Annotated in this window: 47 protein-coding genes and 1 pseudogene (2 of these 48 only partly in view); 17 read left to right on the forward strand and 31 right to left on the reverse strand. The window is 70.5% G+C overall.

The window, feature by feature from the left end; all coding sequences use genetic code 11:
• On the reverse strand, positions 1 to 705 hold the 5' portion of the coding sequence (locus MMA15_RS20455) for an ABC transporter ATP-binding protein (protein ID WP_241061590.1). 246 nt of this gene lie to the left of the window's left edge; 705 of the gene's 951 nt are visible here — the first part of the coding sequence; its start codon is at positions 703 to 705; the stop codon falls past the left edge of the window.
• Positions 702 to 1,205 carry a GntR family transcriptional regulator gene (locus MMA15_RS20460; protein ID WP_372498361.1) on the reverse strand — a complete coding sequence of 168 codons (504 nt, stop codon included), beginning with the start codon at positions 1,203 to 1,205 and terminating at the stop codon, positions 702 to 704. The genes MMA15_RS20455 and MMA15_RS20460 overlap by 4 nt, the downstream gene beginning before the upstream one ends.
• Before the next feature lie 442 nt (positions 1,206 to 1,647).
• Between MMA15_RS20460 and MMA15_RS20465 the strand changes: the two genes are divergently transcribed.
• On the forward strand, positions 1,648 to 3,408 hold the full coding sequence (locus MMA15_RS20465) for an ATP-binding cassette domain-containing protein (RefSeq protein ID WP_241061592.1): 1,761 nt from the start codon (positions 1,648 to 1,650) through the stop codon (positions 3,406 to 3,408).
• Between the two features lie 107 nt (positions 3,409 to 3,515).
• Here MMA15_RS20465 and nrfD read toward each other — a convergent pair whose 3' ends face one another.
• The 11 genes from nrfD to mce form a co-directional block, all read right to left on the reverse strand.
• Positions 3,516 to 4,823, reverse strand: a complete 1,308-nt coding sequence (gene nrfD / locus MMA15_RS20470) for an NrfD/PsrC family molybdoenzyme membrane anchor subunit (protein WP_277400435.1) — start codon at positions 4,821 to 4,823, stop codon at positions 3,516 to 3,518.
• On the reverse strand, positions 4,820 to 5,815 hold the full coding sequence (locus MMA15_RS20475; RefSeq protein WP_241063324.1) for a 4Fe-4S dicluster domain-containing protein: 996 nt from the start codon (positions 5,813 to 5,815) through the stop codon (positions 4,820 to 4,822). Before MMA15_RS20475 ends, nrfD begins: the two co-directional genes overlap by 4 nt.
• A gap of 131 nt (positions 5,816 to 5,946) precedes the next feature.
• Entirely contained in the window at positions 5,947 to 9,216 is a 3,270-nt protein-coding gene (fdh, locus tag MMA15_RS20480; RefSeq protein WP_241061593.1) for a formate dehydrogenase, read from the reverse strand.
• Between the two features lie 275 nt (positions 9,217 to 9,491).
• Positions 9,492 to 10,547, reverse strand: coding sequence for an ABC transporter permease (locus MMA15_RS20485; protein ID WP_241061594.1), 1,056 nt, complete (start codon positions 10,545 to 10,547; stop codon positions 9,492 to 9,494).
• Positions 10,544 to 11,875 carry an ABC transporter ATP-binding protein gene (locus MMA15_RS20490; RefSeq protein WP_241061595.1) on the reverse strand — a complete coding sequence of 444 codons (1,332 nt, stop codon included), beginning with the start codon at positions 11,873 to 11,875 and terminating at the stop codon, positions 10,544 to 10,546. Before MMA15_RS20490 ends, MMA15_RS20485 begins: the two co-directional genes overlap by 4 nt.
• 150 nt (positions 11,876 to 12,025) lie before the next feature.
• A complete protein-coding gene (locus MMA15_RS20495; RefSeq protein WP_308290622.1) occupies positions 12,026 to 12,367 on the reverse strand; it encodes a nuclear transport factor 2 family protein in 342 nt (113 codons plus the stop codon).
• Between the two features lie 240 nt (positions 12,368 to 12,607).
• Complete coding sequence (locus tag MMA15_RS20500) at positions 12,608 to 13,378, reverse strand: ABC transporter permease (protein WP_241061597.1); 771 nt, start codon at positions 13,376 to 13,378, stop codon at positions 12,608 to 12,610.
• A 3-nt stretch (positions 13,379 to 13,381) separates the two neighbouring features.
• Entirely contained in the window at positions 13,382 to 14,368 is a 987-nt protein-coding gene (locus tag MMA15_RS20505; RefSeq protein ID WP_241061598.1) for an ABC transporter ATP-binding protein, read from the reverse strand.
• Positions 14,369 to 14,729: 361 nt separating this feature from the next.
• A complete protein-coding gene (locus MMA15_RS20510; RefSeq protein WP_241061599.1) occupies positions 14,730 to 15,689 on the reverse strand; it encodes a coiled-coil domain-containing protein in 960 nt (319 codons plus the stop codon).
• A 123-nt stretch (positions 15,690 to 15,812) separates the two neighbouring features.
• A complete protein-coding gene (gene scy, locus MMA15_RS20515) occupies positions 15,813 to 19,166 on the reverse strand; it encodes a polarized growth protein Scy (RefSeq protein WP_241061600.1) in 3,354 nt (1,117 codons plus the stop codon).
• Positions 19,167 to 19,337: 171 nt separating this feature from the next.
• Positions 19,338 to 19,811 carry a methylmalonyl-CoA epimerase gene (gene mce, locus MMA15_RS20520; protein ID WP_241061601.1) on the reverse strand — a complete coding sequence of 158 codons (474 nt, stop codon included), beginning with the start codon at positions 19,809 to 19,811 and terminating at the stop codon, positions 19,338 to 19,340.
• Positions 19,812 to 19,991: 180 nt separating this feature from the next.
• Here mce and MMA15_RS20525 point away from each other — a divergent pair, with 180 nt between their 5' ends.
• Both MMA15_RS20525 and meaB read left to right on the forward strand, forming a co-directional pair.
• Positions 19,992 to 21,224, forward strand: coding sequence for an acetyl-CoA C-acetyltransferase (locus MMA15_RS20525; protein ID WP_241061602.1), 1,233 nt, complete (start codon positions 19,992 to 19,994; stop codon positions 21,222 to 21,224).
• A 310-nt stretch (positions 21,225 to 21,534) separates the two neighbouring features.
• Complete coding sequence (meaB, locus tag MMA15_RS20530; RefSeq protein ID WP_241061603.1) at positions 21,535 to 22,494, forward strand: methylmalonyl Co-A mutase-associated GTPase MeaB; 960 nt, start codon at positions 21,535 to 21,537, stop codon at positions 22,492 to 22,494.
• A gap of 240 nt (positions 22,495 to 22,734) precedes the next feature.
• On the opposite strand, the gene MMA15_RS20535 is transcribed toward meaB, so the two are convergent.
• Positions 22,735 to 23,337: a PepSY domain-containing protein gene (locus MMA15_RS20535; RefSeq protein WP_241061604.1), complete on the reverse strand. Its 603-nt coding sequence runs from the start codon at positions 23,335 to 23,337 to the stop codon at positions 22,735 to 22,737.
• Positions 23,338 to 23,446: 109 nt separating this feature from the next.
• Between MMA15_RS20535 and MMA15_RS20540 the strand changes: the two genes are divergently transcribed.
• Complete coding sequence (locus tag MMA15_RS20540; protein WP_241061605.1) at positions 23,447 to 24,112, forward strand: response regulator transcription factor; 666 nt, start codon at positions 23,447 to 23,449, stop codon at positions 24,110 to 24,112.
• Positions 24,113 to 24,698: 586 nt separating this feature from the next.
• Positions 24,699 to 25,817: pseudogene (locus MMA15_RS28665) on the forward strand (sensor histidine kinase); the annotation flags it as partial.
• A 96-nt stretch (positions 25,818 to 25,913) separates the two neighbouring features.
• Here MMA15_RS28665 and MMA15_RS20550 read toward each other — a convergent pair.
• The 4 genes from MMA15_RS20550 to MMA15_RS20565 form a co-directional block, all read right to left on the reverse strand.
• Entirely contained in the window at positions 25,914 to 26,399 is a 486-nt protein-coding gene (locus tag MMA15_RS20550; RefSeq protein WP_241061607.1) for a MarR family winged helix-turn-helix transcriptional regulator, read from the reverse strand.
• 137 nt (positions 26,400 to 26,536) lie between these two features.
• Complete coding sequence (locus MMA15_RS20555; RefSeq protein WP_241061608.1) at positions 26,537 to 27,319, reverse strand: AIM24 family protein; 783 nt, start codon at positions 27,317 to 27,319, stop codon at positions 26,537 to 26,539.
• Positions 27,316 to 27,966: an AIM24 family protein gene (locus tag MMA15_RS20560; RefSeq protein WP_241061609.1), complete on the reverse strand. Its 651-nt coding sequence runs from the start codon at positions 27,964 to 27,966 to the stop codon at positions 27,316 to 27,318. The genes MMA15_RS20555 and MMA15_RS20560 overlap by 4 nt, the downstream gene beginning before the upstream one ends.
• Positions 27,966 to 28,604 (reverse strand): AIM24 family protein, encoded by a 639-nt coding sequence (locus MMA15_RS20565; RefSeq protein WP_241061610.1) that lies wholly within the window; start codon positions 28,602 to 28,604, stop codon positions 27,966 to 27,968. The genes MMA15_RS20560 and MMA15_RS20565 overlap by 1 nt, the downstream gene beginning before the upstream one ends.
• A 92-nt stretch (positions 28,605 to 28,696) precedes the next feature.
• Between MMA15_RS20565 and MMA15_RS20570 the strand changes: the two genes are divergently transcribed.
• Entirely contained in the window at positions 28,697 to 29,086 is a 390-nt protein-coding gene (locus MMA15_RS20570; RefSeq protein ID WP_372498276.1) for a DUF3817 domain-containing protein, read from the forward strand.
• The gene (locus MMA15_RS20575; RefSeq protein ID WP_241061611.1) at positions 29,083 to 29,400 is read left to right on the forward strand and encodes an MTH1187 family thiamine-binding protein; all 318 of its coding nucleotides are present in this window, start codon (positions 29,083 to 29,085) and stop codon (positions 29,398 to 29,400) included. Before MMA15_RS20570 ends, MMA15_RS20575 begins: the two co-directional genes overlap by 4 nt.
• Here the strand turns inward: MMA15_RS20575 and MMA15_RS20580 are convergent.
• Positions 29,373 to 30,449 carry an ArsR/SmtB family transcription factor gene (locus MMA15_RS20580; protein WP_241061612.1) on the reverse strand — a complete coding sequence of 359 codons (1,077 nt, stop codon included), beginning with the start codon at positions 30,447 to 30,449 and terminating at the stop codon, positions 29,373 to 29,375. The genes MMA15_RS20575 and MMA15_RS20580 overlap by 28 nt on opposite strands.
• A gap of 190 nt (positions 30,450 to 30,639) precedes the next feature.
• Here MMA15_RS20580 and MMA15_RS20585 point away from each other — a divergent pair, with 190 nt between their 5' ends.
• The 4 genes from MMA15_RS20585 to icmA all read left to right on the forward strand — a co-directional run bounded on the left by MMA15_RS20585 (position 30,640) and on the right by icmA (position 34,913).
• The gene (locus MMA15_RS20585; protein WP_241061613.1) at positions 30,640 to 32,076 is read left to right on the forward strand and encodes an MFS transporter; all 1,437 of its coding nucleotides are present in this window, start codon (positions 30,640 to 30,642) and stop codon (positions 32,074 to 32,076) included.
• Between the two features lie 21 nt (positions 32,077 to 32,097).
• A complete protein-coding gene (locus tag MMA15_RS20590; protein WP_241061614.1) occupies positions 32,098 to 32,607 on the forward strand; it encodes a MarR family winged helix-turn-helix transcriptional regulator in 510 nt (169 codons plus the stop codon).
• Between the two features lie 103 nt (positions 32,608 to 32,710).
• Positions 32,711 to 33,043, forward strand: coding sequence for a DUF3817 domain-containing protein (locus MMA15_RS20595; protein ID WP_241061615.1), 333 nt, complete (start codon positions 32,711 to 32,713; stop codon positions 33,041 to 33,043).
• A gap of 169 nt (positions 33,044 to 33,212) precedes the next feature.
• Positions 33,213 to 34,913 carry a coenzyme B12-dependent isobutyryl-CoA mutase large subunit gene (gene icmA / locus MMA15_RS20600; RefSeq protein WP_241061616.1) on the forward strand — a complete coding sequence of 567 codons (1,701 nt, stop codon included), beginning with the start codon at positions 33,213 to 33,215 and terminating at the stop codon, positions 34,911 to 34,913.
• Positions 34,914 to 34,991: 78 nt separating this feature from the next.
• On the opposite strand, the gene MMA15_RS20605 is transcribed toward icmA, so the two are convergent.
• Entirely contained in the window at positions 34,992 to 35,645 is a 654-nt protein-coding gene (locus tag MMA15_RS20605) for a TetR/AcrR family transcriptional regulator (RefSeq protein WP_241061617.1), read from the reverse strand.
• Positions 35,646 to 36,042: 397 nt separating this feature from the next.
• On the opposite strand from MMA15_RS20605, the gene MMA15_RS20610 reads away from it, so the two are divergent.
• From MMA15_RS20610 to MMA15_RS20625, 4 genes are all read left to right on the forward strand, one after another.
• Positions 36,043 to 37,011 (forward strand): tetratricopeptide repeat protein, encoded by a 969-nt coding sequence (locus tag MMA15_RS20610; RefSeq protein ID WP_241061618.1) that lies wholly within the window; start codon positions 36,043 to 36,045, stop codon positions 37,009 to 37,011.
• Positions 37,012 to 37,654: 643 nt separating this feature from the next.
• Positions 37,655 to 38,272 carry a DUF6230 family protein gene (locus MMA15_RS20615; RefSeq protein ID WP_241061619.1) on the forward strand — a complete coding sequence of 206 codons (618 nt, stop codon included), beginning with the start codon at positions 37,655 to 37,657 and terminating at the stop codon, positions 38,270 to 38,272.
• A 111-nt stretch (positions 38,273 to 38,383) separates the two neighbouring features.
• Positions 38,384 to 39,019, forward strand: coding sequence for a DUF6114 domain-containing protein (locus MMA15_RS20620; protein ID WP_241061620.1), 636 nt, complete (start codon positions 38,384 to 38,386; stop codon positions 39,017 to 39,019).
• Positions 39,009 to 40,319: a hypothetical protein gene (locus MMA15_RS20625; RefSeq protein WP_443732556.1), complete on the forward strand. Its 1,311-nt coding sequence runs from the start codon at positions 39,009 to 39,011 to the stop codon at positions 40,317 to 40,319. Before MMA15_RS20620 ends, MMA15_RS20625 begins: the two co-directional genes overlap by 11 nt.
• A 255-nt stretch (positions 40,320 to 40,574) precedes the next feature.
• Here MMA15_RS20625 and pyk read toward each other — a convergent pair whose 3' ends face one another.
• The 3 genes from pyk to pta form a co-directional block, all read right to left on the reverse strand.
• Positions 40,575 to 42,002 carry a pyruvate kinase gene (gene pyk / locus MMA15_RS20630; protein WP_241061622.1) on the reverse strand — a complete coding sequence of 476 codons (1,428 nt, stop codon included), beginning with the start codon at positions 42,000 to 42,002 and terminating at the stop codon, positions 40,575 to 40,577.
• A gap of 62 nt (positions 42,003 to 42,064) precedes the next feature.
• Entirely contained in the window at positions 42,065 to 43,306 is a 1,242-nt protein-coding gene (locus MMA15_RS20635) for an acetate kinase (RefSeq protein WP_241061623.1), read from the reverse strand.
• Between the two features lie 170 nt (positions 43,307 to 43,476).
• Positions 43,477 to 45,597 (reverse strand): phosphate acetyltransferase, encoded by a 2,121-nt coding sequence (gene pta, locus MMA15_RS20640; RefSeq protein ID WP_241061624.1) that lies wholly within the window; start codon positions 45,595 to 45,597, stop codon positions 43,477 to 43,479.
• 354 nt (positions 45,598 to 45,951) lie between these two features.
• On the opposite strand from pta, the gene MMA15_RS20645 reads away from it, so the two are divergent.
• Complete coding sequence (locus MMA15_RS20645; protein ID WP_241061625.1) at positions 45,952 to 46,977, forward strand: ATP-dependent 6-phosphofructokinase; 1,026 nt, start codon at positions 45,952 to 45,954, stop codon at positions 46,975 to 46,977.
• Between the two features lie 49 nt (positions 46,978 to 47,026).
• Here MMA15_RS20645 and MMA15_RS20650 read toward each other — a convergent pair whose 3' ends face one another.
• From MMA15_RS20650 to MMA15_RS20680, 7 genes are all read right to left on the reverse strand, one after another.
• Positions 47,027 to 47,347, reverse strand: coding sequence for a DUF6191 domain-containing protein (locus MMA15_RS20650; protein WP_241061626.1), 321 nt, complete (start codon positions 47,345 to 47,347; stop codon positions 47,027 to 47,029).
• Between the two features lie 55 nt (positions 47,348 to 47,402).
• On the reverse strand, positions 47,403 to 48,311 hold the full coding sequence (locus MMA15_RS20655; protein WP_241061627.1) for a carbohydrate ABC transporter permease: 909 nt from the start codon (positions 48,309 to 48,311) through the stop codon (positions 47,403 to 47,405).
• A 6-nt stretch (positions 48,312 to 48,317) separates the two neighbouring features.
• Positions 48,318 to 49,151: a carbohydrate ABC transporter permease gene (locus tag MMA15_RS20660; protein WP_241063326.1), complete on the reverse strand. Its 834-nt coding sequence runs from the start codon at positions 49,149 to 49,151 to the stop codon at positions 48,318 to 48,320.
• A gap of 98 nt (positions 49,152 to 49,249) precedes the next feature.
• Entirely contained in the window at positions 49,250 to 50,623 is a 1,374-nt protein-coding gene (locus tag MMA15_RS20665) for an extracellular solute-binding protein (RefSeq protein WP_372498277.1), read from the reverse strand.
• Between the two features lie 235 nt (positions 50,624 to 50,858).
• Positions 50,859 to 51,884 (reverse strand): chitinase, encoded by a 1,026-nt coding sequence (locus tag MMA15_RS20670; RefSeq protein ID WP_241061628.1) that lies wholly within the window; start codon positions 51,882 to 51,884, stop codon positions 50,859 to 50,861.
• Between the two features lie 337 nt (positions 51,885 to 52,221).
• Positions 52,222 to 52,944, reverse strand: a complete 723-nt coding sequence (locus MMA15_RS20675) for a response regulator (protein WP_241061629.1) — start codon at positions 52,942 to 52,944, stop codon at positions 52,222 to 52,224.
• Positions 52,941 to 54,869 (reverse strand): sensor histidine kinase, encoded by a 1,929-nt coding sequence (locus MMA15_RS20680; protein WP_241061630.1) that lies wholly within the window; start codon positions 54,867 to 54,869, stop codon positions 52,941 to 52,943. The genes MMA15_RS20675 and MMA15_RS20680 overlap by 4 nt, the downstream gene beginning before the upstream one ends.
• Positions 54,870 to 55,171: 302 nt before the next feature.
• Between MMA15_RS20680 and MMA15_RS20685 the strand changes: the two genes are divergently transcribed.
• Positions 55,172 to 56,599, forward strand: coding sequence for a cation:dicarboxylate symporter family transporter (locus tag MMA15_RS20685; protein ID WP_241061631.1), 1,428 nt, complete (start codon positions 55,172 to 55,174; stop codon positions 56,597 to 56,599).
• 125 nt (positions 56,600 to 56,724) lie between these two features.
• Here MMA15_RS20685 and glgB read toward each other — a convergent pair whose 3' ends face one another.
• Positions 56,725 to 57,671 carry the 3' portion of a 1,4-alpha-glucan branching protein GlgB gene (glgB, locus tag MMA15_RS20690; protein WP_372498363.1) on the reverse strand. 1,822 nt of this gene lie beyond the right edge of the window, so 947 of the gene's 2,769 nt are visible here — the last part of the coding sequence; the start codon falls outside the window, past its right edge — the gene reads right to left on this strand; it ends in the stop codon at positions 56,725 to 56,727.

Consider the following 57,671-nt stretch of genomic DNA (forward strand, 5'->3'; position numbering starts at 1 on the left):
CAGGGCGTGGGCGGTGAGGAGTTCGTCGACGTCGCCTGCCATGCGTACGCCGCCCCCGGCGATGACGAGCAGGTAGTCGCAGATGCTCTCCAGGTCGGCGAGCTGGTGGGAGGACATCAGCACGGTCGTGCCGTGCTCGGCGGCCTCGGCCATGAGGACGGACATCAGCTCACGGCGCACGAGCGGGTCCAGGTCGGACATCGGCTCGTCGAGCACGAACAGATCGGGCCGCCGGCCGAAGGCGAGCGCGAAGGCCACGCGGGTGCGCTGTCCGCCGGAGAGGCTGCCGACGCGGGCGCCGAGCGGCACGTCGCCGGAGCGCACGATCTGCTCGGCGATGCGCTGATCCCAGTGAGGGTTCAGCTCGCGGCCCATGCGCAGGGTCTCGGCGACGGTGAACCGCCGGAACAGCGGCTTGTCCTGGGCGAGGAAGGCGGTGCGCCGCTTCGCCTCCGCAGAACCGGGCTCCGCGCCGAAGATCCGGACGGTCCCGGCAGTCGGCCTGACCAGGTTCACGGCCGTGCCCATCAGCGTGGTCTTGCCCGCGCCGTTGGGGCCCACGAGCCCGCAGACCCGGCCGGCGGGCAGCCGGAACGAGCAGTCCTTCAGCGCCCAGCCGCGGCGGTACCGCTTGCCCAGGCCGTACGCCTCGATCGCGGACTCGCCCGTGGCGTCGAGCCTTTCGTCGTCCGTGTACGTGCTCAACGGGGCTCCTCGCTTCCGCCAGGACGGCCGCCGGACGGGCCGCCCGCGTGGCTGTCTGCGTGACCGCCCGCGTGGCTGTCTCCGTGGATGTCTGCGTGGGTCATCGCGCCGGCCGCCGCTTCCCTGGCGTAGCGCTCCTCCAGGACCGAGGCCACCAGGGCACTCACGTCGTCCCGTTCGAGGCCCGCCGCACGTGCGCGGTCCATCCACGCGGCCAGCTCGTTGCGGAGCGGGGAGTCGGCCGCGGCCTGCGGCTGGGCCAGTGACCGGCGTACGAACGTGCCCATGCCGGGCCGAGGTTCGACCAGGCCCTCCCGTTCCAGCTCCCGGTACGCCTTGAGCGTCGTGTTCGGGTTGACCGCGCTGGTCTCCGCGACCTCCTTGGCCGTGGGCAGCCGGTCGCCGGGGAGGAGGACGCCCAGCCGCAGCGCCTGCTTGGTCTGGAGGACGATCTGCTGGTAGGCCGCGATCCCGCTTCTTCTGTCGATCCGGAACTCGATCTTCCTCACCACCCTTTCACTAGTTTGTTAGTGGAATGATGGTGGAGGCATGAGGGTGCCTTGTCAAACGAACTGGTGGGCCCCCGTGGGCAGTTGAAATCCGAGTGCCGGGCCCGGCCGTCGGCCGGTACAGTCGGAAGCGTCCTGTCGTCTCCGATAGAGGTGGACGTTGCGCATCTGAGGTCCGCGATCATCACGCGTCACGGCACAGTCCGTCTGAGCACTGTCCGTACGAGCGTCACGCCGAGCCGGCCGCCCGCCGCCCGTGAACGCCCGTCCGCTCCGTGACCCGCGTGGATGCGACCTCGGTGCATGAGCCGCCCCTCCCCTCCGACAGGGCCAGGGCAGCACCCCACTCCAGGACTCACACGGCTCGTGCCGACGCGTGGTGCTCGCATACGAAGCCCCTTGCCGCCCGCGCACACGACTGTGAGAAACGATCATGGCGAACGCGAACGCCCATATCAGCCAAGGCACTTCCGGCCCCTCCGTGACGTGCTCCGCCCTGACCTTCCGGTGGCCCGACGGCACCGGCGTCTTCGACGGCCTCTCCCTGACCGTCGGCCGCGGCCGCACCGGCCTCGTCGGAGCCAACGGCTCCGGCAAGTCGACGCTGCTTCGGCTGCTCGCGGGCGGGCTGCGCCCCGCCGGCGGGACCGTGAAGGTCGGCGGCACCCTCGCCCACCTGCCGCAGAACCTCACCCTGGACACCGCGCTGCGCGTCGACGAGGCCCTGGGCATCGCCGGGCGCCGCCGCGCACTGCGGGCCATCGAGGCCGGGGACGTACGAGAGGAGCACTTCGAGAGCGTCGGCGACGACTGGGACGTGGAGGAGCGCGCCCTGGTGACCCTGGGCTCCCTCGGCCTCGGAGACGTCGGACTCGACCGTACGGTCGGGGAGCTGTCCGGCGGCGAGACCGTGCTGCTGCGGCTGGCCGCCCTGCTTCTGGAGCGTCCCGACGTACTGCTGCTGGACGAGCCGACGAACAACCTCGACCTGTTCGCCAGGCGCCGCCTCTACGAGGCCGTCGACTCCTGGCGCTCGGGAGTCCTCATCGTCGTCAGCCACGACCGCGAACTGCTGGAGCGCGTCGACCGCATCGCGGAGCTGCGCTCCGGCTCGGTGAGCTGGTACGGGGGCGGCTGGTCGGCGTACCAGGAGGCGCTGGCCGCCCAGCAGGAGGCCGCCGCACGGATGCTGCGCGCCGCCGACGCCGACGTACGGCGGCAGAAGCGCGAACTGGAGGAGACGCAGATCAAGTTGGCCCGCCGCCAGCGCAACAGCCGGAAGATGGACGCCGAACGGCGCGCCCCGAAGATCGTCGCGGGCGAGCGCAAGCGGTCGGCGCAGGAGTCGGCGGGCAAGCTGCGCGGCCTCCACGAGGACCGCCTGGAGGATGCGAGGGAGCGGCGCGAGCAGGCGGCCGACGCGGTGCGCGACGACGCGGAGATCCGGGTGGACCTGCCGCGCACGGCCGTCCCCGCGGGGCGCACCGTGCTGAGGGTGCAGGGTCTGCGTCCGCGCTACGGGAGGCTGCGCGAGGCCACGTTCGAGGTACGCGGGCCGGAACGCGTAGCCCTCGTGGGACGCAACGGCGCCGGCAAGACCACCTTGCTGCGCACGCTCGCGGGCCAGACCGAGCCGCTGTCCGGTACGGCCGAGGTGCCGGTGCCGCTGCGCTTCCTTCCGCAGCGGCTGGACGTACTGGACGCGGAGTCGAGCATCGCGGCCAACGTGGCACGCACCGCGCCCGGCGTGAGCGACAACCACATCCGCGCGCAGCTCGCGCGGTTCCTGTTCAGGGGGGCGCGTGCCGAACAGCTCGCGGGCACCCTCTCCGGCGGCGAGCGGCTTCGCGCCGCCCTCGCCGCGATGCTGCTCGCCTCGCCCGCACCGCAGTTGCTGATGCTCGACGAGCCAACGAACAACCTGGACGTGGGCGGCGTACGGCAGTTGACGACGGCGCTCGCGTCCTACGAGGGCGCCCTGCTGATCGCCGCGCACGATCTGCACTTCCTGGAGTCGGTCGGCATCACGCGCTGGCTGCTCGTAGGCGAGGAGCTGCGGGAGACGGACGCCGGCGAGGTACGTGAGCTGCTGGAGTCGGGAGGAGCGGACTCGGCAGAGGGTGCGGGACCGGCGGGGGCGGAGAGCCGAGCAGCCGGGGCGCGAGAGGAGGCGGCAGTGGAACCGGGCGCATAGCGCTGGCCCGGGGCGTGGGACGGGGGCGCCCCGGGGCGGGGGACAGAGTGGAAAGGGGGCGGCGAGGCGGACTTCCGGGTCCGAACTGCCGCCCCGCCCCGGCCCGTTCAGCCGTCGCCCGCGCCGTCCTGTCCGCGGCGCCCCGCCTGATCCGCGCCTCCGCCGTCCTGTTCGCGGCGTCGTAGCCGTTCCCGCTGGGGCACGACGGTGTACTTCGGGTCCTTCGAGGACTCCAGCCCGCCGTGGAAGATCCCCAGCCGCGTACACGCCGAGGCCGCGAGCAGGGCCAGCCCGCTGACGCCCGCGGCCAACCGGCTGCGGCCCGCCAGCAGCGCGGCTCCCGCCGCGCCCGCTGCCGACAGCGTCTCGGCGGCGCGCATCCAGCGCCCGCCGGTGCCGTCCCGGTAGACCTCGGCGACCAGGCCCAGCCTGCGCTCCATGGCCTTCACCGCCGCGTTCTCCAGGGCGGTCCCGGCGAGTGCGGCGCTGCGTGCCGGGCCGTTCTCGGCGGTCGGTGACATCGCCAGCGCCATGCCGGAGGCGGCCGTCGCGGCGGAGCCGACGAAGACGAAGGGCAGTTCGCGGTAGGCGTCGTGCCAGCCGGGGACGGCCGTGTCCGCCGCGAGCACCGCCGTGTACGCGGCGACCGCGGGCCCGAGCAGCGCGCCGCCCGCGGTGGCCGCACGCCCCAACCGCGGCATTCTGCCGCTCAGTTCACACAGCGCGGCCACGCCGGACGCGGGCCCGTAGGCCGCGAGCAGCCATGAGCCGACGCTCATCGGCGAGGTCGGCTTGAACACCCGGAGCATGTTGACGAACCGCCCCGGACGCCCCAGGTCGTGGATGAGGGCAGCCGCCGAGCCCACGACCGCGACGGCCGACGACGTCTTCAGCGCACGTGCCATGACGGGCCGTCCCGTCAGTCCCGCACCCGCCGCGAGCACCGAGCCGGCGCCCCCGAGCCCGCCGAGGAAGAAGTAGCCCGCGATGTTCAGCGGCTGCCATGCGGGCTGATTGAGCACCGGCCTTCCGTAGTACGACGTGAACTCGGCCTCCGGGACGACGGGTTGCTCGCCCCGCGGTCCGCGCCGCCGCCCGCCGCGGTGCCTGCCCCTGCCCTTGCCCCTCGCCGTGCCGCTGCCGTGGCCGTGCTCGGCGCCGGTGTCCGTGCCGGGGCCCGCGCCCGCCCCTGGGGCCGTCTCCGTCTCCTGTGGGGCCGCCCGCGAGCCGTCGCCGTGTCCGTCGGTCAGGTCCTGCCCGCCGACGAGCGCCGCACGTCCCGGACGCACTCCGCGCAGCCCCTCCTTGGTGACGTCCGCGACGCTGCCGTACTCCCGTTCCTCCGCGGGATTGCCGTACGTCTCACCGGGCTTGTAGGCACCGGAGCCGTTGCCCCGTTGCTCGCCGCCGCTCATCGCCAGAACCTCCTCGCCGGTGCGCGGTCGCGTCCGTGTGCCGCGAATACGGCCGCCAGCCCGCCGAGCAGGGTCAGCGCCGCCGCTCCCGCGTGCCGCCACATGTCGGGCAGATCGCGGGTGGTGACGACGGGGTCCGGGGGCAGCCCGTAGACCTCCGGCTCGTCCAGCAGCAGGAAGAAGGCGCCGTCGCCGCCGACGCCGTCCTGCGGATCGTGGCCGTAGAGACGTGCGTCGTTCACGCCCGCCTCGCGGAGCTGGTCGACGCGTTCCTGCGCTCGCACACGCAGCTCGTCCAGCGGCCCGAACTGGATGGACTCCGTGGGGCACGCCTTGGCGCACGCCGGTTCCCGGCCCGCGCCGAGCCGGTCGTAGCACATCGTGCACTTGAACGCCCGCCCGTCGTGCGGGCGTTGCTCGATGACGCCGTACGGGCACGCCGGTACGCAGTAGCCGCAGCCGTTGCAGATGTCCTCCTGGACGACGACGGTGCCGAACTCCGTACGGAACAGCGAGCCGGTGGGGCATACGTCGAGGCACGCGGCGTGAGTGCAGTGCTTGCAGACGTCGGAGGACATCAGCCAGCGCAGTTCGCCGCGGCCGTCGCCGTCCGTCCGAGCCTCTTGCGTGCCCTCGACTCCCTGCGCTCCCTGCGAGCCGTCGCCGGCGTCCGCGGCGCCCGTGCCCGCGGGGCCCGTGCCGGGGGTAGTCGGAGTGATCGCCGCCTCCCCGGGCGGAGTTCCCGACCCCTGCGCGGCGAGCGCGAGGACATCCACGTCGCCGTGGTCGACGTCCGCGTGAGCGTGGCCGAGAGGCTTGCTCTGCTCGATGAACGCGACGTGCCGCCACGTGGAGGCGCCCAGGCCCTGCGAGTTGTCGTAGCTCATGCCGGTGAGGTCGAGGCCGTCCTCCGGGATGGCGTTCCACTCCTTGCAGGCCACCTCGCACGCCTTGCAGCCGATGCAGACGGAGGTATCGGTGAAGAAGCCCATGCGGGGCGGGTGTTCGCCGGGTGCGCCGTGTCCCGATGCCCCTGCCGGGTCCTCCCCGGAGTCCGCCGGCAGATCGCGCCCTACGAGCCAGGAGCCGGTGCCGCCCGTGGACTGCCGTGTGCCGGAGCCCGTCATCCCCGTACCTCCATTCCCGTCCCCTCGCCGACGCCGCTGCGTTCGCGGTACTGCTCCAGCAGCCGCAGCAGATCCGGGCCCCGTGGCCTGCGCCCCGGACGGATGTCCGCGGTGAGCGCCTTGACCTCCTGGATGTGGACGTTCGGGTCGAGGGCGATGGACGTCAGTTCGTTGGCGGAGTCGCCCGTCGTATAGCCGTTGCGGCCCCAGTGGTACGGCAGCCCGATCTGATGCACGACGCTGCCGCCCGCCCGCAGCGGAGCCATCCGCTCCGTCACCAGCACCCGCGCCTCGACCGCGCCGCGTGCCGTGACGATCGTGGCCCAGCCCGCGTGCTCCAGGCCGCGCTCGGCGGCCAGTTGGGGCGAGACCTCGCAGAAGAACTCCGGCTGCAATTCCGCGAGATACGGCGACCAGCGGGTCATGCCGCCGCCGGTGAAGTGCTCGGTGAGGCGGTACGTCGTCACCACGTAGGGGAAGACGCCGGTCCCCGGCTCCGAGCCGCTGGGGTGGTAGCGGTTGTGCCCGTCGTCGAAGATCTGCCGTACGGGGCTGCGCTGCTGCCCGTAGAGCGGATTGGCCACGGGGGAGTCCTGCGGCTCGTAGTGCGTGGGCATCGGACCGTCGAGCAGGCCCGCCGGTGCGAACAGCCAGCCCTTGCCGTCGGCCTGCATGATGAACGGGTCGACGCCGCTGAGCGCGTCCGGCCCGGTCGCCCCCGGCTCGGGACGGAAGGACGGCGGCCGGTCCGCGACGAAGTCGGGGACGTCGTGCCCGGTCCAGCGGCCCCGCGCCTCGTCCCACCACACCAGGGCCTTGCGGTCGCTCCAGGGGTTGCCGTCCGGGTCGGCCGAGGCGCGGTTGTAGAGGATGCGGCGGTTGGCGGGCCACGCCCACGCCCACTCGGCGGCGATCCAGTCCTGTTCGGTGTGGGGCTTCTTGCGGGCCGCCTGATTGACGCCGTCGGCATAGACGCCGCAGTAGATCCAGCAGCCGCAGGAGGTCGATCCGTCGTCCTTCAGCTCCTGGTAGCGGCTGAGCGGACTGCCGTCCGCGTCACGGCCGTTGATCTCGGCGAGCACCGCCTCGGCGCTGGGCTCCTCCAGCGGTCCCTCCACCGGATAGTCCCAGGTGAGGTCCAGCAGCGGACGGTCCATCGGGTCCGTGGAGTCCTTCAGCCGCTGCCGGATGCGCTTGCCGAGGTGGTATACGAACCACAGATCGCTGCGCGCCTCGCCGTCCGGCTCCTTCGCCTTGTCGTGCCACTGCACGTACCGGTTGGTGTTGGTGAAGGAGCCCGCCTTCTCCGTGTGCGAGGCGGCGGGGAAGAAGAAGACCTCGGTGCCGATGTCCCCTGTGCGCAGTTCGCCGCTCTCGATCTCGGGGCCGTCCTGCCACCAGGTCGCCGACTCCACGAGCGAGAAGTCTCGGACGACCAGCCACTCCAGATTGGCCATTCCCAGGCGCTGCATACGGGAGTTGGCGGAGCCCACGGCCGGGTTCTCACCCATCAGGAAGTAGCCCTTGCACACGCCGTCGATCTGGGCCAGGACGGTCTCGTATGTGCTGTGCGAACCGGTGAGGCGGGGGAGGTGGTCGAAGCAGTAGTCGTTGTCCTCGGTGGCGGCGTCGCCCCAGTAGGCCTTCATCAGGCTGACGAAGTAGGAACGCATGTTGCCCCAGAAGCCCTTGTCGGCGGCCACCGCCTCGACGAACTTGTCCAGATCCTCGTTCTCGTGCGCGTGCGGCATCGGGATGTAGCCGGGCAGCAGGTTGAAGAGGGTGGGGATGTCGCTGGAGCCCTGGATGCTGGCGTGGCCGCGCAGCGCCTGGATGCCGCCGCCGGGCCGGCCGATGTTGCCCAGCAGAAGCTGGAGTACGCAGGCCGTACGGATGTACTGGGCGCCGACGGTGTGCTGCGTCCAGCCGACCGCGTAGCAGAACTCGCTGGTGCGGTCGGGACCGGAGTTCTCCACGAGCGCCCGGCACACCTCCAGGAACGTCTCCTTCGGGATGCCGCAGGTCTCCTCGACCATCTCCGGGGTGTAGCGCGAGTAGTGCCGCTTGAGGATCTGATAGACGCAGCGCGGGTCCTGAAGCGTGCGGTCCTGCCGCGACTCGGACTCGCCCGCCAGCGCCGGACCTCCGGAGCCGTAGGTCTCGGCCGTCCCGTAGCCCGCCGGTGGCCCGGCCCCCTGGACGCGTGCGTCGTACAGCGCGTCACGCTCCCCTGAGGCGGCCTGCACGGTGCCGCCGCCCTCGTACTGCCATGACTGCATGTCGTAGCGGCGGGTCTCGGGGTCGAGGCCGGAGAAGACCCCGTCCAGGTCCTCGGTGTCCTGGAACTCCCCGCCGACGATCGTGGCCGCGTTGGTGTACTCCAGCACGTACTCGCGGAAGTCGGAGCCGGTGCTGAGGACGTGGTTGACGATGCCGCCGAGGAACGCGATGTCGGTGCCCGCCCGGATCGGCACATACAGATCCGCCAGCGCACTCGTACGTGTGAAACGGGGATCGACGTGGATCACCTTGGCGCCGCGCGCCTTGGCCTCCATCACCCACTGGAAGCCGACGGGGTGCGCCTCGGCGAAGTTGGAGCCCTCGATGACGATGCAGTCCGAGTTCTGGAGGTCCTGGAGGAAGGTCGTGGCGCCGCCGCGTCCGAAGGACGTGCCGAGTCCCGCGACCGTCGAGCTGTGGCAGACCCGGGCCTGGTTCTCCACCTGCACGACGCCCAGCGCCGTGAAGAGCTTCTTGATCAGGTAGTTCTCCTCGTTGTCGAGGGCCGCACCGCCCAGCGTCGCGATGCCGAGCGTGCGGTTGACGCTCAGCCCCTCGTGCTGCTGCTCCCAGGTCTCCCTGCGGGTACGGATGACGCGCTCCGCCACCATGTCCATGGCGGTCTCCAGATCCAGGCGCTCCCAGTCCTCGCCGTAGGGGCGCCGGTAGAGCACCTCGTGGCGTCGGGCGCCGCCCGTGGTGAGCTGGAGGGTCGCAGCGCCCTTGGGGCAGAGCCGGCCTCGGCTGACGGGGGAGTCGGGGTCGCCCTCGATCTGGACGACCTCGCCGTCCTTGACGTACACGTTCTGCCCGCAGCCCACCGCGCAGTACGGGCAGACCGACTTCACTACCTCGTCGGCGTCCTCCGTACGCGGGGTCAACTCACGTGTGCGGGCGGAGGTTGCGGCGGCGCCGCGCCCCAGCGGGTCTTCTCCGGTGAGCTGCCGGTACACGGGCCAGCTCTCGAGCCAGGTGCGCACACCCATCGCCGTCCTCCGTCCACGCGCCTCCACGTAATCGCGCGGGACCAGTGCCCTTCTCGGCCGGGTTTACGCGTGAGGGTGCGGTGGATCAGCGGGAGGAGCGGGCGGCCGGGCGTCCTCGGGCCGTACGCCCGGCCGGTCACGCCGGACGTACGGCGTCACGACTGACGTGACACCAGGCGTACGGGCTCAGCACGACGGAGGTACGGCAGCTCGGCGGAGGTACGGCACCAGGCGTCAGCACGGACGCCCGGAGCCCGGTCGGCGCCGCCGGGGCGTCACACGTCCCGGCGGTTGAGCATCGCGTACGCGGCGATCAGCGCCGCGGCCGTCACCGCCGCGAGGATGCCCAGCAGCGGCCAGCCCGTGGCGCTCTGATCCTCCGACATGGGAATCCGGTACAGCGACGCGAGGCCGTTGAGCGGCGAGTACTCCATCAGCACCTCGCGCGCCTTCTCCAGCGTCTCGCCGAGCATGAACAGGGCCATGACCAGCGGCAGCAGCACCAGCCCGAGCATCGTCGTGATCGCACCGGCCGAGTGCCTCAGCAGGGCGCCGACCGCCAGGGCGAGCAGCCCCAGCAGCGCCACGTACAGGCCCGCGCCGACGGTGGCGCCGAGCCACTGGCTGTTGCTGGCGACCAGTTCGCCGTTCTCGACGGAGCCCTTGAACGCGTCGACCTTGCTCACATACGACGGGACCTTCTGGCCGCTGAGCATCACGGAGTTGATGAGGGCGGTGACCGAGCAGGCCACCGTCGTCATGACGAACGCCAGCAGGAAGAAGATCAGCGACTTCGCGATCAGCACCCGGCCGCGCTTGGGGCAGGCGGTCATGGTGGTGCGGATCATGCCGGTGCCGTACTCGGATGTGACCACCAGCACGCCGAGCGTGATGATGCAGATCTGCCCGAGCATCAGCCCGAAGAGCCCCGGCGCGAGCAGCGGCATCCCCACGAAGTCGGTGCCGCTGAGGGCGAACGCCGTGAGGAAGCCGATGCCGATGACGAGGACGAACATGACGCCGAGCGTCCACACCGTGGAGCGGACCGAGCGGATCTTCGTCCACTCGGAGACGATCGCGTGGCCGAGGTGGGTGCGGGTCACGGGGATGGGCGAGGCGTAGCCGCCGCCGGGCGCCGGGCCCGGCTGGGGCGGCGGGGCCGTCGCGGTGGCTGTGGCGGGGCCGCCGTGCTGCTGTTGCTGCCCGAAGTCCTGGGGCTGGTACGGCTGTTGGCCCTGCGGAGGCTGCGGGCCCGGCTGACCCTGCGGGCCTTGGCCCTGGCCCTGGTACGGCTGCGACTGCGGCTGCGGCTGGGGGTTCGGCATGCTCATCGGGCGTCGTCCTCGCTGTCGGGCCGGGAAGCGTCGGAGGGGGCGGCGGGGCCTGTGGGCGCTGCGGGCGCCGGGGGTGCCACGGGCCCGCCATGCCCCGGCGGCATCGGAGGCGGCCCGCCCTGCGGCTGCTGGGCGGCGATGTGCGCGTACGGGTCCGGTGCTCCGGCGTACGGGCCCTGCTGCATCGGTGCGCCACCCGGCGGCGGCCCCCAGCCGCCGCCCGGTGCTCCCGGACCCGTCGGTCCCGGCGGCGGCATCGTCCCTGGTGCGCCCGGCACGGCGGGCGGAGCGCCCGGCACACCCTGGGCTCCCGGCATACCCGGTGTTCCCGGCCCCATCGGCACACCCAACTGCCCCGGCGCCAACTGCTGCGGCTGCTGCTGGAGTTGGAGACCCGCGCGCTGGTCGGCGGTGGAGCGGTAGTCCACGGCGCCCTGCGTCAGCCGCATGTACGCCTCCTCCAGCGACGCCTGATGCGGCGACAGCTCCCACAGCCGTACGTCCGCCTGGTGCGCCAGATCGCTGATCTGCGGCAGCGGCAGCCCGCTGACGCGCAGCGCGCCGTCGTCCTCCGGCTGCACCTGCCCGCCTGCCTCCTGGAGGGCCGACGTCAGCTTCTCGCGCTGCGTCTGGTCGCCCTCGGGCGTACGTACGCGGGCGAAGCCCACGGAGTTCTGGGCGATGAACTCCTTGACCGAGGTGTCCGCCATGAGCTGACCGCGGCCGATGACGATCAGATGCTCGGCGGTCAGCGCCATCTCGCTCATCAGGTGGGACGAGACGAAGACGGTGCGCCCCTCGCTCGCGAGCTGCTTCATCAGATTGCGGACCCAGAGGATGCCCTCGGGGTCGAGGCCGTTGACGGGCTCGTCGAAGAGCAGCACCTGGGGGTCGCCGAGCAGCGCCGCCGCGATGCCGAGCCGCTGGCCCATGCCGAGGGAGAAACCCTGCGAGCGCTTCTTGGCAACCTGCTGCAACCCGACCACGCCCAGCACCTCGTCGACCCGCCGGGACGGGATGCCGGAGAGCTGCGCGAGGGACAGCAGATGGTTGCGCGCCGAGCGCCCGCCGTGCACCGCCTTGGCGTCCAGCAGGGCACCGACCTGGCGCGGGGCGTTGGGCAGATTGCGGAACGGGTGCCCGCCGACGGTGACTTGACCCGCCGTCGGGGCGTCCAGGCCCAGGATCATCCGCATCGTCGTCGACTTGCCGGAGCCGTTGGGCCCCAGGAAGCCGGTGACGGTTCCCGGCCGTACCTGGAAGGACAGGTTGTAGACGGCCGTCTTGGCGCCGTAGCGCTTTGTCAGGCCGTACGCCTCTATCATCCGTTTGTCCCTGGACGAAGTTCGGGGCGCACTCGCCCCCGGACATGGCCTAGGAGGCTACAAGGCCGCCTTCTGGTTCCAACCGGTGGCCGGTGCAACCGCTCGCCCACCCCGCCGGGCGCTTCTCCGAGGGACGGCGGACCGAACGGCTCAGCCCGTCAAGGTGCCCTGGTGAAAGTACATCCGCCAACCGGCAGCGGTCAGGCGCCACAGTGAGCTCCGCCACGACCGGCGGCCCTGGTTGTCGGCGAGGTACGTCAGGTGAACGATGCCGGGAGCGAGCGCCACCCCGGACATCTCGCTGACCTCGACCGGGGACTCCGGGGACACCGTGCCGCCGCTCGTCACCGTGAGGATCGACTCCGCGTCCCACCGGCGTCCGGAGGCCCCGATCTCGGCGAAGTCCGGGTCCAAGAGCTCCAAGACGAGCGCCGGGGAAGCCCGCACCTCGGGATCGAGAAGCCGCAGCTCTCCATCGATGGCGCATCTCACAGCCCGCTCGCTCTCGTCCACGACGCAGACCCTACGGACAACTTTCCCCGGTACACAGCGAGTTCTCTGCCCCGGGCGCCCGCCGGTCACGTCCGGGCCTCACCCTGGCGACGGGCGCGCCCCGGACGCCCGGCACTCGGCCTCTCGCCTGCGCGGGCGCGCAGGGTGGTCGCGTGCCGGGCCCGGCGACTGAACCCGCGGTGTGGCGCGCATGGTTGTCGGGTGACAGCCCGGCGAGGGCTACGCGTCCCGCCGCTTCAGCACGATCCACCCGGCCACGAGCGCCGCCAGCGCCCACGCCGCCATGATCGCCAGCCCCTCGTAGGGCCCGTAAGGACGGTTCAGCGACTCCGGCACCACGGCCGTGATCGTCTTGCCCGCCTGGTCCGGCAGGTACTGGGCGTACTTCTTCGTCGCGTTGACGGTGCCCAGGATGTTGGAGATCAGGAAGAAGAACGGCATCAGGATCGCGAAGGCCAGCAGCGGGGAGCGCAGCACGAAACTCAGGCCCATCGAGAACAGCGCGATCAGCGTCATATAGACGCCGCCGCCCAGCACCGCGCGCAGCACGCCCTCGTCCTGGATCGAGACGCTGTGCTCGCCCAGCAGCGCCTGCCCCACGAAGAACGCGAGGAAGCTGGTGGCCATCCCGACGACCAGCACGAGCGACGTGGCGACGAAGACCTTGGAGAGCAGGAAGACGCTGCGCTGCGGTACGGCGGCCAGCGAGCTGCGGATCATGCCGGTGCTGTACTCGCTGGAGACGACCAGCACGCCGAAGGCGATCATCGCGAGCTGCCCGAGACCCGAGCCGGAGAAGCTGGTCTGGGTGGCGTCGAAGCTCAACTGCTGCTGCTTGCCGAGCTTGTCGAACTGTGCTGCGGTGAAGGCGCAGATGAGGGCCGAGAGCCCCACCGTGACCACCAGCGCCGTGGCCAGCGTCCACAGCGTCGACCGTACGGAACGGATCTTCGTCCACTCGGAGCGGAGAACGCGCGTCGTGTGTGGCATGGGCTACCGCTTCCTCCTGACGGGCTTGGGCTTGCCGCCCTGGTCCTGGCCCCGGGACGGCTGCTGCGCTTGCCCGGGGGCGGCCTGATGCTGTGCGTGGTACTCGACGGACTCCGCCGTCAGCCGCATGAACGCCTCCTCCAACGAGGCCTTCTGCGGGCTCAGTTCGTGCAGCACCACCTGGTAGTAGGCCGCCATCTCGCCGATACGGGCGGGCTCGACGCCTTCGACCTGCATCGCACCGTCCTGCTCGAAGACGGGCACGACACCGTGGTGGGTGAGCACGTCCCTCATCCGCTCAGGCTGCGGCGTGCGCACCCTCACGAACGTGCGCGAGTTCTTGGCGATGAAGTCCGCCATCGACGTGTCCGCGAGCAGCTTGCCGCGCCCGATGACCACCAAGTGCTCGGCTGTCAGGGCCATTTCGCTCATCAGGTGGGACGAGACGAAGACGGTGCGCCCCTCGGAGGCAAGATGCTTCATCAGATTGCGGATCCAGTGGATGCCCTCGGGGTCGAGGCCGTTGACGGGCTCGTCGAACATCAGGATCTTCGGGTTGCCGAGCAGGGCCGCGGCGATGCCGAGCCGCTGGCCCATGCCGAGCGAGAACCCCTTGGGGCGCTTCTTCGCGACGTCGCTGAGCCCGACGAGGTCGAGGACCGAATTGATCCTCTTCTTGGGGATGTTGTTGGCCTGCGCCATGCACAGCAGATGGTTGTACGCGCTGCGCCCGCCGTGCACCGCCTTGGCCTCCAGCAGCGCCCCGATGTGGTTGAGCGGGTCGCGTAGCTGGTCGTAGCGCTTGCCGTCGATGTGTACGTCGCCGCTGGTGGGACTGTCCAGGCCGAGCATCATGCGCATCGTCGTGGACTTGCCCGCGCCGTTGGGGCCGAGGAAGCCGGTGACCATTCCGGGGCGCACGGTGAACGTGAGATTGTCGACGGCCGTCTTGTCCCCATACCGCTTGGTCAGCCCGCGCAGCTCAATCATGCGCCGACGCTATGCGTGTAGAGCCACCGATGCCAGTGGATGTTGCGTGCTCACTCACCTCCGTGCGCAACGCGCCGCCGCGGCCTCCGGATCTTTCGGCGGGTTTACCCGTTTACGGCCGATACGGGGGAGGGCGGTTCGGTGACGCGTAACGCACAGGGTCCGCGCCCGTATCCGCGCCCGCCCACCCGAAGGAGGGGGCCTGACGCATGAACGGGCCTGACGTACGAACGAGCCGTGGCTTACGAAGGGCCGTCCGTGGTCTGCGAACGGCCCGCGGTACGCAGACGGGCCCGGCACCAGAAGTGCCGGGCCCGCCGTATGAGCCGTATGCCCTAGCGCCGAGTGCGACGGAGTCGCGTCAGCGGGACTGCTGCGCGGGAACGCCCCGGGCAGCGGCCTCGTCGTCGGCCGCGACGTCGCCTTCCTCGCCGCCCTGGCCCGCCGCGGCGACGGCCGCACCCGTGAGGGTGGCCAGCATCTCGCGGACGTTGGTGAGCTGGGCGTTGATGCTGTCGCGGCGGTTGGTGAGGGCCGCCAGCTCGCGCTCCGACTCGCTGCGGACGCGGTCCGCCTTGGCATTGGCGTCGGCCACGATGTCCTCGGCCTGACGCTGGGCCGTCTCCACCGTCTGACGGGCACGGCGCTCCGCGTCCGTACGCAGCTTCTCGGCCTCCAGCCGAAGCTGCTCCGCGCGGTGCTCGATCTCGGCGAGGCGCTTCTCCGCCTTCGCCTGACGGGAGGCGAGGTCGCGCTCGGACTGCTCGCGCCGCTTGGCGAGGTTGGTCTCGAAGTCCGCGGCGGCCTGGGCGGCCTTGGCGCGGGTGTCCTCGAAGAGGGAGTCGGCCTCCTCGCGCTTGGACTGGGCGTCCTTCTCCGCCTCCGTGCGCAGCGCGTTGGCCTCGCCCTTGGCCTTCTCGACGATGCTCGCGCCCTCGTCCTCGGCCTTGGCCTTGCGCTCGGCGGCGAACGCCTCCGCGTCGTTACGCACCTGCTGCGCGGCGCCCTCGGCCAGCTCGCGGTGCTGCTCGGCGGCCCTGCGCGCCTCGTCACGCAGGTCCTTGGCCTCCTCCTCGGCGAGGCGGAGGATCTTCTCGACCCGCGCGCCCAGCCCGGCGTAGGACGGCTCGGCGTCGTTTACCTGGGCCTGGGCGTTCTGCGTCTCAAGGTGGAGTTCCTCGATCCGCTTTTCCAGCGAGGTGATTCGGGCCAGTGCGCTGTCACGGTCGGCGACGAGCTTCGTGATGCGGTCGTCCACCTGCCCGCGGTCGTAGCCACGTCGCACGAGCTCGAAGCCGAAGGGGGAGGAAGTGTCGCTCATGGGGTTCCTGTCGAGTCAGACGGGTTATCAGACGGGGAGTGATAGGGGAATCCTAGGGCCCAAACCGGCGTGTCATCGAGCCGTTGCCGGTTTGATCTGGAGAATGTGCGCTCGTTCGAGTGGCTAACTTCCGGACTCCTTGCCGGCGGACCGAGTCGTACCTGCGCCAACTCCCGCTGTCACGCCGTTGGTTGACCCGGAGTCGGCCTTGCCCTTCTTACCGGTTTTGCCCTCCGGCCCGCTGCCGGGTCCGGGAGTTTCGAAGGATTCCAGTGCTTCCAGTACATCCTGCACGCGCGAGATCTCGGCGTTGATGTCCTCCTGGCGGCGCTCCAGCACCTCCAGTTCACGCTGCCCGGCCTCGACGGTCCGCTCCGCCTCTGCCCTGGCCTCGTCCCGGATCTGCTCTGCCTCGCGTACGAGTTGGGCCTTGCGCTGCTCTGCGTCCTTGAGCAGTCCCTCCGCCTTCTTCACGGCGGAGACGCGCACGTTGCCCGCTTCGTTGTCGGCCTCGCGCACGACGCGAGCGGCCTTCTCCTCGGCGTCACGCAGTTGTTCCTGCGCCGCCTTCACGAGCTTGTCGCAGCGCTCACCGGCGGCCTGCATGGCCTCGGAGGACTCCCTGCGTGCCCGCTCGTGCAGCTTCTCGATCTCGCGCTCCACACGGGCGCGCTGTTCCTGCGTACGTTCCCTGATGGCGGCGGCGTCGCTGCGGGCCTCCTCCAGCATGGTGTTGGAGTCGTTGCGCGCCTTCTCCACCATCTGACGACTGTCCTCGCGGGCCTCGTTGACCAGACGGTCCGACTCACGCCGGGCTGCGCCCACCATGCTGTCGGCCTGCTCCTCCGCGGACGTCTGCGTACGGCGGGCCTCCTCGCGCGCCTCGGCGAGCAGCCGGTCGGCCTGCTCCGCGGCGTCGTTGCGCCGCCGCGCGGCCTCCTCGCGTGCCTCGTCGAGCACCCGCTCCGACTCCGCGCGGGAGCGCTCCGCCTCCTCCAGGGCCTCCGAAACGGTCGTCTCCGCCATGGCCTTGGCGGCCTCGGACTCCTCCTGCGCCTCCTGCCGCAGCTCCGCGGCGGCCTTCTCCGCCGCGGCCCGCCGACGTGCGATCTCCTCCTCGGCGCGCTCGTGGAGCCCGGTGACCGAGTCGCGTACCTGCTGGGCGGTCTCCTCCGCGGCGCTGACCATGTCGGCCGCGCGGCGCTCCGCCTCCTCGACGAGACGTGCCGCCTCGCTCTGCGCGTCCTCGACCCGCTGCCGCGCCGTGGCCAGCAGCTCGTCGCTCTGGCGGCGTGCGTCCGTGCGTTCCCTGTGGGCCTCTTCGCGGGCGCCGGCCAGCAACTCCTCGGCCTCGCGCCGCCGCCGGTCGGCCTCCTCGCGTGCGGCTTCGAGCGCCTCGGCCGCCTCCGCGTTCGTACGTTCCGCCGCGGCGCTGGCCTCGGCCCTGATCCGGTCGGCGGTGTCCTGCGCCTCGTTGCGCAACCGCTCGGCCTCGGACGCGGCGTCGCTGCGCAACTGCACGGCCAGCGCCTCGCCTTCGGCGCGCGCCTGGGAGGCGTCCGCGTGCGCCTCGCTGCGCAGCCGTTCGGCCTCCTCCTCGGCCTGCTGCTGAAGGGTGCGCATCCGCTCGGCGGCCTCCGCGCGCAGCCGCTCGGTCTCCGAGCGGGCCTCCTCGCGCAGCCGGTCCGATTCGCTGTGCGCGTCGCGGAGTTCGCGCTCGGCGTCCGCGAGCTTCGCCTCGGCCTCCGCGTGCAGCCGCTCCAACTCGGCGGCGGCCTCGGCCTTTCGGTCCTTGGCGGCCTGCTCGGCCTCCTCGCGGATGCGCCTGCCCGCCTCGTCGGCGTCCGCCCGCGTCTTCCCCGCCTGCTCCTCGGCGGTCGAACGCAGCTCCTCCGCCTCGGAGTTGGCGCGCTCCAAGGTCTCCTCGGCCTGGCGGCGCAGCGTCGTGGCGCGCTCGATGGCCTCGGTGCGTACGCGTTCGCTCTCGTTGGCGGCCTCGGAGCGGGTGTCCTCCGCGTCGGCCTTCGCCTTGACGAGGAGTTCCTCGGCGCGGTTCGCGGCATCCTCGATCTGCTGCACGGCCTCGCGGCGTGCCTCGCTGCGGATGCGCTCGCCCTCCTCGACCGCCTCCGCACGCAGTTGCTCGGCCTCTCCGCGCAGCCGCCGCGCTTCCTCCTGGTACTCGGCGGCCTTCTCGCGGTACTCCTTCGTGTCGTCCTTGGCCGCGCCCTCCAGCTCCTCGACGAGCTGCCGGGCCTCTCCGCGCAGCCGCTCGGCCTCCTCCTCGGCCTCACGGCGGATGCGTTCGGCCTCCTCGGACGCCTTGCGCGTGGTGGCCCTGGCCTCCTCGGACGCCTTGTCCAGCTCGTCCTCGGCGGTACGGGCGGCCTCCGCGAGCTGGTTCGCCGACTCCTCCGCCGAGCGGGTACGGGCCTCGGCCTTGGCCTCCTCGATGAGCTGCTCGGCCTCGGCCTTCGCCTCGTCGCGGAGCTGCTGGGCCTCGGCCTTGACGGCCTCCGACTCCTTGGTGGCGTCCGCGACCATGCGGGCCACTTCGTTCTTCGCGGTACGCAGGCGCTGCTCGTTGTCCGACTCGGCGTCCGCAAGCAGCTTTTCGGCCGCCTCGGACGCCTTCGTCAGCTTCTGCTCGGCCTCGTTGCGGGCCTCGCGCAGCGCGGCCTCGGCCTCCTGCATGCGCTCGCCGGCCCGGCGTACCAGATCGGCGGCCTCACGGCGGGACGACTCCGACTCGGAAGTGGAGGAGGTACGCAGCCGCTCCGCGTGCTCACTGGCCTCCTGGGCCTGTGTCGAGGCGGAGTTGAGCATCCGCTCGGCCTCCGCGCGGGCACGGCGCAGAATCGCGTCGGCCTCCGAACGGGCCTGCTCCGCCTCGGAGTTGAGCCTTCCGCGGGTCTCCTCCGCGTGCCGCTCGGCTTCCTCACGCGCCTGTGCGAGGGCGCGTTCGGACTCGGCGCGCGTCTCCTCCATGAGGCGCTGCGCCTGCTGTTCCGTACGGGCGCGAAGCTGCTCCGCCCATGCGACGTTCTCGTTGACGTGGGACTCGACGGTGGAGCGGCGCTCGGCCAGCTCCTGGTCGAGCTGCTGGCGGCGGCGCACCGCCTCGGCGTGCAGCTCCGACTCCAGCCGGGACTGCTGCTCCGCCCGCTCCTGGAGCAGGCGTTGGGTCTCCATGCGGGCGTCGCGCAGCTCGCGCTCGGCGTCCGCCCGCATCTGGTCGGCCTGTAGCTGCGCGTTCCGCAGCAGCGATTCGGCCTGCTGGGAGAGGTTGTCGTAGCTGGCCGGGCGCGTGGCGAGAGCGCGGCGCGCCTCGTGCAGCTTGGCGCGCAGCACTTCGACCTGATAGCCGAGGTCGTCGGCATGGTCGACGGCCTTCTCCCGCTCCTTCTTCAGCCGCTCCATCTCGGCCTCGAACTGCGAGAGGTGGTCGTCAGCCTCGTAGCGGTCGTAGCCCCGCACTGCGCGGTCCCATCCGTCCCCTGGTCGTGGTGGTGAACTGACCCTTCGTGGTGATGGTGTCAGAACATCGGCAGAACTTCGGGCCGGACCTCCAGCCCGGACCCTCCCCTCGGGATGGTGCGAAGGCCCGCCCCGGCCGAGTGGCCACTCTACCGGGCCGAGAAGCAGCCGTCAGTGGCTCGTTGTTGCCGATGAGTCCTGCGAGGTATGAGGGGTGGTGGAGGACCCTGCCGCGGTGACCAACTCCGTGAGCACTCCGTGGCAGTCCTTGGGGTGGAGGAAGGTGATGCGCGAGTCCATGGAGCCCCTGCGCGGCTCGTCGTAGAGAACGCGTACGCCGCGGCCGCGGATCTCCTCCGAGTCGGCGTCGACGTCCGCGGTGCCGAAGGCGATGTGGTGCACGCCCTCGCCGTGCCGCTCAAGCCACTTGGCGACGGTGGAGTCCTCGCGGACCGGCTCCAGGAGCTGGATGTAGGAGGCGCCGCCGTCGTCCGTGCCGTTGATGCGGAGCATGGCCTCGCGGACCCCCTGCTCCTCGTTGACCTCGCTGTGGAAGACCTCGAAGCCGTACGTGGCACGGTAGAAGTCGACGGTCTTGTCCAGGTCGAAACAGGCGATCCCGATGTGGTCGATACGCGTCAGCATTTCCCCAGTGCAGCGCCTGAACGCTCGGTTACGCAACGTGCGCACGGTCACACCCGCCGACCGGTGACCCGGCACCGTACCGCTCAGTACATTGGCGGGACCGCCCTTAACCCTCGTTAACTTCCAACCCCTCCAGCCCGCGCGGGCTGAAGGGGACCCTCAGGAAGGATCTGAACCAGAATGACTGGTACGTCGGCTCGTACTCCCGTCAACAGCACCTCGGTTATCGTCTCCGGCGCCCGTACGCCCATGGGACGTCTGCTCGGCTCGCTGAAGTCCTTCTCCGGAGCGGACCTCGGCGGCATCGCCATCAAGGCCGCGCTGGAGCGGGCCGGCATCGGCGGCGACCAGGTCGAGTACGTGATCATGGGCCAGGTGCTCCAGGCCGGTGCCGGCCAGATTCCCGCCCGTCAGGCGGCGGTCAAGGCCGGCATCCCGATGAACGTCCCGGCCCTCACGGTCAACAAGGTCTGCCTCTCCGGGCTCGACGCGATCGCGCTGGCCGATCAGCTCGTGCGCGCGGGCGAGTTCGACATCGTGGTGGCGGGCGGACAGGAGTCGATGACCAACGCGCCGCATCTGCTGCCCAAGTCGCGTGAGGGCTACAAGTACGGCGCCGTGGAGATGCTGGACTCGATGGCCTACGACGGCCTGACCGACTCGTTCGAGAACATCGCCATGGGCGCGTCCACGGAGAAGCACAACACCCGCCTCGGCATCGCACGTCCCGAGCAGGACGAGGTCGCGGCACGCTCGCACCAGCGGGCCGCGGCCGCGCAGAAGAACGGCCTCTTCGAAGCGGAGATCACTCCGGTCGAGATCCCGCAGCGCAAGGGCGACCCGGTCGTCTTCAGCCAGGACGAGGGCATCCGGGGCGAGACGACCGCCGAGTCGCTGGGCAGGCTCAAGCCGGCCTTCGCCAAGGACGGGACCATCACGGCGGGTTCGGCCTCGCAGATCTCCGACGGTGCGGCGGCGGTCGTCGTGATGAGCCGCGCCAAGGCGGAGGAGCTGGGCGTCGAATGGCTCGCGGAGATCGGCGCTCACGGCAATGTCGCGGGCCCGGACAACTCCCTCCAGTCGCAGCCCTCCAGGGCCATCGAGCACGCCCTCGCGAAGGACGGCTCGGGGCTCAAGGCGGCGGACCTCGATCTCATCGAGATCAACGAGGCGTTCGCGGCCGTCGCCGTGCAGTCAACGAAGGATCTCGGCGTCAGCCCCGAAAAGGTGAACGTCAACGGCGGCGCCATCGCCCTCGGGCATCCGATCGGAATGTCCGGCGCGCGTATCGTCCTTCATCTCGCGCTGGAGCTGCGGCGCCGGGGCGGCGGCACGGGCGCGGCGGCGCTGTGCGGCGGCGGCGGGCAGGGCGACGCGCTGCTGGTGCGGGTTCCGGGGAACGCGGACAAGTAAGCGGACAGGCAGGCCGACGGCTGAGCGGACAGGCAAGGCCGGTGCCTGCCGGGCGTAAGGGCTGAAGGCCGTAAGAGCCGGGGGCCGGACGTAAGAGCCGGGTCCGGACGCGGCTGGGACCTCGTGAAACGGGACCGGCGGCGCCCGGCCCGGCACGCCGTACAAGGGCACGCGGTCGTGCCGACGCCACGGACGCGGCCGTACGGACGTACACGAGCAGGCACGCACGCGGCCACGGCCGTACGGGAACACGGTCGTACGGACTACCGGCGACAGCGGCGAAGGACGAAGGACAGGGGAGCGCAGCAGCATGGCGGTGGACGTCTCCGAGCTGGTCGAGCAGGCGAGGGAGGGCAGGCCGAGGGCCGTGGCCCGGCTGATCTCCCTCGTGGAGGGGGCGTCCCCGCAACTGCGCGAGGTGATGGCCGCACTCGCGCCGCGCTGCGGCAACGCCTACGTGGTGGGCCTGACGGGATCGCCGGGCGTGGGCAAGTCGACGTCCACGTCGGCGCTCGTCACGGCGTACCGGCGCGCGGGCAAGCGGGTCGGGGTCCTCGCCGTCGATCCGTCCTCGCCGTTCTCCGGAGGGGCGCTGCTCGGCGACCGGGTGCGGATGGGCGAGCACGCCTCCGATCCCGGCGTCTACATCCGCTCCATGGCGACGCGCGGCCATCTCGGCGGGCTGGCGTGGGCGGCCCCGCAGGCCGTACGCGTGCTGGACGCCGCCGGATGCGACGTGGTGCTCGTGGAGACCGTCGGTGTCGGCCAGAGCGAGGTGGAGATCGCCGCGCAGGCCGATACGAGCGTGGTGCTCCTCGCCCCCGGCATGGGCGACGGAATCCAGGCCGCGAAGGCGGGAATCCTGGAGATCGGCGATGTGTACGTGGTCAACAAGGCCGACCGCGACGGTGCCGACGCGACCGTGCGCGAGCTGAACCACATGCTGGGGCTGGGCGAGGCGAGGAAGCCGGGGGACTGGCGCCCGCCGATCGTTAAGACCGTCGCGGCACGGAGCGAGGGCGTGGACGAGGTCGTCGCCGCGCTGGAGAAGCACCACGCGTGGATGGAGGAGCACGGCGTCCTCGCGCAGCGGCGCGAACGGCGTGCCGCACGGGAGATCGAGACGATCGCGGTGACGGCGCTGCGGGAGCGGATGGGCGAACTGCGCGGCGGCAAGCGGCTGGACGCGCTGGCCGGGAAGGTCGTCGCGGGTTCGCTCGATCCGTATGCGGCGGCGGACGAACTGGTCGCGGGAGTGACGGAGCAGTAGCGGAGCAGCAGGGGGCGTCCTCTAGACGGGCGGGCTTGCGGTGCGGCCTCCGGGTCCGGCCGGGGAGCCGTTTCCGGGGAGCGTGTCCGAAGTGACCGTGGCCGACGGGCGGTTCGGCGTGCGGTCACGGCGCCCAGCCCTCCCCTGACACGGCGCCGGTGCGGCGGGACCGGAGAACCGTCCCGCCGCACCGGGCAGTCGAGGCCGAGTGTCAGTCGTCGCCCCGGCCGTCGTCGTGTGTCAGTGACGGCCGTGTCCGCCGTGACGGCCGTCGTCGTCGCCATGGCGGTCGTCGTCGTCCGGCCCGTCGTCGTCTCCGTAGCGGTCGTCGTCGCCGTGGCGGCCGTCGTCGTCGCCGTCCTCGTAGCTGTCGTCGTAACCGCCGTCGTCGTCGCGGTCGTCCCTGTCGTCGCGCTGGTCGTCCCCCCGGTCGTCGTCGCGGTCGTGGTCCGCGGGCTGCTCGGTGAGCTTGCCGGAGGTCGCGTCGACGAGGAACTCGTGCTCCACGCCGTTCCCGTCGACCGTCTTGACCTCCCAGGCGCGGGTGCCGTAGTCGTCGTCCAGGTCGACCGAGGTGACCGTGCCCTTGGCGGCGCCGGTACGGGCTGCGTCCTCCGCGGAGATCTTCAGGCCGGCGGCGGAGTAGTCGCCGTCCCGGCGGTCGTCGCGGTCGTCGTCGCGCCCGTCCGCCCCGTCGTCGTCTGCGCCGGGCGAGCCGGCACTCGTGCTCGTGACCTGTGCGCTCTTCTGGTCGCCGTCGCCGGACAGGGCCACCGCCGAGACAGTGCCCGTGCCGATGAGTGCCGTGGCGGTGAGGGTCGCGATCATCAGCTTGCGCTTCATGGTTCCTCCCGAGTGGTTGCGATGCCGGAGCCACCGTGGCGGGAGGATGCTGAAGTCAGCCTGAAGCCACCTGAAGATCACTTCAGGTGGGATGCGGGAGAGTGGTCCCATGCGCCTGCTGATCGTGGAGGACGAGCGGCGGCTCGCCCTCTCGCTCGCCCGGGGGCTGAGCGCCGAGGGATTCGCCGTGGACGTCGTGCACGACGGACGCGAAGGCCTGCACCGGGCGACCGAGGGTACGTACGACCTGATCGTGCTGGACATCATGCTGCCCGGCATGAACGGCTACCGGGTCTGCGGCGCCCTTCGCGCGGCGGGCGACGAGACTCCTGTGCTGATGCTCACCGCGAAGGACGGCGAGTACGACGAGGCCGAGGGCCTGGACACCGGTGCCGACGACTATCTGACCAAGCCCTTCTCATACGTCGTGCTGCTGGCCCGCGTACGTGCGCTGCTGCGGCGGCGCACCCGCGGCGCCCGCAACGTGCTGCGGCTGGGAGCCCTCTGCGTCGACCCGGGCACGCGCCGGGTGAGCGTCGGCGAGAACGACGTCGAGGTGACGGCGAAGGAGTTCGCGGTGCTGGAGCATCTCGCGGTACGTGCGGGCGACGTCGTCTCCAAGTCCGAAATCCTCGAACACGTCTGGGACTTCGCATACGACGGCGACGTCAACATCGTCGAGGTGTATGTGAGCGCGCTGCGCCGCAAGCTGGGGGCGGGCTGGATCGCCACCGTGCGCGGCGCCGGATACCGGCTGGTGGACGCCGGTGCGTAGGGGATCGGTCCGTACGCGTGCGGCGCTGGGCGCGACCCTGGTGGTGGCCGTGGCGCTGGTGGCCGCCGGTTTCGCGGTGGTGGCGGTGCTGCGGGACGGGCTGGCCGGGAACGCGAAGCTCCAGGCCGAGTCGACGGCACGCGGCGTCGCGGCGGAGGTCTCCGACGTCGACGCCCGTGGCGTACGGCGGCTGGACGGGCTCGACACCGACGACGAACCCGCGCAGGTCGTCGGCCCACGCGGCAAGGTGCTCGGCGCAAGCGAGGGGCTGCGCGGCAGGGGCCCGGTCGCGGGCTTCAACCGCGTAGAGGAGGACGGCACACCGGAACCGGACCGCAGCACGGGCGACGACGGCGACGACAGCGGAACCGGCGAAGACAGCGGCGCCACCGGCGACGAGCACCAGAACCGGGACCGCGACCGGCACAGGAACCGCGGCGGCGACGACAGCGGCCCCGGTTCCGGCTCCGGCAGCGGCGAGGACAACAGCGGTCACGGCTCGGGCTCCGGCAGCGGCGAGGACAACAGCGGCCACGGTTCGGACGACGACGCCCGCGAGGACGACTCCCCCGAGGACGACTCCCCCGAGGACGACGACGGCGACGCCCCGGCGACCACCCCGTCCGCGACTCCCGGCGACGACACCGAAGTCGACCGCGACAGCGAGCAGCAGACCGTCAAGCTGAACGGCCAGGACTTCACGCTCGTAGGGGTGCAGAGCAGAACCCGCGACGGCACACCCGTGACCGTCTACGCGGGCGCCTCGCTCAAGGACCAGCAGGAGGCCGTCTCGTCGGTGACTCAGGCGATGCTCGTCGGCCTGCCCGCGCTGCTGCTGGTCGTAGGGGGCGTGACATGGCTGGTGACACGGCGTGCGCTGCGCCCCGTGGAGAGCATCCGCGGCGAGATGGCCGGAATCATGGCGAGCGCCGACCTCTCGCGACGCGTTCCCGAACCGGACGCACGTGACGAGGTCGCACGGCTGGCCCGCACGACGAACGACACCCTGGCCGCCCTGGAGTCCTCCGTGGAGCGCCAGCGCCGCTTCGTCGCGGACGTCTCACACGAGCTGCGCAGCCCCATCGCCTCCCTGCGCACCCAACTGGAGGTCGGCGCCGCCCATCCCGATCTGCTGGACGTGGACGGCGCGGTGCAGGACACGGTGCGGCTTCAGCAGCTCGCCACGGACCTGCTGCTCCTCGCGCGCCTGGACGCGGGGGAGCGGCCCGGCGAGGGCCGGGTGGCGCTGGGCGCGCTCGCACGGGAGGAACTGGCACAGCAGCAGGGCCCGCACCCCGTACGGCTCGGGACGATGGCCGACGGCGAAGTCACCGGCTCCCGGGCGCAGTTGGCGCGGGTGGTGATCAATCTGCTCCAGAACGCACAGCGTCACGCGTCCTCGGAAGTGCACCTGTCCGTAAGGGAGTCGCACGACGGCGACGGCCCATGGGTGGAGCTGGAGGTCTCCGACGACGGTCCCGGCGTGCCGGAGGCCGAGCGCGAGCGGATCTTCGAGCGCTTCGTGCGGCTCGACGACGCCCGCAGTCGCGACGAGGGCGGCGCGGGGCTGGGCCTCGCGATCGCCCGCGACGTGGCCACGCGGCACGGCGGGACTCTGTCGGTCAGGGCCGGTTCCCGCTTCGTGCTGAGGCTGCCCGCGGCGCAGAGCCGGGAGCGGGAACGGCGTACGGAGGAAGAGACGTAGGCGTTACGGAAGAAGAGAAGAAGCGACGAAGAACGGGACGTAGCACGCGACGAACAGCGGAGGATTCGCCGGGCCGCGGCCGGGGCCGGGAGGCGGCTAGAAGCGGCCCCGCTCGGCGCGGAGCTTCTCGGCAACGGGCAGCAGCGTCTCCCGCAGGTGTTCCACGTCCTCAGGGGACATCCGGTCGATGAAGTGGCGCCGCACGGACTCGACATGGTGCGGTGCGACGCCGCGCATCGTCTCCCAGCCCTCCTCGGTCAGCACGGCGAAGAGTCCGCGCTTGTCGGACTCGCAGTTCTCACGTCGGACCATGCCCGCCTTCTCCATGCGCGTGATCTGGTGCGAGAGGCGGCTCTTGGACTGGAGCGTCGAGGCCGCGAGGTCGCTCATCCGCATCCGGTGATCCTCGGACTCGGAGAGATTGACCAGGATCTCGTAGTCGTTCATGGTCAGGCCGAACGGCTGGAGGTCACGCTCGAGCTGGTACATGAGCAGGCGGTTGACGTCCAGGTGGACGCGCCAGGCGGCCTGCTCGTCAGCGGTGAGCCAACGGGTGCCGTTGGTGCCGTTGTCGGTGTCCATGCCCGAGACTTTACATAGGGCTCGTACGGATGTGCCCTGCTCCTGCCCTCGTGACGCCCCCCCGGACCGCCGCCGGGCGGTTCCCGCACGGCCCGGTCCCGCTCCCGCCCGGCTGCCGTTCCGTCTGCGTTCCGCTCTCAGAGCCCGAACCTGCGCTGGAGGCTGCCGAGCTGGCCGGGAAGCTGCGGTGTCTGCTGGCCGCCGTGGTGCCCGCCCTGCGGTCCGTGGCCGCCGCCGGGGACGCCCGCCTCGTGCGGCACCGCACCCGTGGCCTGCTCTGCCATGAGCGTCTCGCTGGACTGGATCAGGACCGTGCCCGAGCCCACGAACTCGAACTGGTGCTCCTCGCCCGAGGCTCCGCCGATGCCGGTCATCGCGCGGATCCCGCCCAGCACGCCTTTGAGATAGCCGTGGTCGTAGTGGTGGCACGGCGAGGGGCAGTCCGCCCAGCCGACGAGCGCCTGCGGGTCGACGCGTACGGGCGGCTCGACGAAGTGCACCGCGCCGTTGGAGGCGGCCACGAACTTGCCCGTGCCGATGAGGGTGAGGAACCCGGGGATGATCGACTGCTTCAGGGACAGCGTCGGTTCGAAGGCCAGCAGGTTCCCCGAGCGCACCGTGAGGTTGCCGTCCTCGAGGTCGTAGGAGTTGACGTCGAAGGCCCGGTCGGCGAGGAGCATCTTGCCGCTGCCCTCGGCCACGACCCAGTCCGCGGCGTGCAGCGGCGAGTGGAAGCTCGTGGCGACGAGGCGGTCGAGGCGGCCGTGTCCGACGCCGTTGAAGTCGATCTGCCCGTAGTAGGCGATCATCTTGCCCTTCTGGAGGAACCACTGGCCGTCGAGTTCCACGCAGAAGGTGTACGGGTTGACGTTGTCGTCGGACGGAAGCGTCGTGACGTCCAGTACCTGCGGGGCGGTCAAAGCTTCTCCTCACTTGCCTGTACGAACACGGCGCCGTTCCCGGACAGTTCGAGCTGGAACGCCTCGCCCGAGCCGCGTCCCACCATGTCGCGCCAGCCGAGCGCGGTGGACAGCTTGTTGCGTACGTCGCCGTGGTGGGCCACATACGCCTGCGGGTCCACGTGCACGGGACGGTCCGGGGTGACCGGCAGCCGGATGATGCCGCCGTGCGCCATCACCGCGACCGCGCCCTTGCCCTTGAGCGTCGTGGTGAACAGGCCCTGGCCCGTGACCTGGCCGCGCACCATGCCCATCACGCCGCCGTCCGAGCCGAGGAAGAGGGTGCCCTGTTCGAGCGTCCCGTCGAAGGCGAGCAGCCGGTCGGCCTCGACGCAGAGGGTGTCGCCGTCGAGTTCGATGACCTCGACGTGGTGGCCGCCGTGGCCGAACATCACGGTGCCCTGCCCCTCGACGGTCATCAGCGGCGTCGCCTCGTTGGCCACGCGACGGCCGATCATGGACATCAGACCGCCCTGGCCGCCTTGCATGTTGGGCGTGAAGCGGACGTCGCCCTTGTACGCGATCATGGCGCCACGCTGGCTGAACAGCCGCTGTCCGGGCTGGACTTGTGCCTCGACCATCTTGGCTGTGATCTCCCGGAACGGCATCAGACCTCGCCCCCGATCGTGTTCCGCTCGCTGGGCTGGACGTAGACCAGACCGTCTCCCTCGAAACGGATCTGGAAGGACTCCCCGGACCCCTCGCCCATGAATGTGCGGAAGTTCACCCCGGACTGGAAGTGCTGCTGGAGGCTGCCCTGGTGCGCTATGTACGCGCCGGGGTCGACCTGGAGCGGCATGCCCGGCGTGACGCGCAGCACCACCGCGGGGCCGTCGGACATCAGCGCCGCCTGTCCGGAGCCCTCGACGGTGGTGGTGAACAGCCCGTTGCCCTGTGAGGCGCCGCGCAGACCCGTGAAGGTCGTGCCGGTGCGCAGACCCGCGTCCGTGCACAGCAGATTGCTCGCCTCGACATGGAGGGTCTCGCCGTCGAGCTGGACGAGATTGATGTCGGAGGCGCGGTCGGCGAAATAGCAAGTGCCGTGCCCCTTCACCTCCATCACCGTCATCTGCTCGCCCGTCAGCCGCCGGGTGACCATGCCGCGCAGGCCCTCCCCGCCGCCTGACATCTTCTTGAACGCCATCTCGCCGTCGTAGGCGACCATGGAACCGTTCTTCGCTTTCACGGCGTCGCCGCTCATGGAGACGGCGAGCACTTTCGCACTGTGAAGTCGGAACTGAGGCACATGGGAAACCTACCCTGGGCTGGGCGGCGCCGGGCAGGGCTGCCACAATGGGCAGCGCTTGTGCATCTCTTCACAAACGATGAGGTTGTCCCGTGGCCATCCTGGAAACCCCGACCGGCCTGCCTCCGAAGTCGGTCTCCGCACTGCGCCGTCTCCGCCTCGTCTCGGTCCCCGAGGCGATCTCGTTCCTGCTGCTGCTCGGCTGCTCCGTGCTGAAGCGGACCAGCGACTTCAACGCGGTCCCGGTGATGGGCGCCGTACACGGCGTGCTCTTCATCATGTACGTGCTCTTCTGGGCCGATGCCTGGAACCGCGTGCGCTGGCCGCTGGGCCGCGCCGCCCTGCTGTTCGTGCTCGCCGTGCTGCCTGCCGGCGGGTTCTTCGCCGACCGGGCGCTGCGCCGCGAGGAGGAGGCGGGCGTGATCGCCGCCCGTGCCCGCAAGGAGCAGCACGCCCGACGGGCCGACGCGGAGAAGCCGTGATCGTCGCGTTCTCGGTGACGCCGCTCGGAGTGGGCGAGGACGTCGGCGAGTACGTGGCCGACGCGGTACGGGTCGTGAGGGAGTCGGGGCTGCCGAACCGCACGGACGCCATGTTCACCTCGCTGGAAGGCGATTGGGACGAGTGCATGGACGTGGTGCGCAGGGCCGTCGCCGCCGTTGAGCGCAGGGCTCCGCGCGTATCGCTCGTGCTCAAGGCCGACATCAGGCAGGGCGTGACGAACGGGCTCACCTCGAAGGTCGAGTCCGTTGAGCGGCAGCTCGGCGCTCAGGACGCAGGCGGCCGGGAGGGCTGAGCGGGCCCGGTCCGCTGAGCGCCGTCCGTGGTGCCCGCGCCGCCGCCGAGCAGTGCCATGCCCAACGGTGTCCGCTCGTAAAGCACTTGGTGATGTGCCCGGCGTGAGGTGAGCAGCCCCGCGTCACGCAGCGCCGACAGATGCGCCGACACCGACGAGGGCGCAAGACCGAGCCGCATCGCCAGCGACGTCGTCGACGCGGGTTCCTCCAACTCGCCCAGTACGGCTGCCCTGTTGACGCCGAGCAGCCGTGCGAGCGCCTTCGCCGAGTCGGGCGTGGGCCGCTGCCACAGCCCGCCGACGCCGCGCGCCGGATAGATCACCGTGGGCTGCCAGGGCGGTGCGAAGCCGCTGACCACGTCCGGCCAGATGAACACGCTCGGCACGAGCAGCACGCCGCGCCCGCTCAGCTCCTGCTCCATCGCGTCGCGGGACTTGGTGCGTACGGAGAGCGTCGCTTCCCGCCACGACAGGCCCTGATGGAGGTCGGCGAACAGCTCCTCAAGGCCGCCCTCCGCCAACTGCCGTGTGCGGTAGGCGATATCGGCCTCCAGCAGATCGCGCAGACGCGGCCAGTCCGGTGCGATCAGCGCCTTCCAGACCTGCTCCGTGAGATCGGCCAGCTCCTGTACGGCACGCGCCGGGTGGTCGAGCATCGACCGGCCCAGAGCGGACTCGGCGGCGCCCGGCGTGCACGCCAGGGAGCGGGCGATCTCCTCCCGCGCGAGTGCGGGGTCGACGGCGCGTACGCGGGCCAGTTCGTCGTCGAAAGAGCCCGACGAGCCTGCCGGACCGGGGCGTGCGGACGTGGCGGGCGGCGGCCCGAGGAAGTCCGGGGTGTAGCCGCTCGTCCGTGGCATCAGCAGCCACAGCGGGGCCAGGTCCAGTTCGGCGGCGGCGCCGTGGATCCGTCGCAGCCACGGCAGGTGGTAGCTGTGCCGGTCGGTGCGGCGCAGCGTGCGTACGGCCTCATGGGTCTCGCAGAGGGGGGAGAGGGCGAAGCGGCAGCGGAGCAGATCGTCGGTGCCGAACCGCAGATGCAGTGGCATGGCTGCCCTCCCCCCGTTCCATCGCTCCTCGCCGAACTCCGGTGAACGCCACGGGAGTCGCCGTCGGCGGCTGCCGACGACGTGCCCCGCTCCCGCGCCCGCTCGTGGCTCCCGAGCCTGCTTGTCCGCAGGTGATTCGCCCTGTGCCGAAAGACTAGAGAGCCCGTCGCCGCGGCGACAGTCTTGCGTCATGACCTCTCAGGGCTACCGTGCGGTCTTCCGGGTGCGGGAGTTCCGGTTCGTCTTCGCGGCCCATGTGTTCTCCCTGCTCGGCGGTGTGGTCTCACACGTCGCCCTGCCCGTGCTGGTGTACACGCAGACCGCCTCGCCCCTGATGTCCGCCGTCACCATGGGCCTCGGATTCATGCCGCAGGCGCTCGGCGGCGCGCTGCTCGCTCCGGTCGCCGAACGGTTCCCGGCGCGGCCGGTGTTGATCGGCTGCGATCTGATCTGCGCGGCGAGCGTCGCGGCGATGGCGGTGCCCGGCATGCCGCTCGCCGCGCTGCTGGTGCTGCGTGCTCTGACGGCCTTCGTACAGCCCCTGTTCGGAGGCGTACGTGCTGCCGGGCTCGGCGACTTCCTGAAGGGCGACGCGTTCGTACTGGGACGTTCGCTGATCAGGATTTCCGCGCAGGGGGCGCAGATCGCGGGGTTCGCGGCCACGGGCCTGCTGTTGCTGGCGCTGCCGCCGCGCGGTGCGCTGCTGCTCACGGTCGCCGGATTCCTGGTCTCCGCGGCGCTGTTGAGGATCGGCACCGTGAATCGCCCGCCCGCCGCGCGCCCGGCCCCGGTCACGGCCCCCGGCTCGGCCCCCGACAGGACCCCCGGTACGGCCTCCGGTACGGAACGCGGTGCGGACGGCCGTGCGGCAGGTGCTCCGAAACGCGGTTCGGCCCGCAGGACGAGAACGGGCGGCACCCGCGCCCTCTTCGCCGACCGGCGGATCCGGGCCCTGCTTCTGCTGAACTGGCTGCCCCCGGCCTTCGTCGTCGTACCGGAGGGCCTGGCCGCCCCGTACTCGGCGGCGATCGGCGCGGGCCCGGTCGGCGTGGGGCTGCTGCTGGCAGCGATGCCGGTGGGCGGTGTGGCGGCCGAACTCGCCGTGGGCGCGCTGCTGAGGCCCAAGGCGCGGGAGCGCCTGGTGCTGCCTCTCGCGGGCTCTCTGCTGCTGCCGTTCCTGCTGTTCGCCTGGCGGCCCGGACTGCCTCTCGCGCTGGCCGCGCTGCTGGTGGCGGGCACGGGCGTCGCCTACACGCTGGGCCTCGACCGCTGGTTCTTCGACGCCGTCCCGGAGGAGTTGAGGGCGCGGGCGATGACGGTGATGACGGCCGGGCTGATGAGCGTGCAGGGCCTGGGGATGGCGGCGGGCGGCGTCGCGGCCGAGTTCATGCCGCCGCACTGGGCGATCGTGGCGGCCGGTGGCCTCGGCACCGTATGCGTGCTCGCGGCGGTCGGCGCGGTACGGGCAGCGGGCGCCGTCCCGGCCGCGCCCGATGCGGAAGGCAGCGCTCGCGCGGCTGACGGCAGCGACTGCGCCCCTGACGACAGTGCCCGCGCGGCTGACGGCAGCGCCTCCGCGGCTGAAGCCGGTGGACCGGTGCATGAGACGCCTATGGCCGACATGTGAGCGCCCACTAGGGTTTACGGCGTGCCGAAGCCGCTCAGTCTGACGTTCGACCCCATTGCCCGCGCCGACGAACTCTGGAAGCAGCGCTGGGGATCGGTGCCGTCCATGGCCGCGATCACCTCGATCATGAGAGCCCACCAGATCCTGCTGGCCCAGGTCGACGCCGTGGTCAAGCCGTACGGGCTGACCTTCGCGAGATACGAGGCGCTCGTGCTGCTCACGTTCTCGCGGGCCGGTGAGCTTCCGATGTCGAAGATCGGCGAGCGGCTGATGGTGCACCCCACCTCGGTCACCAACACCGTCGACCGGCTCCAGCGTTCCGGGCTGGTGGCCAAGCGCCCCAACCCCGAGGACGGACGAGGCACCCTCGCCTCCATCACCGACAAGGGCCGCGAGGTGTGCGAGGCGGCCACCCGGGAGCTGATGGCGGTGGACTTCGGCATGAGCGCCTACGACGCGGAGGAGTGCGGCGAGATCTTCGCGATGCTCCGGCCGCTGCGCATCCGCGCGCAGGACTTCACGGAGGACTAGCCGGGAGGACCGGCTGCCCGGGGCGCCGGCCTCCGGCTCGCCTGGCCCGGTACGCCCGGGGGCGGCGGATGGCCGTACGGAACGGCCCGTTACGCTCGTGCCCATGAAGAAGTCCGTACTGACCCGGTACCGGGTGATGGCCTACGTCACCGCCGTGATGCTGCTGGTGCTGTGCACCTGCATGGTGTTCAAGTACGGGTTCGACATGGGCGAGGACCTGACCTTCGTGGTCTCGCAGATCCACGGCCTGCTCTACATGATCTATCTCGTCTGCGCCTTCGACCTGGGGCAGAAGGCCCGCTGGCCGTTCGGCAAGCTGCTGTGGGTGCTGCTGTCCGGGACGATCCCGACCGCCGCGTTCTTCGTCGAGCGCAAGGTCGTACGTGAGGTCGCACCGCTCGTGGAGGACGCCGGGGCCGCCACCGCCGAGGCGTAGGCGCCCGCCCGACGCGGGTCTCGCGCCCGGCGGTTCCGTACCCGCGCCTCTCTCCCGTGTCGCCGCGCACAACGCCTGCCGCTTTCATCGCCCCGATCGCCCCTTCTCCCACACCCGTCACCGAACGATCGGTCGACAATTACTAGGACGTCCAAGTAAATTCGATCGTATGGACGCTCACGCGATTGAAGAGGGCCGCCGCCGCTGGCAGGCCCGTTACGACGCCGCCCACAAGCGCGATGCCGACTTCACCACGCTCAGCGGCGACCCCGTCGCGCCCGTCTACGGGCCGCGCACCGGCGACACGGTGGAGGGGTTCGAGCGGATCGGCTGGCCCGGCGAGTATCCGTTCACGCGTGGTCTCTACCCCACCGGCTACCGCGGACGGACGTGGACCATCCGCCAGTTCGCGGGCTTCGGCAACGCCGAGCAGACCAACGAGCGCTACAAGATGATCCTGGAGTCGGGCGGCGGCGGGCTCTCCGTCGCGTTCGACATGCCGACGCTGATGGGCAGGGACTCCGACGACCCGCGTTCGCTCGGTGAGGTCGGCCACTGCGGCGTCGCCATCGACTCCGCCGCCGACATGGACGTGCTCTTCTCCGGCATCCCCCTCGGCGACGTCACCACGTCGATGACGATCTCCGGCCCGGCCGTGCCCGTCTTCTGCATGTATCTGGTGGCCGCCGAAAGGCAGGGCGTCGACCCCCGCGTCCTCAACGGCACGCTCCAGACGGACATCTTCAAGGAGTACATCGCCCAGAAGGAGTGGCTGTTCCAGCCGGAGCCCCATCTCCGCCTGATCGGCGATCTGATGGAGCACTGCTCCCGCAACATCCCTGCCTACAAGCCGCTTTCGGTCTCCGGCTACCACATCAGGGAGGCGGGTTCCACCGCCGCCCAGGAACTGGCGTACACGCTCGCCGACGGCTTCGGATACGTCGAACTCGGCCTGAGCCGGGGCCTGGACGTCGACACCTTCGCTCCCGGTCTCTCCTTCTTCTTCGACGCGCACGTCGACTTCTTCGAGGAGATCGCCAAGTTCCGCGCGGCGCGCAGGATCTGGGCCCGCTGGATGCGCGACGAGTACGGGGCGACGAGCGACAAGGCGCAGTGGCTGCGCTTCCACACGCAGACCGCGGGTGTCTCGCTCACCGCGCAGCAGCCGTACAACAACGTCGTACGCACCGCCGTCGAGGCGCTGGCGGCCGTGCTCGGCGGCACCAACTCCCTGCACACCAACGCCCTCGACGAGACGCTCGCCCTCCCGAGCGAGCAGGCCGCGGAGATCGCGCTGCGCACCCAGCAGGTGCTGATGGAGGAGACCGGGGTCACCAACGTCGCGGACCCGCTTGGCGGTTCGTGGTACGTGGAGGCACTGACCGACCGCATCGAGGCCGACGCGGAGAAGATCTTCGAGCAGATCAAGGAGCGCGGCAGCCGTGCCGTCCCCGCCGGCAACCACCCCATCGGGCCGATCACTTCGGGCATTCTGCGCGGCATCGAGGACGGCTGGTTCACCGGTGAGATCGCCGAGGCCGCCTTCACCTACCAGCGGGCGCTGGAGAAGGAGGACAAGAAGGTCGTCGGCGTCAACTGCCACACCTCCTCGGTCACGGGCGACCTGGAGATCCTGCGCGTCAGCCACGAGGTGGAGCACGAGCAGGTACGCGCCCTTGGCCGGCGCCGCAAGGAGCGGGACGAGGCAGCCGTATCGGCGGCCCTCGCGCGGATGATGGACGCGGCCCGCGGCGACGCGAACATGATCGAGCCCATGCTGGACGCGGTGCGCGCGGAGGCCACGCTCGGCGAGATCTGCGACGCGCTGCGGGACGAGTGGGGCGTCTACACGGAGCCGCCGGTCTTCTGACGGTTCGGGCCCGGCGGCCCGGCGGCTCGGCGGCCCGGCGGTCTCCTCCGGCCGCCCGGCCGTCGCCGGGCGTGGCCGTCAGGCTGAGCGCGGGCTCTCAGGCCAGGACGCGGACGCCGCCGCGAGCCCCTGGAGGATCAGTGTCGTGAAGCGGCCCGCCCAGTCCGCGTCCACCGGCTCCGCGCTCACCAGCGTCCGGTGGACCACCGCGCCCGCGATGACGTCGAAGATCAGGTCGACGAGCCGGGCGTCCTCGTCGGGGTCGCCCGCGTCGGGGGGCAACTCGCCGCGCTCCTGGGCACGTTCGCGCCCCTTGAGCACCAGCCGCTTCTGCCGTTCGACGATCGCCTCGCGGATGTGTTCCCGCAGTACGGGGTCGTGGGTGGACTCGGCGACGACGGCCATCAGGGACGCGCTCGTGCCGGGCCGCTCCAGCAGGTCCCCGAAGGCCATCACCACGCACTCGACGTCGGCCTGGAGGCTTCCGCAGTCCGGCAGTTCGAGCTCGTCGAAGAGGGCAGCGACGGCGTTGACGACGAGTTCGCCCTTGTTGGACCAGCGCCGGTAGAGGGTGGTCTTGGCGACTCCCGCCCGTGCGGCGACGTGCCCCACGGTGAGCTTGCTCCAGCCCACCTCGACGAGCGCCTCACGGGTCGCGTCCATGATCGCGGCGTCGGCCTCGGCGCTGCGCGGTCTGCCGGCGCGGCGAGGTGAGGGGGCGGAGGAGGGCATGGCGCCAGACCATACCGGCCGGTCTGCCGCGGCGGGCAAACGGATCCGGCCGTTCGGCGGCGGGCTCCCGGGGCAGGGCCCGGTCGGCGCCGGGAACCGCTTGTCCCCGCTTGCCCGTTCCGGAATGAGCAGGGGACTTGCGCGACCGGCCCCCGGACGCGTTACGCTACGGGGCGTATCGGAAACGGGGATCTCCGGTGCGACGACCACGCCCGCGCGCTGACCACGCGCACACCACGAAGGCAGAATCCACGGCACGACCGGCACCACGGCGGGACCACGACCACCCGCAGGGCCGGGACCCACAGGCAGCGACCGACAGGCGCAGCGACCACGTCACGACCGGTCGGGGACCGGCGCGGCACACACCACGGCGGGAAAGGGGGAGACTGGACTCATGCAGCCACGCAACATGTCCATGAGCGGAGTGGTCGACCTCTCCGCGGTGAAGGCGGCCGGTGAGGCCAAGCAGAAGGCAGAGCAGGCCAGGGCGGCACGCGCCTCGCAGCAGGGCGACGGGCCCGTGGCCCCCGTGAGCCTGGTCGTAGACGTAGACGAGGCGGACTTCGAGGCCCAGGTCCTCCAGCGTTCGTCGGAGGTGCCCGTTGTCATCGACTTCTGGGCGGAGTGGTGCGAGCCGTGCAAGCAGCTCTCGCCAGTGCTCGAAAGGCTGACGCGGGAGTACGGCGGACGCGTGCTGCTCGCGAAGATCGACGCCGACAAGAACCAGATGCTGATGCAGCAGTTCGGCGTCCAGGGCATCCCCGCGGTGTTCGCGGTGGTGGCCGGGCAGGCGCTGCCGCTGTTCCAGGGGGCCGCCCCCGAGGCGCAGATCCGCCAGACGCTGGACCAGTTGATCCAGGTCTCCGAGGAGCGGTTCGGCATCACCGGACTCCAGGGCGCCGTAGCCGAGGAAGGTGCCGAGGAGGCCGCGCGGACGCCCGCGCAGCCGGAGGACCCGGCGCTGGCGGCGGCTCAGCAGGCCCTGGACTCGGGCGACTTGAACGGCGCGATCCAGGCGTATAAGAACGTCCTGTCCGACGACCCCGGCAGCACCGAGGCCCGGGTCGGCCTCGCCATGGCCGAACTGCTCCGCCGTGTGCAGGACTTGGACGCACAGCAGGTGCGCAAGGAGGCCGCGGACAGTCCCTCCGACGTCGACGCCCAACTGCGGGCGGCGGACCTGGACATGGCCGGCGGTCATGTGGAGGACGCCTTCGGCCGACTCGTGGAGACGGTGAAAAGGTCCGCTGGAGACGACAGGGAGACTGCGCGAGTCCGGCTTCTCGAACTCTTCGAGGTGATTGGTGCGGAGGATCCGCGGGTAGTCACCGCGCGTAGTGCCCTGGCGCGCGTGCTGTTCTGACCGACGCTTGCGACTGCGCACGCCCGGTCACGACTCGTGGTTTTAGCGACATCAGCGGCTGTGTTTTGCCAAAACTTGGTAATCGCAGCCGCTGTTACTCGTAGTAAGTGACCACGAGCGCTTTCTTCTTGGATGTCCGGTTGGTTCCGGGCTTTGCGACCAGGGGGTGGCGACCCTGTGTGTCTGCCCTATGCTGATCGGCCGCCGGGCAGTTATCTGGCCGTTACTCACTGGTAACGCACCCCCTTGTGCGCAGGCTTCGGATGGACCACGATCGGCCAAGCTCGGTCCATTGCCCGCAGCCCGGCAACCATTCGGTGCTTTGCAGGCTTTGGATCCCCACCGGGCAAGACCGGCACGCGACTTGAGCCCCATCCAGCACCATCGCCGGTCTTACGGACAGGGGGGTCTCTGCCGAACTCGGCAGGGCCTGTCCGATAAAGCAGGTTGCGCGAGAGCGTGGCCAGTGGTTGTCGCTCGGGGGTGATCGCCGACAGCTCGGACGTGACGTATCCGTACGTCTGTCGATGACGGCGCTCTCCTTCCCGAGGACGTAGCACTTCTCCCATCCCAGGTCAGGGAGCGGGCCGTTCAGGAGCGGTTCGTCCAGGCCGGAGATGTACGTCCGAGAAGGAGGAAAGTCATGGAGTCCCTGGCTCGTGGCGGGACCAGATGGAAGCGGTTCGCCGTCGTCATGGTGCCGAGTGTCGCTGCAACCGCAGCGATAGGTGTGGCACTTTCGCAGGGTGCGCTGGCGGCGTCGTTCAGCGTCTCCGGCCAGCAGTTCAAGGTCAGCGCTGACCGTCTGGACGGCAAGGGCTTCGTCCAGTACGGAGCCGTCGACTCGACCAAGGCCGGCAAGAAGCCCGTCGCGGTGGTCGGCTTCAACGAGGCGAAGATCAGGAATCTTTGCCAGTCCGTCGTCGTGCCGGTACCGGCGTTCGGCGACGTGACGATGAAGCTGGGCGCGGGTGCCGACGCCGCCGCCCCGGTCGAGGCCAAGAAGCTCTACATCGATGCTGATGACATCGGCGCCAACGCGCAGTTCAACAACATCGACATCGGCGTCGCGGCGGACAGCACCTCGAAGGGCCCCGGCCCGTCGAAGGGCGACAAGTACGCGCCGGGTTCGTTCGCTCAGCAGGCCGACAGCGCGACATTCACCGATGTCAAGCAGCGTGCCTGGGCGACCACCGCCGGTACTTTCAAGCTCAGCGGCCTGAAGATGGCCGTGAAGAAAGGCAAGAACGAGTGCTACTGACGCGCACTCACTGACTGGACGGGTGTGGCGCGGCTGCTCCTTGCCGCCCCGCGCCCGTCCGGTCTGCTCCACCAACGCAAGCTTTGTGCCAGTCCCGAGGAGCTGTACGACATGAGCGCCGAGACGCGACAAAGGCTGACGACCGGATTCGGCCAGAAGCGCAGTTCGTTCCGGGACTGGCGTGGACAGCGCCCGTTCTGGGGCGGAATGCTGACGCTGCTCGCCGGCATTCCCATCATGTACATCCCGTACCAGAACCTGACGTTGGGTTCGCTGACGATCCGGATGTCGACGACCGCGGGCGCCGGCTCGCTGATCATCGGTGTCCTGCTCGTCGTACTCGGGCTGACGATGTGGTTCCAGCCACAGTCTCGGGTCTTCGCCGGTATCGCGGCGATTCTGCTGTCCCTTGTTTCCCTGGTCGTCTCGAACGTCGGCGCCTTCATGATCGGGTTCCTGCTGGGACTGATCGGCGGTGCGCTGGGTGTGTCCTGGGGGCCGGGAAAGCCCCTCGCGAAGCGTGAGGGCGACGACGGTGACGAGTCCCCGGACGCCGTCGACGCGTCCGCTCGCAGGACACCTTCGAGCCCCACGTACTCCTCGTCGCCCGGCGACGCGGACAGGGACGTGGACTCGGACACCGGCCGTCTGAGGGGCACGGCCCAGGACGACCTTTCAGTCTTTGGAACGGCTTCGTCGACCGGAGCCGATGCGAACCACGGGAACGGGAGGCACCGTGCCGGGTGACGAGGTTCATGAGGAGGCGGTGCCGTCGGCGCAAGAAGCGTCCGACGCCGGCCGCGGAAGAATCGGGCCGCGCCACGCGGCGCCGAGGAGGCCGCTGCTGAACCGCCTGCATGTCCCCGCGGGGAAGGCGATCGCCCTCGCCGCCATGCCGTCCGCGGTCCTGATGGGGATGGGGCTGACGCCCCAACTGGCCAGCGCCAAGCCGTTGCCCAAGAACCCCTTCAAGGGCGGCTCGTGCGTGTCTCAGCCCGACAAGGACGAGAACGCGGACGAACAGGCCAAGGAGAAGGCAGAGAGGGAGAAGGCCGAGAAGGAGAAGGAGCAGGACGAGGCCGGCAAGCCCGGCTCCGGCTCCTCCAAGCCCGGTTCCGGCTCGGGCTCCTCCAAGCCTGAGCCGAGCCCCTCACCGTCCGGTGACGGCGGCGGCAGCGGCGGCAGCGGCGGTTCCGAGGACCCGTCGCCGAGCCCGTCGCCGTCCGAGCCCGATGAGGACGAGGACGAGGGCGACGACGACGGCGGCCTCCTCGGCGGCGTCGGCGACGCGATCGGCGACATCCTCAGCCCGGAGGAGAAGGAAGAGAAGGCCGAGGAGGAGAAGGCCGAAGAGGCCAAGCAGGAAGAGGAGAAGGCCTCTTCGGACTCGGACTCCACTGCCTCCAAGGCGGGCAAGCCCGTCGAGGACGCCGTCGGCAAGGTCGGCGACGGTCTCAAGGACACCACCGACAAGCTCGGCGAGGGCGTCGAGAAGGTGGGCGAGGACGCCAAGGACAAGCTGCCCACCGCGGGTGACAAGGCGGCGCAGGGCAAGGCCGGCAAGGACGGCAAGGCGTTCCCCTGCGTCGAGGAGAAGAAGTCCGCCGGCAAGGACGAGCAGACCCCGAACACGCTGCCCAACGACCCGTGGACGCTGAAGGCCAGCTCGCTCGGCCTGCACGGCCTGGACTACAAGGGCGTCGTCAACATCCGTACGCAGGACGGCAGGACGAAGCAGGCGCTGAAGTTCACCGCCAGCAGCGTCGACATAGGCGACCTGCACCAGATCGTGAAGGGCCCGGACGGCACCAATTACCACGTCCAGGCTGCCAAGGGCTCCACCTCCACGATCCGGGGCGGCAAGGTGACGATGTACACCGAGCGGCTCAAGGGCAATCTGTTCGGGCTGATCCCGATCGTCTTCGACCCCGAGCACCCGCCGCCGCTCAACATCCCCGAGGCGTACTTCACGAACGTCGAGGTGAGCCAGGCAGGTCAGTTCGGCGGCAACCTCACGGTGCCCGGACTGCACCAGACGATCGACTGATCCGGCCGGGTCCGGTCCGCGGAACGAGCCGGCCGCGCGCGGCAGCACGCGCACGAAGCACGAGCACGAGCACGACATACGCAACAAGAACGACTGAAGCGCCGACACAGCAGACTTCAGCCGGGAGCCGCATACGGCAGGGCCCGCGACCTCTCAACGAGGCCGCGGGCCCTGCTGCTTGGCGCCGACGGCTGCCGGGCCCGGCCGCCCGGGTCTCCCGCCCGCGGAGCGCGTCCGCGGGCGGCCGGCGCCGCGTCAGCTCGTGGTGTCGCCCAGGTGGTGCACCCGCACCATGTTCGTGGTCCCGGGGACGCCGGGAGGCGAACCGGCCGTGATCAGCATCGTGTCGCCCGCGTCGTAGCGCTGGAGCTTCAGCAGCTCCGCGTCGACCAGTTCGACCATCTCGTCGGTGTGCTGCACATGCGGCACCACATACGTCTCCACGCCCCAGCTCAGCGTGAGCTGGTTGCGCGTCTCGGGCTCGGTGGTGAAGGCGAGGATCGGCTGGCAGGCGCGGTAGCGGGAGAGCCGCCGCGCCGTGTCACCGGACTTGGTGAACGCCACGAGCGCCTTGCCGTCCAGGAAGTCCGCCATCTCCGCCGCGGCGCGTGCCACCGAACCGCCTTGTGTACGGGGCTTCTTGCCTGGTACGAGGGGCTGGAGCCCGCGGCTGAGCAGCTCCTCCTCGGCGGCCTCCACGATCTTCGACATCGTCTTGACCGTCTCCACCGGGTACTGGCCGACGGACGACTCCGCCGAGAGCATCACCGCGTCCGCGCCGTCGAGGATGGCGTTGGCCACGTCGGACGCCTCGGCGCGCGTGGGACGGGAGTTGGTGATCATCGACTCCATCATCTGCGTCGCGACGATCACCGGCTTGGCGTTGCGGCGGCACATCTCGATCAGGCGCTTCTGCACCATCGGCACCCGCTCCAGCGGATACTCCACGGCCAGGTCGCCGCGTGCGACCATCACGCCGTCGAAGGCCATGACGACGTCCTCCATGTTCGCCACGGCCTGCGGCTTCTCGACCTTGGCGATCAGGGGGACCCGGCGGCCCACCTCGTCCATGATCCGGTGCACGTCGCGTACGTCGGCTGCGTCCCGTACGAAGGAGAGCGCCACCATGTCGCAGCCCATGCGGAGCGCGAAGCGCAGGTCCTCGACGTCCTTGCCGGACAGGGCGGGGACGTTGACCGCGGCGCCCGGCAGGTTGATGCCCTTGTGATCGGAGATCACGCCGCCCTCGATCACGATGGTGCGCACTCGCGGGCCGTCGACCTCGGTGACCTGGAGGGCGACGTTGCCGTCGTTGATCAGTACGGAGTCGCCCTTGGTGACGTCGCCGGGAAGGCCCTTGTACGTGGTGCCGCAGATCGTCTTGTCGCCCGTGACGTCCTCGGTCGTGATGGTGAACTCCTCGCCGCGCACCAGCTCGACGGGACCCTCGCCGAAGGTCTCCAGGCGGATCTTGGGGCCCTGGAGGTCCGCGAGCACGCCGACGGCGCGGCCGGTCTCCTCCGCGGCCTTGCGGAGACGGTCGTACCGCTCCTGGTGCTCGGGCTGACTGCCGTGGCTCATGTTGAAGCGGGCCACGTTCATGCCGGCCTCGATCAGCGTCTTCAGCTTCTCGTAGGAGTCGACGGCTGGGCCCAGGGTGCAGACGATTTTGGAACGGCGCATAAGGGCGATCCTAACGGTTTGTTCAAACGCGAAACGTATCGGGGGTGAAGTGGATCACGGGGTCAGCGACGGGCACCGGGCCCCTCCTCGCTGACCAGTGCGTAGGTCTGCTGTGCGATCTCCAGCTCCTCGTCGGTCGGTACGACGGCCACCGCGACGCGGGCGCCCTCGGGCGAGATCAGTCTGGGCTTCCCGGAGTCGGGGCCCTGCGGCCGCGCCTCGTTCCTCGCGTCGTCGAGGCGCAGGCCGAGCCCCTCCATGCCCTCCAGCGCGGCCCGGCGTACCGGGGCGGAATTCTCGCCCACCCCCGCGGTGAAGGCCACGGCGTCGACCCGGCCCAGCACCGCGCAGTAGGCGCCGATGTACTTCTTCAACCGGTGGACGTAGACGTCGAAGGCGAGCTTCGCCGCCTCGTCCCCCTCCTCGACGCGGCGGTGGATCTCCCGCATGTCGTTGTCGCCGCACAGGCCCATGAGTCCGCTGCGCTTGTTCAGGAGCTCGTCGACCCCGTCGACCGACATGCCCGCGACCCGCACGAGATGGAAGACCACGGCGGGGTCCACGTCACCGGAGCGGGTACCCATCACCAGGCCCTCAAGCGGGGTCAGCCCCATCGAGGTGTCCACACAGCGCCCGGCCCGAACGGCGGAGGCCGAGGCGCCGTTGCCGAGGTGCAGCACGATCACATTCGCCTCGGAGGGGTCCTTGCCCAGCAGCTCCGCGGCCTTGCGGGAGACGTACGCGTGCGAGGTGCCGTGGAAGCCGTAGCGGCGCACGCGGTGCTCGTCGGCGGTGGCGGCGTCGAGCGCGTAGCGGGCGGCGTGCTCCGGCATCGTCGTGTGGAAAGCGGTGTCGAAGACGGCGACCTGCGGGACCCGCGGATTGAGCGTCCTCGCGGTGGTGATGCCCTCCAGGTTCGCCGGGTTGTGCAGCGGCGCCAGCGGGATCAGGCGCTCGATCTCCGCGAGCACGGCGTCGTCGACGAGCGTGGGCCGGGTGAACGCCTGGCCGCCGTGCACCACCCGATGCCCGATCGCCGCGAGCCTCGGGTCCTCAAGCCCGTAGCCGTCCGTCTCCAGCTCCCGTGAGACCGCCCGCAGCGCTGCCTCGTGGTTCGCGAACTCCTCGGCGCGCTCGCGGCGTTCACCTCCTGAAGCCAGCGGGGAGTGCGAGATCCGCGACTGCTTCTCGCCGATGCGCTCCACGATGCCCGCGGCCAGCCGCGAGCCGTCGGCCATCTCCAGTAGCTGGTATTTGACGGAGGAGGAACCGGAGTTGAGTACGAGGACACGGGTCGCGGTCACGGGCGGCTCGGCTTTCTGCGTTGTCCGGTGTTCGTCCGGGTTGTCCGGTGTTCGTCCGGCTGGTCCGGCGCCCGTCCGGCGCCGGACATACGGAAGGGACGGCGTACGGGGGCTGTCTGCTGCGCGGGGGCCGGGCGTACGGCAGGGCCGGCGCGCGCCCCGGCAGCGCGCTAGACGATATCCCCGCCGCGCTGTGCCTGTACGGCCGTGATCGCGACCGTGTTGATGATGTCGGAGACCAGCGCGCCCCGCGAGAGGTCGTTGACGGGTTTGCGCAGGCCCTGGAGGACCGGCCCGACGGCGACGGCGCCCGCCGAGCGCTGCACCGCCTTGTAGGTGTTGTTGCCGGTGTTGAGGTCCGGGAAGACCAGCACGGTCGCGCGGCCCGCGACCTGCGAGCCGGGCAGCTTCGCCGCCGCGACGGACGGATCGACCGCCGCGTCGTACTGGATCGGCCCCTCCACCAGCAGGTCGGGCCTGCTCTTGCGCAGCAGCTCGGTGGCCTCGCGCACCTTGTCGACGTCCGTGCCCGAGCCTGAGGTCCCCGTCGAGTACGACAGCATCGCGATGCGCGGCTCGACGCCGAAGCGGGCGGCGGTCGTCGCCGACTGGGCGGCGATGTCGGCCAGTTGCTCCGCGTCCGGATCGGGGTTGACCGCGCAGTCGCCGTAGACGAGCACGCGGTCGGCCAGGCACATGAAGAACACGGACGAGACGATCGAGGCGTCCGGGCTGGTCCTGATCACCTCGAAGGCCGGGCGCACGGTCGCCGCCGTGGAGTGCGCGGCGCCGGAGACCATGCCGTCGGCCAGGCCCTCGCGGACCATCAGCGTCCCGAAGTAGGAGACGTCCGCGACGACGTCGTGGGCGAGTTCGAAGGTGACGCCCTTGTGTGCGCGCAGCTCGGCGTACGTACCGGCGAAGCGCTCCCGCAGCGGCGAGGACTGCGGGTCGACGATCCGGGCCGACGCTTGCGTGCCCGAGGGCAGTTCGGTCTCGCCGAGCAGTGTCAGATCGACGCCGAGTTCCGCGGCGCGCCTGCGCACGGCCGTGTGCTCGCCCAGCAGCGTCAGATCGCAGATGTTGCGGCGCAGCACGACCTCGGCGGCGCGCAGCACGCGCTCCTCCGTGCCCTCGGGGAGGACGATGTGGCGCCGCTGGCCCCGCGCCCGCTCCACGAGCTGGTGCTCGAACATCATCGGCGTGACGCGCTCGCCCCGTACGACCGCGAGCCGCTCCGCCAACTGCCCCGTGTCGACGTGCTGTTCGAAGAGCCCCAGCGCCACCTCGGCCTTGCGCGGCGTCGCGGCCGTCAACCGGCCCTCCAGCGCCAGCAGTTCGGCCGCCGTGGGGAACGAGCTGCCGGAGACGCCGAGTACGGGCGTGCCCGGCGCGAGGCGTGCCGCGAGCGCCATCGTCTCCGGGCCGGGCAGCTCGCCGAGGGTGAGCAGGACCCCGGCGATCGCGGGGGAGCCCGCGGCGTGCGAGGCCAGGGCGCCGACGACCAGATCCGCACGGTCCCCCGGGGTGATGACCATGCAGCCCTCGGTCAGGGCGGGCAGGAACGCGGGGAGATGCGCGCCGCCGAAGACGAAGTCCCGTACATCGCGGGCGAGCGCGGCGGGATCGCCGAGCAGCATGTCGGCGCCGAGCTTGTCGCGTACCTGCGCGACCGTCGGCGCGGAGAGCGCGGGCTGTTCCGGCAGCACATAGACCGGTTCGGGGAGTTGGTCCTCCAGGAGCCGTACGGCCTGAGCACGCTCGCCGCCGCGCACACGGTTCGCCACCGTCGCCACGACGTCGCAGCCCAGCGAGGCGAACGCGTGGTGGGCGTTGCGCACTTCGGACGCGACGGAGTCGGCGTCCTGGCCCTGGCCGGAGACGACGGGCAGCACCGAGGCGCCGAACTCGTTGGCCAGGCGGGCGTTGAGCCCCAGCTCGGCGGGGAGCTGGGTGTCCGCGTAGTCGGTGCCGAGTACGAGCACCGCGTCGTAGCCCTCGGAGGCGGCGTGGAACTGCTCCACGAGCCGCGACACCAGCTCGTCCTCGCCGCGGCCGGCCTGGAGCGCCGCCGCCTCCTCGTACGTCATGCCGAAGGCGTTGTCGGTGGGCTGGGTGAGCCGGTAGCGGCTGCGCAGCAGTTCGTAGAGGCGGTCGGGGCCGTCGTGCACCAGCGGGCGGAAGACCCCGACGCGGTCCACCCGGCGGGTCAGGAGTTCCATGACTCCCAGCTCGACGACCTGCCGGCCGTCGCCCCGGCCGATTCCCGTCACGTACACGCTGCGGGTCACGGGTGTTCTTCCTCTCGTCGCGGGACGGTACGGCCGCTGCCACCGGCCGTGGAATAGTTGGTTCCCGGGAGAACCGCCCCGACCCGCCTCCCCCTCGAAGCCGCGTGCGAGGGCGCCCCTCCGTGCCCCAGACCGTACCCGCGCGTCCGTACGTACGGCCTCGCCGGTACGGGCACGGGAAGCGCAAAGGGGAGCCCGGGGGAACAGCCCTGGAGGGTCCGAAGGGCGGACAGGCTGTGCGACGTGTGTTCAACACATGAAACACTCGCCCTCGGCTCGACCCCATGGATCAAGCAGCAGCAGCGGCCCGTACGAACCGCGGTGCCGCTCACCGACCCAGGAGACACAACCCCCATGCGCATCGGAGTCCTCACGGCAGGCGGCGACTGCCCCGGTCTGAACGCCGTGATCCGTTCCGTCGTCCACCGGGCCGTGCACGACCGGCACGACGAAGTGATCGGTTTCGAGGACGGCTTCACGGGGCTGCTCGACGGCCGCTACCGCAGGCTGGAGACCAACGACGTCGCCGGCATCCTCGCCCGCGGCGGCACCATCCTGGGGTCCGCGCGGCTGGAGCGGGACCGGCTCCGCGAGGCGTGCGAGAACTCCGAGGAGCTGATCGAGCGCCTCGGGCTCGACGCCCTCATCCCCATCGGCGGCGAGGGCACGCTGACCGCGTCCCGGATGCTGGCCGACGCGGGCCTGCCGGTGGTGGGCGTACCCAAGACCATCGACAACGACATCTCCGCCACCGACCGCACCTTCGGCTTCGACACCGCCGTCGGCGTCGCCACGGAAGCCATGGACCGGCTCAAGACGACCGCCGAGTCGCATCAGCGCGTCATGGTCGTCGAGGTGATGGGCCGCCACGCGGGGTGGATCGCCCTGGAGGCGGGCATGGCCGCGGGCGCGCACGGAATCTGCATCCCGGAGCGGCCGTTCGAGGTCGCGGACCTGGTGAAGATGGTCGAGGAGCGCTTCTCGCGCGACAAGAAGTTCGCCCTGATCTGCGTGGCCGAGGGCGCGGTCCCCGCCGAGGGCTCGATGCCCTACGAGCGCGGCGTGATCGACCAGTACGGGCACGAGCGCTTCGTCGGCATCGGCAACCGCCTCGCCAGCGAACTGGAGTACCGCCTGGGCAAGGAGGCCAAGCCGGTCATCCTCGGCCACGTCCAGCGCGGCGGCACACCCACCGCATACGACCGCGTGCTCGCGACCCGCTTCGGCTGGCACGCGGTGGAGGCGGCGCACCGCGGCGACTTCGGCCAGATGACGGCGCTGCGCGGCACGGAGATCGTGATGACGCCGCTTGCGAACGCGGTGAGCGAGCTGAAGCGGGTGCCGCAGGACCGCATGGACGAGGCGGAATCGGTCTACTGAGCGCCGTCCCGCGAATGACGCCCCCCACCGCAGCCCCGGCCGCGGTCGTCTAAGGCGTGCGTCCCGGCAGCCGTACCACGGCGGTCCCGCTGTCCAGATCGATCCTGGTGCGGTTCGGCGGGGCGCCGTCCTCCTCGTCGTCCCGCAGCATCAGCGCGGACTGGCGCTCCTTCAGCTCGTTCTGCTTTCCGGCCGAGAAGCTCGCGTGAAGCTGCTCGAACCCCACCGCGGACACCTGTCCTTGACGTCCGGGGTTGCGCCACGGCAGCACGCGGGTCCGGCCGATCTGGAGCAGAAGCTGATCGGTGAAGGCCAGGACGGTGAGCAGTATCACGAGCCCCGGCAGAGTCATGAAGACGATGAAGGCCATGCCTCAGTCTCGGGAAGGCGGCCCGCCAGGGGAAGCCCCGGCGGGCCCTGTGCGCTCAGCCCTTGACCGCACCGCCGAGCGTGAACCCTCCGCCCAGCCGCTTCGAGATCAGGATGTACAGCAGCAGCACCGGCGTGGAGTAGAGGATCGAGAACGCGGCGAGCTCACCGAAGGCGATGGAGCCGAGGTTGCCGAAGAAGGTGAAGATGCTGACGGACGCGGGGAGTTGCTCGGGCGTGATGAGCAGCATGAACGGGACGAAGAAGTTGCCCCACATCTGGATGAAGCTGTAGACGGTCACCACGGCGAACCCCGGACCCATCAGCGGGAGGATCACCTTCGTCAGCGCCTGGAACCAGCTCGCTCCGTCCGTCCAGGCCGCCTCCTCCAGCGCCACTGGCACGCCGTCCATGAAGTTCTTCATCAGCCAGATCGCGAAGGGCAGTTGGGACGTGGCGAGGAAGAAGGACGTGCCGTGCATGGTGTCGATCAGGTTGACCTGAACGAAGAGTGCGTAGACCGGCACCATGACGGCTGTGATCGGCAGGCAGGTGCTGAAGAGGATGGTCAGCAGGTACGGGCGGGAGAAGCGCGCCTTGTAGCGGGAGAGGGGATAGGCGGCCAGCGCTGCCGCCGTCACCGTCATCAGCGTCGCACTGCCGCACAGCAGCATGCTGTTGAGCATCGGCGTGAAGGTGATCTCGTCGGTGAGCACCTTTGAGAAGTTGTCGGCGGTGAGGCCCGACGGCGGTGCGACCTTCATGGACGGGTCGGTGTCGACCGACGCGAAGATCAGCCACAGGAGCGGGAGCACGAACGCCCCCAGGATGACGAGCAGTCCGAGGTCGGCGGCCAGCCGCTGCCGCGTGGTGCGGCTGAGCTTCGAACCTGGGCGTACCCGGGGCCGCCGGGGAGCCGGCCCCGCCGCGGCCTCGGGGGCGGGGGCTTCGGAGATGGCTGCCATGCGGTCTCAGACCTCCTCGCGCATCAGGCGCAGATAGACGACCGAGAACAGCGCGCCGACCACCAGCAGCAGCAGCGCCACCGCGGTGCCGTAGCCGATGAGGGACTTGTTGAACGCCTGGTCGTACATGAAGATCGGCAGCGTCTGGCTGCGGTTGCCCGGACCGCCTCGCGTCATGGCCCAGATGAGCCCGAAGACCGAGAGCGTCTGGAGGGTGTTGAGCATCAGATTGGTGCCGATGGAGCGGCGGATCATCGGCAGCGTGATGTGCCACAGCCGCTGCCAGGAGCCGGCGCCGTCCACCTCGGCCGACTCCGTCACCTCTTTGGGGATCTCCGAGAGCGCCGCGGAGTAGACGAGCATCGAGAAGGCCGTACCCCGCCAGACGTTCGCGAAGGAGACGGCCATGATCGGCAGTGTGAACAGCCAGTTCTGGGACGGCAGATGGAGGAACGCCAGGATCTCGTTGAGCGTGCCCTCCTTGCTGAAGAAGGTGTAGAGCAGAAAGCCGGCCACGATCTCCGGGAGCACCCAGGCGCAGATCACGACGGCCCCGGTCACCGACCGTACGAACTTGGTCGAGCGCGCCATCAGCGAGGCCAGCGTCAGCCCGAGCGTGTTCTGGCCGAGGATGGACGAGACGAGGGTGAAGATCAGCGTCAGGACGACGGAGTTGCGGAAGTTCGCGTCCCCGAAGGCCTTCTTGAAGTTGTCGAATCCGACGAAGGATGCCGAGGCCTGCCCCGTCAACTGCATGTCGGTGAAGGCGATGTACGCGCAGTAGGCGATGGGCCCGGCGAGGAAGAGCAGCAGCAGGACGGTCGCCGGGGTGATGGGCAGCCATCGCCACGGGTTCTGCCGTCGTGCGGGCCGCCGGTCCCGGGGCGGTTCTGCCCGCCCCGGGACCTCCCTGCCGACGGCGGCGAGGTCGGTGGTGCTCACTTCTCGACGACCGCTCCGTCCGTGATCGACTCCAGTTGCTCGTCATAGGACTTGGCGGCCTCTTCGACCGACGAGTCCCCGGTGGTCACGCCTTCCATGGCCTCCTGGATGGCGGTCGAGACCTGGGGATAGACGGGCAGCGTGGGACGGTACTCGGTGTTGTCGACCCGCTTGGTGAAGAACTTGATGCCGGGCATCGACTTGAGGTACTTCGGGTCGGCCGCGACATCCTCGCGCACTGCGATCTGCGCCCCGCGAACGCACCATTCGACCGCGTTCTTCTGGCTCTGCATGTGCTGGATCATCTTCCAGGCCAGGTCGGGGTTCTTCGACTTCTGGGGAATCGACCAGGTCCAGCCGCCGGACATGCTCACCTCGCCCGGGGCCTCCCCGTTCTGGGTCGGCATGGGGGCCATGCCCATGGTCTCGTCCCACTCGGGCCACGGGCTGCCGCCCGTCTTGAGCCACTGCTGCCCGAGCCAGGAGCCGTCGAGGGCGATGGCGAGCTTCTCCTTGGGCAGCAGGTCGGTGACCACCTTGGTCTGCATGGTCGGGCTCAGCGCCTGGTCGACCTCGGGACCCAGCTTCTCGCCGTAGACGGTCTTGACGAAGTCCAGGCTGTCCTTGAAGCCCTTGCTGCCCTTGACCCACTTCTTCGACTTCTTGTCGTACAGCGGGTCCTGGCCGGTGCCGTACAGCAGCATCTCGAAGCCCTGCATGGCGGCGGCCTCGCCGACTCCCTTGCCCGTGAAGACGTTCAGCGGGATCTTGTCCGGTGCCTTCTTCTTGACCGTACGGGCGGCCTCGAGCACGTCGTCCCAGGTCTTGGGCTGCCAGTCCTCGGGCAGCCCGGCCTTCTTGAATATCTTCTTGTTGAACCACAGCGCACGGGTGTCGGTGCCGTCGGGGATGCCGTAGATCTTTCCGTCCTGCGCCTTGGCAGCCGTCTTCGCCGTGGAGTCGAACTTCTTCCAGTCGTCCCACTTGCCGACGTAGTCGTCCAGCGGGCGGAGATAGCCGCTCTTGATGTCGGAGTTGATGAGGAAGGTGTCCTCGTAGACCAGGTCCGGCGCGGTCTTCGGGGAGCGCATCATCTGCTGGAGTTTTGTGACGTAGTCCTGGGCGGAGGCCTGGATCGGAATGATCTTGACCTTCTTGCCCTTGTTCTTCTTCTCGAACTCCTCGGCCATGTCTTTGACGTAGTTGTCCCTGACGGTGACCTTGTTGTCCGTGTCCTTCGGGAAGGCGATCTTGATCGTGTCGGGATCGCCGGCCGCGCCCCCGCCGCAGGCGGTGAGAGTGCCTGCGGCGAGGACGGCGGCGATGCTGAGGACCAGGGGAGAGGTGGAGCGCGCGGGCATCACGGACATGACGGGCATGACCTCCTCGGGCCACGGCCGTTTGGCGCCACCGAGAGGGGCCGCAGGCCGCGTGGGGCTGCTTTGTCCGTACAATCTCCCGGTCCGTCGTGTTCAGGTCAATGGCCGTGCGGACGCGCAGTTCAACACCGTGACAACGTTGTTATGAACGTTTTCGGCCACGCGTGCGGAGCGCGCCCTCATGACCGCCCGTCGCGGACCGGGAGCCGGACGCCCGTGGCCATGCTCAACCCGTATAGCCCGCAAGGATCTTGGAGAACTCCCAGGGCTTCTGGTCGATGCCGCCGCAGGAGTCGGCGCCGCCGCCGTCGCAGGGGCGGTCGCGGTTGACGGACCAGAAGCTCGCCCGCGCCAGGTGGTGTTCCTTGGCGTAGTCGACCATCGCCTGGAAGTCGGACGGTGACACCGACTCACCCTCCACGTCGGTCTTGCCGTTCATGGAGGAGAAGCCGACCTTGCGGTAGGCGTCGTCGGTGGAGATGCCGTACGCCTCGCCTACCGTCTTGGCCAGGCCGTCCACCGCGGACTTGGTGGCCGCCGCCATGTCGGTGGTCCCGTCGCCGAAGTCGAACGGCATGATCGTCCAGCCGTCGACGTCGAGTCCGGCGTCGGCGCCCTTCTTGATGAGGTCCTTGCCGTTGGCGTTGGGGCCCTGTGGCGTCGTGCCGAAGGTCAGATAGACCTTGGTGTCAGCGTCCTTCTCCTTGACGATCTTCAGTGCGTCGATGACGCGCTGGCGGCTCTCGGCGTTCTCGAACTCCGTCGACTCGATGTCCACGTCGATCGACTTCAGCCCGTACGCGTCGATGACCTTCTGGTACGCGCCGGCCAACTCCTCGGCGCTGGAGCACACTTCGCCGAGCTTGCTGCCGCTCCAGCCGCCTATGGACGGGGTGATGTCGCCGCCCGCGTCCTGTACGGCCTTGATGGTCTCTGCGTCCTGGCCGCCCTCCAGTGGCCTGCTGCCGTCCCAGGCGGGCGAGCAGCCGCCGTCGGAGAGGACGAACGCCATGGTGAGCTGGGTCAGGCCGGTCTCCTTGAGCAGGTCGGCGGCCTTCGGCGGGTTGCCCCAACCGAGGTAGAGATACGGGCCGTTGAGCCCGCTCGGTGCGGCGGCCTTCGCCTTGGCGGTGTCGTTGCCTTCGCTCTTGTCCGCGGTGGCGTACGCGTTGACCGCGAGGGCCGCCGAGCCGGTGAGGGCAGCGGCGAGCGCGAGTGCGATCCGTCTGCGCGGCGTGAGGTGGGGGGCCACGTCGAACTCCCGTCGTGAATGCGGAAATCGGTTGGGGATCGGATGGGGCTTCAAGCCGGTACCGGTCAGGATCGGGCCGGGGCCGGTTCCGGGATGCACGGACGGTCCGGGGACAAGCGGCGCCGTCCCGGAAGCGTGGTGCGGAGCCGCACGCTAGCGTGCTCGCATTGGTCCAGACAATAGAAAGGTAAGGAAAGGTTCCAGTTGATCTCGCGGGGTCTGTGCCCCTCAAGCCCTCCAGGTCCCCCAAGTAGTTCGCTGGGTCCTTCGAGTCCCGGGGTGCCCGGACGGGCTCACCACGGTCCGCTCAAGTCCCGGCCCGCTCGCGCCCGTTCGCTCATCCCCGCCAGCGGTAGTGAAGCTCCGGGCGCCCCACCTGCCCGTAGCGCGGGCTGCATTCCGCGCTGCCGTCCGCGACCAGATGCTCCAAGTAGCGCCGTGCGGTGATCCTGTTGACGCCGAGGGCCTCGGCCGCCGCGCTCGATGAGAGCCCCGCCTCGCCTGCCTCGCGCAGCGCACCCGTCACCGCTTCCAGCGTCACCGCGCTGAGTCCCTTGGGCAGAGCGGAGGTCCGGGGTGTGGCGCGCAGTCCCGAGAGCGCCGCGTCCACCTCGGCCTGACTGGCCGCCTCACCGCGGGCGTTCGCCGTCGTAGAACGGAACTCCGCGTAGCGGCGCAGCCGTTCGCGCAGCGCCGGGAAGGTGAAGGGCTTGAGCACATGCTGTACGACGCCCAGTGAGACGCCCTCCCGCACCACGGCCAGATCGCGGGCGGAGGTCACCGCGAAGACATCCGTCGTACGGCCCGCGGCACGCAGCGAGCGCAGCAGCGCCAGCCCGTGACCGTCCGGCAGATACAGGTCCAGAAGGATCAGATCGACCGTCGTACGCTCCAGCACGCGCAGCGCCTCGGCGCGCGAATGCGCAACGCCCGCTACGGCGAAGCCCGGTACGCGGGTGACGTACAGCGCGTGTGCGTCGGCCGTCACCGGGTCGTCCTCCACCACCAGTACCCGGATCGCGTCCGCCTTCTCCGGGGGACCGCCCGTGGGGCCGCTCATCGCTCGCCTCCGGAAAGGGGCAGCCGTACCGTGAACTCCGCGCCGCCGTAGGGCCCTTGGCCGACCTCGACGGTGCCGCCATGGCGCCGCACCGTCTGGCGCACCAGGGCCAGGCCGAGACCGCGGGCGGGTCCGCGGGCCAAGTCACCGCGATTGCCGGGGTTCCCGGGGGTGCCGGACGCGGTGCTGCTGCCACCGCCGTTGCTGCTGTGGTTGCCGTCGCCGTCGCTGGCGCCGATTCCGTGGTCCTGGCCGCCGTCCGGCCGTGACGAGGGCGGGGACGACGACGGGGACGACGACCGGGACGACGACGGGGACTTGGTCGTCCAGCCCCGCTCGAAGACCGACTCGGCCGCCTCCCGCGGTACGCCGGGTCCCGAGTCGGCGACCTTGAGCAGCAGCGCGGCCGTGGCGCCGTCCGCGTCCCGTTCGCCGCATACGGTCACCCCCACACGTGAAGTGCCCTGTCGTGAAGTCCCCTGTCGTGAAGTCCCCTGTGCGGCACCGGAGTCGGCCGCCGCGTCGACCGCGTTGTCGATCAGGTTGCCCAGCACGGTGACCACGTCACGGTGGGGGAGGGAGGGCGGCAGCAGCCCGTCGTCGATGTGGCTGCCGGGGCTCAGCGACAGTTCCACTCCCCGCTCGCTGGCCTGTGCCGCCTTGCCCAGCAGCAGCGCGGCGAGCACCGGTTCCGCCACGGCAGCCACCACCTCGTCGGTGAGCGCCTGTGCCAGCTCCAGCTCCTCCGTGGCGAACTCCACCGCCTCGTCCGTACGGCCCAGTTCGATCAGGGAGACCACGGTGTGCAGCCGGTTCGCCGACTCGTGCGCCTGTGAGCGCAGCGCCTCCGCGAAGCCGCGTACGGAATCCAACTCGCCCGCGAGCGACTGGAGTTCGGTGTGGTCCCGCAGCGTCACCACGGTGCCGCGCTGCTCACCGCCGTCCACCGGCGAGGTGTTGACGACGATCACGCGGTCGTCGGTGAGATGAACCTCGTCGACTCGGGGCTCGGACGCCAGCAGCGCGCCCGTCAGTGCCCGCGGCAGCCCCAGGTCCGCCACGCTGCGCCCCAGGACCACGGGCGCTTCCCCGTCCCCCTGACGCCGGTCGCGCTCCCCGGCGCCGTCCCGTCCTCGTGCGTCTCGCTCTCCTGCGTCCCGTCCGGTGCCGCGCAGCCCCAGCAGTTCGCGCGCACCGTCGTTGACGAGTGCCACTCGCTTCTGCCCGTCCAGCATCAGCAGCCCCTCGCGCACCGCGTGCAGGGTCGCCTGGTGGTAGTCGTGCATACGACTCAGCTCGGCCGCGTTCATGCCGTGAGTGTGGCGCCTCAGCCGTGCGTTGATCACATACGTGCCTATGCCGCCGAGTGCCAGCGCGCCGCCCGCGACAGCGAGCAACGCCGCCACCTGGCGTCGTAGCTCCTCGGTGATGGTGTCCACGGCGATGCCCGCGCTGACCAGGCCCACCACCCGCCCGTGGTCCCAGATCGGCGTCACGACGCGAACCGACGGGCCGAGCGTCCCCGTGTACGTCTCGTGGAACGTGCGCCCCTTCACCGCCTGCCCTATGTGCCCGACGAAGCGGCCCCCGATCCGCTCGGGGTCGGGATGCGTCCAGCGGATGCCCTCGGTGTTCATGATCGTGATGAACGTGACTCCGGTGTCGTGGCGCACCTTCTCCGCGTACGGTTGCAGCTCCTCGCTCGGCCGCGGCCCGCGTATCGCCTCCCGTACGGACGGGGAACGTGCGATCGCACCGGCCGTCGCCGACGAGCGGTGGCGGGCCGACTCCTCCGCCTGCATACGGTCCGTGACGTAGGCGAAGACCGCGCATCCGGCCACCACCGCCGCGACCAGCACGACCTGCATGGCGAAGAGCTGCCCTGCGAGGCTCCTGGGAGGCCGGGGTGCACGGGGAGTGCGCATGCGGACAGTCTGCCTCGTGGAATTTCCGTGCACGTAATGCACGCAACCGTGACGCCCGTCACTACGGGGTGCATAGTCGCCGGGACTCGGGCCGAGCGCGGTCGGCCTCCGCCGAGGACGAGCCGGAGCGGTACGCCGGGTCAGAGCCGTAACGAAGCAGAAGCGGAAGCAGACGCGGAAGCGGAAGCCGACGCAGAGGCGAACGCGGAAGCCGACGCGGACCCAGAACGCGGAAGCGGACGCCACAACGCGGACGCCACAACGCAAACGCAACAACGCAGACGCAGAACGAGGAGCCCGACGTGTCCCAGCAGACACCGCCGGAGTCACCGGCGCCGCCCGAGCGGACCCGTACGAGGCGGGACCGCACCCACTATCTGTATCTGGCCGTGATCGGCGCCGTCGTGCTCGGAGTGGCCTTCGGCTTCATCGCGCCCGACACGGCGAAGGAGCTGAAGCCGCTCGGCGAGGGCTTCGTCTCCCTGATCACGATGATGATCTCCCCCGTCATCTTCGTCACGATCGTGCTGGGAGTCGGCTCGGTCCGCAAGGCCACGAAGGTCGGCGCCGTGGGCGGTCTCGCGCTGGGCTACTTCCTGGCGATGTCGCTGGTCGCGCTCGCCATCGGCCTGGTCGTCGGCAACGTCCTCGACCCCGGCCACGGCCTTCAGATCACCGACGAGGCACGCAACGCCGGCGCCGCCGAGGCCAAGGGCGCGAGCGCGAGCACGGCCGAGTTCCTGCTCGGCATCATCCCCACCACGATGGTCTCGGCCTTCACCGAGGGCGAGGTGCTGCAAACGCTCCTGATCGCCCTGCTTGTGGGCTTCGCGCTGCAAGCGATGGGGCCGTCGGGCGAGCCCGTGCTGCGGGGCATCGGCCACCTTCAGCGGCTGGTCTTCCGGGTGCTCGCGATGGTCATGTGGGCGGCTCCGGTCGGTGCCTTCGGCGCCATGGCGGCCGTCGTAGGCGAGACCGGACTCGACGCACTGAAGTCGCTCGCGATCATCATGATCGGCTTCTACGTCACCTGTGTCGTCTTCGTCTTCGGCGTGCTGGGCCTGCTGCTCAAGGCCGTCACCGGGATCAACGTCCTCGCCCTGTTCAGGTACTTGGCGCGTGAGTTCCTGCTGATCCTCTCCACCTCGTCGTCGGAGTCGGCGCTGCCGCGCCTCATCGCGAAGATGGAGCACCTGGGCGTCAGCAGGCCCGTAGTCGGCATCACGGTGCCGACGGGCTACTCCTTCAACCTCGACGGCACGATGATCTATCTGACGATGGCGTCGATCTTCGTGGCCGAGGCGATGGGCGACCCGCTGACGATCGGTCAGCAGATCTCGCTGCTCATCTTCATGTTCGTGGCGTCCAAGGGCGCGGCCGGTGTCACCGGTGCCGGTCTGGCCACGCTCGCGGGCGGCCTTCAGTCCCACAGGCCCGAACTCGTCGACGGCGTCGGCCTGATCGTCGGCATCGACCGCTTCATGAGCGAGGCACGCGCGCTGACGAACTTCGCGGGCAACTCGGTGGCCACGGTCCTGGTCGGCACCTGGACCAAGGAGATCGACCGGGACCGGGTGAAGCAGGTGCTGTCCGGGGAGCTGCCGTTCGACGAGTCCTCGCTCCAGGACACCGACGCGGGCGACGACGCGGGCGGTACGGGCGGAGAGGTGCCCGGGGCGCGCTCAGGTTCCCCGGCCGAGACGGTGTCCACCAGCAAGGGCGACGGCTGACGCGGCGGGCGCCGCGCCGCCGGACCACCGGTGCGCGCCGCCCGCCCGCGACTCACGCCGGGGCCCGCACGGTACAAGACCGTGCGGGCCCCAGGCGCAGGTCCGTCCCCCTCCTGCCCGTTCCGTCAGGCCGGGCGGAACCACATCGTCGTCAGCGCCGGAACATCCGGTGTGATCGACACCGGCTGCCCGTGCGACCGGTGCGCCTCGGCGGTGAACGTACGGGGGCCGGTCGTGTTCTTGCGGCTGCCGCCGTAGCGCACGTCGTCGGTGCTCAGCACCTCGCGCCAGCCGGAACCCCCGGTGTACGGCACGCCCAGACGGTACGAACTCACGGGCACCGCCGAGAAGTTGCTCACCGACAGCAGCGGATCGCCCTCGGCGTCGAAGCGCAGAAAGGCGAAGACGCTCGCACCGGCGCCGCCGCCAGCCCCCGCCGCGCCGCTGCTGCCGTCCTCGACCCAGGCGAACCCGGCCGGGTCGGCGTCCAGCTGCCACAGCGCGGGCGTGCCGGTGTAGCGGGCGTTGAGATCGCGCACCAGTTTCCGCACCCCCCGGTGCCCGTCCGCGTCCGCCGTGGACGGGCCCAGCAGCCGCCAGTCGGGGCCGCGTTCCTCCGACCACTCGCTGTCCTGCGCGAACTCCTGTCCCATGAACAGCAGTTGCTTCCCCGGATGCGCCCACATGAAGGCCAGGAACGCCCGGTGGTCCGCGCGCCGCTGCGACACGTCGCTGCCGGGCATCTTCGCGACGAGCGACCCCTTGCCGTGTACGACCTCGTCGTGGGAGACGGGAAGGATGAAGTTCTCGGCGTAGGCGTAGCTCATGGCCCGCGCCAACTGCCCGCCGCGGTGGGTGCGTTCGCCGGGCTCATGCCTCATGTACCCCAGCGAGTCGTGCATCCAGCCCATGTTCCACTTGAAGTCGAAGCCGAGACCGCCGAATCCGCACTCGCCCGGCTGGTCCGTCGCCCTTGTCACCCCGTCCCAGGTGGTCGACTCCTCGGCGGCCGTGACGACACCCGGGCACCGCCGGTGCAGCGTGGCGTTCATCTCCTGCAACAGCGCCACGG

It is taken from the genome of Streptomyces marispadix (genome assembly GCF_022524345.1).
Classification (GTDB): Bacteria; Actinomycetota; Actinomycetes; order Streptomycetales; family Streptomycetaceae; genus Streptomyces; species Streptomyces marispadix.

Excerpts from the sequence above, each read along its gene's own strand:
- meaB (WP_241061603.1), top strand. The coding sequence starts at position 21,535 with ATGGCGGTGGACGTCTCCGAGCTGGTCGAGCAGGCGAGGGAGGGCAGG.
- MMA15_RS20560 (WP_241061609.1), bottom strand. The coding sequence starts at position 27,966 with ATGCCGTTCCGGGAGATCACAGCCAAGATGGTCGAGGCACAAGTCCAG.
- MMA15_RS20610 (WP_241061618.1), top strand. The coding sequence starts at position 36,043 with ATGCAGCCACGCAACATGTCCATGAGCGGAGTGGTCGACCTCTCCGCG.
- fdh (WP_241061593.1), bottom strand. The coding sequence starts at position 9,216 with ATGGGTGTGCGCACCTGGCTCGAGAGCTGGCCCGTGTACCGGCAGCTC.
- MMA15_RS20655 (WP_241061627.1), bottom strand. The coding sequence starts at position 48,311 with ATGGCAGCCATCTCCGAAGCCCCCGCCCCCGAGGCCGCGGCGGGGCCG.
- MMA15_RS20540 (WP_241061605.1), top strand. The coding sequence starts at position 23,447 with ATGCGCCTGCTGATCGTGGAGGACGAGCGGCGGCTCGCCCTCTCGCTC.
- icmA (WP_241061616.1), top strand. The coding sequence starts at position 33,213 with ATGGACGCTCACGCGATTGAAGAGGGCCGCCGCCGCTGGCAGGCCCGT.
- MMA15_RS20505 (WP_241061598.1), bottom strand. The coding sequence starts at position 14,368 with ATGATTGAGCTGCGCGGGCTGACCAAGCGGTATGGGGACAAGACGGCC.
- MMA15_RS20650 (WP_241061626.1), bottom strand. The coding sequence starts at position 47,347 with ATGGCCTTCATCGTCTTCATGACTCTGCCGGGGCTCGTGATACTGCTC.
- MMA15_RS20580 (WP_241061612.1), bottom strand. The coding sequence starts at position 30,449 with ATGCCACTGCATCTGCGGTTCGGCACCGACGATCTGCTCCGCTGCCGC.
- MMA15_RS20620 (WP_241061620.1), top strand. The coding sequence starts at position 38,384 with ATGAGCGCCGAGACGCGACAAAGGCTGACGACCGGATTCGGCCAGAAG.
- MMA15_RS20500 (WP_241061597.1), bottom strand. The coding sequence starts at position 13,378 with ATGCCACACACGACGCGCGTTCTCCGCTCCGAGTGGACGAAGATCCGT.
- nrfD (WP_277400435.1), bottom strand. The coding sequence starts at position 4,823 with ATGAGCGGCGGCGAGCAACGGGGCAACGGCTCCGGTGCCTACAAGCCC.
- MMA15_RS20510 (WP_241061599.1), bottom strand. The coding sequence starts at position 15,689 with ATGAGCGACACTTCCTCCCCCTTCGGCTTCGAGCTCGTGCGACGTGGC.
- MMA15_RS20680 (WP_241061630.1), bottom strand. The coding sequence starts at position 54,869 with ATGCGCACTCCCCGTGCACCCCGGCCTCCCAGGAGCCTCGCAGGGCAG.
- MMA15_RS20465 (WP_241061592.1), top strand. The coding sequence starts at position 1,648 with ATGGCGAACGCGAACGCCCATATCAGCCAAGGCACTTCCGGCCCCTCC.
- MMA15_RS20485 (WP_241061594.1), bottom strand. The coding sequence starts at position 10,547 with ATGAGCATGCCGAACCCCCAGCCGCAGCCGCAGTCGCAGCCGTACCAG.
- pyk (WP_241061622.1), bottom strand. The coding sequence starts at position 42,002 with ATGCGCCGTTCCAAAATCGTCTGCACCCTGGGCCCAGCCGTCGACTCC.
- MMA15_RS20675 (WP_241061629.1), bottom strand. The coding sequence starts at position 52,944 with ATGAGCGGCCCCACGGGCGGTCCCCCGGAGAAGGCGGACGCGATCCGG.
- mce (WP_241061601.1), bottom strand. The coding sequence starts at position 19,811 with ATGCTGACGCGTATCGACCACATCGGGATCGCCTGTTTCGACCTGGAC.
- MMA15_RS20475 (WP_241063324.1), bottom strand. The coding sequence starts at position 5,815 with ATGGGCTTCTTCACCGATACCTCCGTCTGCATCGGCTGCAAGGCGTGC.
- MMA15_RS20605 (WP_241061617.1), bottom strand. The coding sequence starts at position 35,645 with ATGCCCTCCTCCGCCCCCTCACCTCGCCGCGCCGGCAGACCGCGCAGC.
- MMA15_RS20665 (WP_372498277.1), bottom strand. The coding sequence starts at position 50,623 with ATGTCCGTGATGCCCGCGCGCTCCACCTCTCCCCTGGTCCTCAGCATC.
- MMA15_RS20585 (WP_241061613.1), top strand. The coding sequence starts at position 30,640 with ATGACCTCTCAGGGCTACCGTGCGGTCTTCCGGGTGCGGGAGTTCCGG.
- MMA15_RS20525 (WP_241061602.1), top strand. The coding sequence starts at position 19,992 with ATGACTGGTACGTCGGCTCGTACTCCCGTCAACAGCACCTCGGTTATC.
- MMA15_RS20645 (WP_241061625.1), top strand. The coding sequence starts at position 45,952 with ATGCGCATCGGAGTCCTCACGGCAGGCGGCGACTGCCCCGGTCTGAAC.
- MMA15_RS20615 (WP_241061619.1), top strand. The coding sequence starts at position 37,655 with ATGGAGTCCCTGGCTCGTGGCGGGACCAGATGGAAGCGGTTCGCCGTC.
- MMA15_RS20550 (WP_241061607.1), bottom strand. The coding sequence starts at position 26,399 with ATGGACACCGACAACGGCACCAACGGCACCCGTTGGCTCACCGCTGAC.
- MMA15_RS20490 (WP_241061595.1), bottom strand. The coding sequence starts at position 11,875 with ATGATAGAGGCGTACGGCCTGACAAAGCGCTACGGCGCCAAGACGGCC.
- MMA15_RS20595 (WP_241061615.1), top strand. The coding sequence starts at position 32,711 with ATGAAGAAGTCCGTACTGACCCGGTACCGGGTGATGGCCTACGTCACC.
- MMA15_RS20535 (WP_241061604.1), bottom strand. The coding sequence starts at position 23,337 with ATGAAGCGCAAGCTGATGATCGCGACCCTCACCGCCACGGCACTCATC.